The organism is Chryseobacterium electrogenes (assembly GCF_053553015.1).
In genome coordinates this window covers 1266544-1322981 of the sequence record NZ_JBNPPB010000002.1, presented here as the reverse complement: position 1 = coordinate 1322981, position 56438 = coordinate 1266544, and the positions used below count along the sequence as shown (strand labels likewise).

The following is a 56438-nucleotide window of genomic DNA, read 5'->3' as shown; positions in this document are numbered from 1 at the left end:
TAAAGTGACAGCTGGGGCTTTTTTACACAGTTATCAGACTGGGGCTATTTTATAGCTGAGTGTACAATTTTTGTACACTCGCTGAATAATCCCCTACCTGTATCTATTTTACGCAGGCTATCGCAAAACCTGTGTCTTTTTTGCTCACGTTTACCTGCATAGATTTTATATACGTTGGGATAAAAGGTGCATAAAAATTATACATCTTTATCAGTTACCTGTAAAGATTTTTTACACCTATAAATTTTTAAAAAGTTGTCGCTGTTGTTGTGAAAACTTTGTTGGAATGTGGGAAACTCCGAGGGAAAAGCTGGGGTGAGTTTTCCATATTTCAATAAACACACTTGTTTTTTTCAATTGAAAATAAAAACAGTAAAAACCCTATTTTTTTGTTCAGTTGAAACTTATATCTTTGAAAAAGCGAGCAAGAGCAGGCGTTCATAGTGTAGAGTATCGCGTGAGAAAGACTTGAGTAGGTGTTTTTCTGAAAAGTGAGCGGAATTATACATCTACAAGTACAACGGCAAGGAACTCCAAGAAACTGGAATGTACGACTACGGAGCAAGATTCTATATGCCGGATATCGGAAGATGGGGTGTGGTAGATCCAAGAAGTCAATATACACATGAGGTTTACAGTTATGTTTGGAACAATCCAATTAATTTTTGGGATCCTACAGGAATGGAAGGTGAAGAAGCAAAGTCTACTAATGGTTCAGGAGGAGGGGTAATTGGGACAGATAAAAATCCGATTGAAATTGACGAAGTTAAAATTACAGCAAAAGCAAAATCTTCTACTTCTAATAATGGAAACAAAGTACAATTAGCTGGAGTAAAAAGTACTTTTGCTTTTACAGCAGCTATTCCTGGATTAATAAAAGCTATCGAAATTATAATTGCTAGTTATATTACTTATAAAGCAGCAGAATCAACTAAAAATGCTTATGATGCGTATACAGAACAAAATAGGAGAAATTATGATGATACTTCTGCTTCTGTGATTGACATAGAAGGAGTTATTGTTCCTGGGCCACCAAAAGCTGTAGATGATACAGAATATAATAAGCCAGTAAATGTATTAGGAGAAAGAAAAGTAGATTTTGCTCAAAGGGGTAAAGGAGAGCGAGGGTTTGCTGGGAAAACATCGGGAACTGATAATCCTTACAAGCACGTTAAACCAGATACAAAAAAACAGGTAATGCTGTTTACAAACATCCTCAAAGTGGGAAAAAAGTTTCTAAACCTGCTACACCTGGCGAAAAAGAGCATTTTGGACTTAAATAATTAAGATATGAATAGTATAGAATTAATAAGAGAGAAATTCAAGAGTTCAAATAACTCAGAAGACTTATATGATTTAGCCCAATGTTATGAGCCTGTAAACCAATTTGGTAATCCCAACCCTTATTTTGATAGTTTTAAAAGAATATATTGGTATTTAAAAGCTGGAATTATGGGATTTGCTGATGCTTATAATAATTTAGGATTTATAATAGAACACGAATTAGACATTAAAGATAAAAAAAATAGAGCTGTAGAATATTATAGAAAAGCTTATGAATTAGGCAGCGAACTTGGAAAAGAAAATTATTTTTTATCAATTAAAGAATAACAACAAAGCCAATTCAAATGAGTTGGCTTTGTTGTTTTATGAGTAAGCTATTTTCAATAGTCACTAAAAATGATTTTATAAATACTAAAGTATACATAAAGTATTTATTGTGAGGGTTTTGGCAAGAATAAGAAATCTAAGAAAACAGCATTCTAAAATTCGGATGAAGACAAAATCAGGTATATCAAAGCTGGTTTTGTTACTTTATCCAAAAGGACTAGAAGTTTTCTATAGAATTATAGGATAAAATTTTTGAAAACTCAAGAAGCTTGTTAGTTTTTGCTAAGATTAGCAGTTGTAATCACAGTTTATATTTTTATTATCCAGCAATCTTTGTTGTTTTAGTACTTGAAGTTTAGGGAAAATATTTTTAAGTTTCGGATTTTGATAGACTTCATCTAGAGTGTAAATCAAATGGGCATAATGTGGGCGTATGTAATTGATGTCTTCAATTACTTTTGATAATTCATCAGGGAAATCGTCACTAGAAATTCCAGTTTTCAGATAGTTAGATTTTAAAGTCCGAAAACTGCTTTCAATCATGCTATTGGAATATAAAACATCTTTCAATGCCACTTTTTTATCCAAATTCACATGACAATCTTTAATAAAATCAGCGACAGTTTTGTTGTTATTCTCAGATCCACCATCGACAATTAATTCTATATCTTGTTGCTGATTCAAAGAATCAACAGCAGATTTTAAACTTTCAATTCGTATTTTTCCAGAAAGTTCTGTAGAAAAATCAAAAGCCAATATTTTTCTAGAAAAATTATCAATAATACTGTAAATATAATACTTTACGCCATCTAAAGTTTTGTAAACACTCACGCCCATATGCCAAATCTGATTTGGAAAATTGGCTCTTACAGAAATTTTCTTTTTTACTTTTTTGTGAATTATCCGAGTTCTGTAAGCTTTAATATTTTACAATACAAATACCAAGTTGGTCTGCTTATACTAATCATTTTGTTTTTGACGGCATATCCCCAAACAGAAGCAGAAGACCAATATACCATAGTTTTGGCGGACATTAGTTTTTTCATCAGCTCGATTTCACCCTTGCTTATTTGTCTAGGAACTCTTTTGTAACATAACCAAATTAAAGAATTTCTACAAGTGTATTGTTCTAAGGTTTTCCAGCATGAAAATTGTTTGGACGAAATATTCAATAGTTTTAAGACTAATGTTTTATGATGAATACCAATAGATGAAATAAGATGTTCAATCATTGGAACGATTTTCTTTCGGTTGTCTTTTAGGATTTTGTTTAAATTTTGTTTTCCAATCAATTGCATTAAAGTCAAATAAAATCTGCAAAAAGAAACAAATAGTCTTCTTGATTTTTCTAATTTTTGGTCAGAAAGAACTTTAAGTTCCTCAATATGTACAGAAAGAATATCGTTATATTTTGAACCATAATATTCAGTAATGTTTTTGGTCTTCCAAGAATGAAAAGTTGAGTTGGGAATACTTTTTAGAAAATCATCTGGTAAAATTTGCTTCTCAATTCCGAGTGCAAAACAAAATTTTAGATTGATGTGATAACTAGAATATGTCCGACTCATCGATGTATTTTGTGTTAAAAATAATCAATAATGATGAGATGTAATCTTTTGAATCAAAAACAATTTTTCACCATTCAAACCTTCCGCTCAAAGACGTTTTTGTTCTTAGATGCAATCAGAAATCTCAAAAAGAATTCTGACCTTATCTCAGCGTTTCATTTTCTGAGATCCCTGTTTTGATAGTCCTCTAGGCCTATCCATTAGCTCCCCAAAGTTTAAATTAAATTATTCCAAAATCAACCAGTAAAAAGGCAGCTAAATTATGGCGGTTATCCTAGCTTAATCCCAGCCAAAAGACTACGGCATAAACGGTTTCCTCCCTAAAGGTACTCACCAATTATTCCGTTTCCTTTTGGCTTTTCCTTTTGACCACCGTGATAGTCTGCTTTCTTTTTTCCGGTTTTTCTTTTAGGAAAAATTACGCGAAGCGAAGCTGATTAAGATTGGAACCTGGAAGCGAGAAATGTGAAAGTCACAAATTTTAAAACCATTAAAACAGGAACGGTTATGAACATCATTGGAAGACTTACTAAAGATGCGGAAGTACGCACAACGTCACAGAACAAACAAGTCGTAAATTTTTCGGTAGCAACCAACGATAGCTATAAAAGCAAGCAGGGCGAACACATTGAACAAACTACCTATTTCGACTGCTCTTATTGGATTTCATTAAAGGTAGCCACACTACTCACAAAAGGTACTTTGGTAGAACTCACAGGACGAGTAAGCACGGGAGCGTGGACGGGCCATGACGGAGAGCCTAAAGCAGGATTGAATTTCCATACCTCTAACATCAAATTGCATGGAAGTAGTAAGAGAACCGAAAACGCAACTCCTGAACAAATAGGGGAAAATGTGGCAGAGGATGACCTAGCATTTTGATAATACTTATTCAATCATTTTTTTTTTAAATCATTAAAAATTTAGCATTATGGCACACAATATTAATTTCAACAAGAGAACAGGACGTTATTCATTTTTTAGCGTTAAACAGAAAGCATGGCACGGTTTGTGACAAATCATAGAGCAATATCCAACTAGCGAAGAAGCTATTAGACATGCAGGTTTAGATTATGAAGTTGTAAATAAACATCAGGCAGTTTATATTTCGCTAAGAAAACAACCGAGAATAGAGGCTTCTTTCTAAATCTGAAACAATCTATAAAACCCGGCTGAAAATGAAAATCGGGTGGCAAAAATACAATTCTTTCTGATGGTTGGAAACATATTTTTGCATTTGTATGGTGCAAGCATTTTTCCGAAATGTCTTTTTGTAGGAGTTTTTGCTTGTTCCTGCTGTTTGGGTCTTGTGAGCTTCTGTAGGTTTTTGTTTTGTTTCCATGGTAATTTCATTTACTGGGTTTTCATAAACTATTTCAATGATTTTATAAATTCGTCAGCATAACTAATCAGTTGTTTCAAAGATTTGTACTCCATTGGGTAGTGGCCACCTCCTTCAAGGGTTTTAACAATAAATGGAACCTTAATTCCTTTCATAGATAATTCGCTTAATTCTAATGGTGTCCACCTATCTTCATCAGGTTGAGTTAGTAACAAAGGACATTTATTATATTGAGCTACAGAAATTGGTAGTCTGTAGGTCATATATTCGTACAAGAATTGTAATTGGACTTTTGCCGCAGCAGAAGCTTTATCCTTGAGGAATATTTTCAGAGCTTCATTATTGTTTGTGAGGTAATTCATTTTAGAAACAGCCTTCATAGGTATTAAAAATCTTTTGAAACCTATATTTTTCATAAGGTTCATCATTGGGAACATAAACCAATTTGTACTACCATACTTAGCTGTCTCTCTTCCAACTATTTTATCATCATTTTTTAAAAAACACATACCTATTATGCCATAGACCTCATTCATAAAGCAAGATGCATTATAACAGATCATACCACCTGCACTTAATCCATAAAGTATAGGTTTTTTATAGTCACGTTTTGTCTCATAATTAACGAAGTCCGCAAAACAATTTACCCAGTCGCTATATGTTATATCTTTTTGACTAACCTCTGTCATGCCATATCCAAGATTATCTATAGCGACAACATCATAGCCTAATTCAGCCATTTTATGTCCAAAAATCATGTTTAGCTGTCTTCCGTTTGTACCAACACCATGATGCAAAAAAATTCTATATTCCGATGTAGGATTTGGATACCTGTCAAGATGGATCTTGTTATCTTTCCATATCCAAATCTCCTCAAGTGGAGCTTGTTCACTTTTGATTTGGAATTCCTTTGGTAGTAGATTATTTAACTTTTTCCAGGCTGAGTTTGAATCATAAGTTTTCATTTTATTTCTGATTTAAAATTAACGATTCAAACTTATTAATCAAATATTTAATTATTCTTAAATTAATTTAATAAATATTTTTTGATTTTAGTTTACTTAACCAAACGGGAGTAATACCCATAAAGCTAGCAATGTTTTGAGCTGGAAAAATTTTGAATAGAAAAGAATGACTCTCATATAACCAGGTTAAATATTCTTCACTAGTAAGACCTAATTGAAAATTTCTGAATAGGTCTAGCGTTACAAAAAGCGCTTCAGTTTTATGTGTATAGTACTCAAGTAATTGCTTGTCTTTTTGTATAAGTGCAAATAGAAAATCAAAATCAAAAGAGAGAACCACAGATCTTTCATTTGCTTTGATAGTATAGTTAGTGTTCTGGTGGAAATAGATAGTATCGTAGGATTTGAAAAATTCATGAAAACTATCAGTATGAAACATTATAGTTTTCTCCTCACCTTTTGATGTCACGATATTACGTACGAAACTGCCTTCGACTACAAAGTAAATCTGCCTGTTCTTAGCTTGGAATTCTATCAATGATTCATTTTTGTTAAGAATGATAAGGTTACATTTTTGCTCTAATTGTAGAAGAAGTTCTTTGTTGTCATTTATAGGTAACTTGGAGGCTAAAATAGAAAAATATGTAGAAGTCATAGAGTTATAATTCGTTGAACTATAGGTAGTTTTATAGATGTATTATATTGAATAAATGTTAATTGCTAAGTAAATATAATCCTTTTTCGAAAGATTTTGATATGCAAATAAAAAAATCAGTATTAGCTAATCAACATTATCATCAATTTATATTGATTAATAAACTATCCAATTGTATCATAATTTGGGCTGCTGGGGTATCTTTTTCCATCGTACTATATTTCTATGTATTCAAATATTTGCAATTTCATTTTATAATAAGTCTATCCCCAAAATCAATTTTCTGTCCCAAAAATTACAGGTAATTCATTAGAATATTTATATTTGATCTAATCATAAATAATTATGAAAGTATTTTATCAATTTTTTGTATTGTTTCTTTTGTTTGCGGGATATGTCGTTCAGGCTCAAAATGCTTATTTACAAAAAAAGGTTGTAAGGATCGACAGTTTGATGGATAAATATTATAGTAATTATGATCAAGCAGCAAATGAAATAAATGAATTGTATCACCTTATCACAACAAAGTATAATACAAAAGAATACAAAGGTTTTAAAGTAGATGTAATGTTGCAAAAATCCATTCTTGTGTCCTTGAATGGAGAACATCATAAAGCATTGAAAATAGCATTAGAAGCTTTGGATGAAGCGGAGAGATACAAATTGCCAGAAAGAATCTATCGTGCTTGCTGGATTGTTGCAATTATGTATGAAAATGGAGGAGAATATGCTTTATGTAAAAAGTACTTAGACAAAGTTTTTACTACTTACAAAAAATATGAGCTTGAGAATGTTTACAGTGTATATTGTATTCGTATGTCTAGCTATTACAGGTTAGTAAATAAAAAAGATTCGGCGGTTTATTTTGCATATAGAGGACTAGAATTTGCCAAAAAATATCAAAACAAAAGAGAAATAAGAGATGCACATTTATTATTAGCCGGTTTTTTATCACGAGATAATTATAAAGCATCAATAAAATACGCTTCTATGGCGGCGCAAGAATTTATAGAAATAGAAGACTTCACTTCAGCAGCAAATCAGCTTACAGGTGGGGCGCATACATTGTTAAGACATAATCAAACTGACTTAGCTTTTAAATACAGCGATTCTGCTATTGCTCTTCTTAAAAAGAAAAAATCATACGTAAGCCCCATGGTTTATGATGTTAGAAGTCAACTTTTCGAGAAAAAAGGAAATATAGATTCTGCATTTTACTATTTTAAGCAATACCATAACATTATTATTGATGAAAAAGATAAAATGGAGGTTTCAGAAATTAAAAAGATTAGTGAAAAATATCTTAACGATAAAAAAGAAGTCACCATTAAAAATAAAGATCAACAAATTTTATTTATAATTATTTTGCTAAGCATACTAAGCATTGGCACTATAGCGATTATTCGTAGAAACCGTCAGATCCAATCTCAAAATAAAATCATTAACAGACAATTAGACGAGCTTGTAAAAACATTGGAGCAAAAGAAAGTTCTATTATCAGAATTACAACATCGCGTGAAAAATAATCTTCAACATGTTATCAGTATTCTCGAAATCCAAAAAGAATCAGTAGACTTCAATAATATTGACGAACTGATAAGAGGAAATCAAAACAGAATCCACTCTATGGCGCTTCTTCACAAAAAACTGAATGTTGCTGACAGTGTCAACGAAGTTGAGCTAAAAGTATATGTGACAGAACTTTCTGAATTGGTAAAAGAATCTTACGATAATTATAAAAAGAGAATTAACCTTAATGTCAATTGTGAGATAGAGGAAATATCGTTAGAAAAAGCACTACCTATAGGATTGATACTTGTAGAATTAATTAGTAATAGTATAAAACATGCTTTCAAAAAAAGAAGTGTAGGAATTATAAATATTGAAATCACCAGAGATGAGATTACAAAAACAAGCAGATTGTATTATTCTGACAACGGTGATGGATTTGATTTTGATAAAACCAATGATAAAGGCTTAGGTCTTGAAATTACAAAAGGATTGATTGATCAAATTAATGGAATTATAGAAACTAAAAAAGATAATGGATTCGAATTATTAATATATTTCAAATAAAAAACTATGACCAAGAAAACAATATTAATAGTGGAGGATGACTTTCTTAACCGAAGGCTTTCTAAGAAAGTGCTGTTGGAGAATGGCTACGAAGTTTTGGAAGCCAAAAATGCAACAGAAGCTTTAGATGTATTAAAAAAAGAAGCAATTAGTTTCGTTATTTTGGATATTAATCTAGGAGAAAATGAGCAGAACGGAATTTCTCTCGGGCAGCAGATTCAAGATAAGTTCTCCATTCCTTTCATCTATCTGACAGCCTACGAAAATCCTGACATTATCAACAAAGCGATAGCCACATCACCTTATTCTTACCTTACAAAACCTTTTAAAAATAGTGATCTCATTGCGGCAGTAGAGATCGCAATTAGACAATCTGCTTATTTTCCTAAGCAAAAAGCTTTTATCTATGTTAAAGAGGGCGACTATAACGTAAAACTAGAAGAAGAAAAAATTGATTATATAGAATCTGAGGGTAATTATCTGCTATTTTACACTGATCAAAAAGTCTATAAAATTCGATCTACTATAAAAAATATACTAAGTGAACTTTCTGAATCTAATTTCATTCAGACCCATCGAGCTTATATTGTGAATAAAAATAAGATAGAAAAATTTACAAATAAAAGCCTTATTATTGGAAGTGCTAATATTCCTATCTCAGAAAACTATTTGGATAAAATAAAACAGTTTTTATAATTTTTAGCAAATATTTTTTTTCAATAACCGAAACAAGGCGTTCTTATATTAATATAAGAATGCCTTGTTTTTTTGTTGTGATTACTATTAATAATCAATTATAATTCACTTTATATTGTAATCGGTAAATAATAATACAGAACTTTTCGTAAATAAGACTACAGAATAAATGGCAAGAACAAATACAGAGTTTTTGGCAACAATGAATACATAGTTCACCCTATGGGGCATACAGCCCCATAGGAATTAACCACCTTTGTCATGCAATAAAGACAAGGTAATTATGAACTATTATTTAAACAAACTTATGATCTATCATGAAGTTAATCGGATGAGTCGAGAAGGCTTTTCCATTTCAAAAATTGCTGATTTTCTCGGCATGGATTGGCGTACCGCCAAACGTTATCTCACCCAGAGCGAAGAAGAATTCGCAGTTAAGCTCTCGGAGCCCAAAGGTAGGAAGAAAGTTTTAGAAGTTTACACCCAGTTTGTCAAAGAGCGATTAGAAGTTTATCCTGAAACCTCGGCGGCTCAGATGCACGATTGGCTCAAAGAGCATTATCCTGACATACCTCGTGTAAGTCAGAAGACTGTTTTCAATTTTGTACATCATGTACGGTCTACTTACACCATTCTAAAAAAGGAAAAAGAGAGGGAGTATGTAATGGTTCCAGAATTAGGCTACGGTTTACAAGGACAGGTAGACTTCGGTTTTTTCAATATGCGCACAACAAACGGAAAGGTTCGTAAAGTGCAATACTTTACTTTTGTGCTCTCTCGTTCACGCTATAAGTACATTCTATTCCAAGACACTCCCTTTACCGCATTTGATGTCATCCGTGCACACGAAGTGGCATTCCAGCACATTGGCGGTGTTCCCAAAGAAATTGTTTATGACCAAGACCGATTATTCTTAGTCTCAGAAAACTTAGGTGATCTTGTACTGACCAATGAGTTCCGGAGATACGTGCGAGAGCGCGGCTTTACGACCTATTTTTGTAGAAAGGCAGATCCTGAATCTAAAGGGAAGGTTGAAAATGTGGTGGGGTATGTGAAGAAAAATTTCCTGTACAATCGTTCATTTAAAGATCTAGAGGTTTTAAATATAGAAGCTCTGGAGTGGCTAGGGCGTACGGCGAACGCATTGCAGCACGGCACAACCAAAGCTATACCGTACCAGGAGCTTAACATCGAGAGACCCTTTTTAGACCCATGGCATCCAATTGAACTGCCTTCGCAGCCCTTACTTATGTATACAGTTCATAAGGACAACAAAATATCCTACAAGGGAAACTTTTATAGCCTTCCATTCTGTAACCTACAAAGGGACTAACACGCAAGTTGAAGTAAAGGTCATGGCAACCGAACTTATTGTGCTTAATGACCAACGCTCAGAGCTCTGTCGACATCAAATTTGTCTTTTGAAAGGTCAAAAAATCATTGCACGAGATCACAAGCGTGACAAAAACACAGCCATTATGGAGATGATGAGTGAGTTATGTGATCTTATGGAGAATAAGCTGTTAGCGCTACTTTGGATAGAACGTATACAGGCACACAAGCCCAGATATATTCGTGATCAAATACAGGCGCTCAAAGTGATCGTCAATACGACGGAGCGCTCCATAGTATCCCGAGCATTGGACTACGCTTATCAAAATGACATACTGAGTGCGAGGGACTTTAAAGCTCTAGTGCTTATGCTGGAAAAAGAACAGCAAGACGTCGTACAATTAGACCCTAAAATCATTGCGCTCAATCCACTGGATGGTACTAGCAGGCTTTTAGCTCAAACGAATCCCCAGAGAAGTGAGCTAGGGAGTTATGATGATTTTTTCTTGAATGTAAGATAACCAAAAACCACAATTACAAAAATGGAAACACAAAAGCAACAAATCAAGCAGTTATGTAACAGCTTCAGACTCTCGGCAGTCAGCACACAGCTGGAGGATGTGATCTCTTACGCGGAAAAACAAGAGTTAGGGTTCGTACAATACACCTTGAAATTACTCGAAGCAGAAGCGGATCATCGCCACAAAAAAGACGAACTAAGACGAACTAAAGTAGCAGGACTCCCTAGAAACTCGAACCTAGACCTCTATCAAGCCGATAGGAACGGGCTTCCATCTGAGCGCCTAGCCCAGCTACGGGAGTTAAACTGGATTGATCAACTCTTCAATATTGTTCTAATGGGTCCTAGTGGAACTGGTAAAACGGCACTGGCTGCAGGGCTATCCATGGATGCGGTTAAAGCAGGCTATAAGGTCTATTTTAGAACAATGGATGAAATTCTTACTACGCTAAAAACGAAAGATTTTATGAAATCACAGATGATTGAATACAAAAAATTACTAAAGGCAAATTTGCTTGTGCTAGATGATATTATGCTTTTTCCGCTTGAAAAAAACATGGCAGTGACCTTTTTTAACTTTATAAACCAAATATATGAACAAACGTCCATCGTCATAACCACCAATAAAAAACCCACGGAATGGGCTAAAATGTTGGACGATGAAGTCATTGCAACCGCATTGTTAGACCGTTTGCTTTATAGATGTGAAGTAATAAATCTTACTGGAAAAAGCTTCAGAATGGAAAATCGGACAATGCTATTTGAAAATCCAAATTAAAAATATACTTTTGAGGTGAGCTATGCATACATTGTTGCCAAAAACTCTGTACTCTTAATTGCCAAAAACTCTGCATTTTTACTTACCGTTCACACTTTATATCCCTTGATTTGCCATTCTGTCCCATAAATTTTAAAATAAAAAAATAGCAGTTCATATTTGTAATACAAAATGCAGGAAGCCGAAAATGCAATTAAAGAGTAGGCTAAAAAAACTTTTACAAAATGAAACTTAAAAACATGTTTGTGTTCTTAATGATTGCTTTTACATCTCAATCATTTGCACAAGAACGAGGTCATTCTTTTACGCCAAATTACAAAGGATGGTATTACCTAAGAACTCAATTTACTGGGGATGACTTATCATTAGAAAGCAATGGCGCTGCAAGTAAAACAATGAATGGAGCATCTTTTATGTCATCTCAAAAAGGTGCTACAGGTACAATGTGGCAGTTAGTTGCAGATACAACTAACAAAGGTTGGTATCGATTAAAATCGAAAGATCAAGGAGACGGAAAATGTCTAGAAGCTAACGGAAAAGATAGTCCCGTACATGGAGGAGCTTCTTTTATGGATGATTGTAAAAATGTGTCGGGTCAACTTTGGGTCTTGGAGTTGGTAAGCAGTGTTAATGGGGATCATATATACAGATTGCGTGTAATGGGTGGTGATAAGAAAGTCTCTTTAGAAGCCAACAAACCAGGTGGGATCAAAGGAGGTAGTGCCTTTATGGATACTACACAAAATGTATCAGGACAGATGTGGAGACTTGTTCCTGTTAAATAAATTAGTAAAATACTCATCTAGTGTAGGGAGTTGCTTTAGGCTAATTCCCGTCTATTATCAATAATATCTTTTAAAATCAATAGTTATGATAAAAATCTATTTAAAAAAAACAAAAAAGGTTTTAAGTGCTTTAATACTTTTACCATGTTTATCATTTGCACAGATCGATTTATTGCAAACGACAAATAATAATGTAGCGTCAAACATAGTTCAAGCTTGTGGATCTAGTAATGTTACTTCTGCTAATTCTTTTGCACGTTTGTATAATCTTACAACATTGGGTTATAGTAGTTTTCAAGTAACCAAAGTTAGCTTTGCAGTTCAAGGATTTCAATTAGGAACCGCAACTAATTTTCCGGTTAATGTAGAAGTATATGCTAGTAGTGGGGGAGCAGTAACTAATAATCTTACATATAAAGGTGGTGCAACAGTCAATATAACTACAGCTATGATTGGGACGGTAGTAGAAGTTCCTCTAGTTACAGCAGCAACAGTTTCATCTTCAGAGATGCTGGTTGTAGTTTCTGCTCCTAGCGGTCAGTCAACATCAACAGGATTTTACCTTGGTGGCAACTCTAATGGTCAAACGGCTCCTGGATATATAAAAGCGAGTAGTTGTGGCGCAAATGATTATATGAGCTTTTCGGCTATAGGAAATTCTAATGCGCATATTGTTTTATTCCCTACAGGAAATGCAACAACATTAGGTGTGGAAAATATTGATGTATCTAATAAAGCTATTTCACTTTATCCCAATCCTGCAAAATCGATTGTTAACTTCTCCGAAGAAGTTTCTAATATCAAAATAGCAGATCTAACAGGAAGAACTGTGAAGCAAATCTCAGCTTCTACAAAATCTCTGGATGTTATGGCACTGAAAAAAGGAATTTATATCATTACAGCAGAAACAAAAGCAGGAAGTACCGTAACAAAAAAATTAATCAAAGAATAAATAGCTTAAAATCTAATAAATATTCTCACCCTTTCATATAAGAGATCTGAAAGGGTTTTTGCTTTAATATTTATTAAAACAGCCTTTGAGAATCTTGAAATCAGGTAAAAAATACCAAGAAAATCATGCTTCAATTTTAAAATGATTTTCTTGCTTTTTACATAGTTCTATATTATGTGTAGTATCATTTTTTATTCAATATTTCGTCCTCTAAATTTCTCCATCCACTCCAAACACAAGATCCATTTCTAATTTCTTTAGTTTTATTATCAAATTTTATTGAATAGTTTTCTATACTTGTACATAAACCATCACTCGGAATAGCATAGAGTTGAGATTCAAATTTTATAAGATTTTCAAGTTGTTTTTTATCAATTTGTTTTTCTACATTTTTATGTAGAATGAAATAATTTCCATTTTTATTTGAAATTTTTATTGAGTCAGATATTTTATGAAAGCATCCTTGAGAATTATATTTAATTTCCACAGAATTATTTTTCAAATTCTTTATTATTGATTTGTAAGAATATTTTTCAAAGGCAAATTGATCAGGAAAAATCGCAATTGTATCAATCTCCTTTTCATTTTTTATTATAAATTGTTTCTTGGTTTTCTCGCCAAACAAGTTATAATATTCAAACTCATAATTTCCTTTCTCTATACTATCTAATTTTATTGGACTGTCCAAGAAAAGACCGTCTTTGTTAATGATTTTCTTAAATAACATTCCATTTTTATAAACGGATAATTCACTTAAGGGAAGATTTCCACTATTCTTATTTGCATTATCAATTTTTATCACCAATTTGGAAAATTTGTATTCTTTGCAACCAATTAGGAATAAGAATATTGATAAAAATAAAATTTTCACTTTCATTGTACGTTGATTTGTTGTAATATTTCCGCTAATGGAGGCTCGGCTTTGTGAAGTTCAAGAATTCCGAAACGAAGCAAATGCTTTTTCCGTTTGTCTAAATTAAAGAAAAAATCAATATGAAAAGCAACTTGCAGATTATATTGACTAAACTTTCCAACTTTTATAAAACCTCGCTTAAAAATGCTTAAACGAGGTCGTTTATTTTATCTTTTACCTGAAGATTGAAGTTGTGCAACGATTACCCGTGTTAGCTGTAGCCATAATTTATTTAATTTTTGCTCTAAAGTAAGATATAGAATTGGTTTCTGAGTTATTTATTAAATCTTCAAATTGAATTTCTAATTTCCCAAAAACACTATCATTTTTTTTGTAATTTTCTTTGTCTAAAGTCAGTTTTTGAGAAATGATTTTAAAACGCTTTTTATTTTCTACGGCATTATCTGAAAATTCATCGATTCCGGTTCTAAATCTATTTTTTAAACGATATAGAAAAATATTTATTCCATTAAAACCTTTAGAGAAGTGTATTTGAAATTGTCCAATATTTTTATACTTCTCACTTTGAGAAGCGTGAAAAGTAAAATTGATTGTATCTTTTTGTTTTCCATCTAATGTGAAATCAGTTGAAATCTTATCAAGTTTATTGATTTGTTCAATTCCAAGACTCCAAAATACTTTTTTGTTAAGATTTTTAATTCTTTGATCATTTTTAATATTTTCGTCGAAATTGATTTTCGTAAAGAAAAATTGATATGAAAAGAAAATAATCACAACGAAAATTCCTAAAATAATTCCTAAAATTTTAAAAAGTTTCTTCATTAATGAGAGTTTGGAAATGGTTATAGCTAACGGAGCCGATGCTTTTTCCGTTTGTCTAAATTAAAGAAAAAATCTATATGAAAAGTAATTTGCATATTATTTTGACTAAACTTTACAACTTTTATAAAACCTTGCTTAAAAAGGCTAAAACGAGGTCGTTTATTTTATCTTTTACCTGAAGATTGAAGTTGTGCAACGATTACCAATGTTAGCAGAAGTTTTTTGTTTCAGTCTAATTGTTGTATCATTTTTTTAGTTTCACTAGATAAATATTGCACCGGTTAAACTTTCAAGTTCATTAAGTTTTTCAACTATTAGGCTTGGACATTTGTTGCAATAGTAAAATGTTCCAAATTCTTTTATTTTTGACTTGTAAATGAATAATTCGCCATTGCAAACTTTACAATTTTTAGGTTCTGTTTCTGTATTAATAATACTCAAATTTTCGATTTCTTTTCTTATGGTATCAAGTATTACTTTAACTTCCCATTGATTGCCAGAATAATTTATGTTATAAAATTGTTCAAACTCATCACAAATCAATAACATTTTGATGAAAATATTTTGTCTTTTTTCAAAATTCTCAATAGTGTATTTCCCACAACAATTTTTCAGTTTGTCGGTATAACTTGAGGCTTTAAAAATTATTTCTGTTCTAGGATTATTTAAGTCTAACATTTTTTTATAAAATTTCGTAATAGCGTAAAAAGGCTTTGCGAAGTGCGGGAATTCGAAGAACCAAAAGTTCAACAATTCAGAAACGTAGCAAATGCTTTTTCAATGGAACTAAAAGCATTCGGTAGGTTAAAAAATTGAGTAGGCAACCTGGATAAATTACCCGCATTGCGCCAATACAACGATACTATTTGACAATTTCTAAATCTGTAATTAAAATCCATAAAGAATTTTTTATTGGATTATGATTAAATAGATTTAAATCATCTAAATTATCATCAAATATTACCAAAACTCTGTTTTCAAAATTTTTATTTTTTGTTTCAATAACTTTTCCTGTTTTCCCAATTAAAATCCAATAATTTTCTCTTTGGTCAAAATCAGAATTATTTGACTTTATGCCTAAAAATGATTTTAATTTAACTCTTTGATTTTCTAACATATTTAGGGGGAAATTTCTGCTAACGTAAAAAGTTTTGGCGAAGTGCGGGAATTCGAAAGACTGAAAGTTCAAGAAAGACCAAGTTGAGCCGTTGCTTTTTAGTGGAAACTAAATTACAAAAAATGTTGGAACAAAAAGCATTCGGTGGTAAAAAGTTGTTCGATTTTCAATTTAGACTATAACCCTATGTTTTGATGTCGGCGCTGTGTTACAGCCTGAAAAAATACCTGAATTTTGTGACGAAAAAACCGAATATCTTAGTTCAACAAATGCAGCTTCTCAAGAAGAGGTTTTGGTTTTTAGATAAGCAACAAAATACATGTTCGATAGCTTGGATTTAAGCCTCTTTAATTATTCTATTTTCCTGGAAATTGCCAGAATTAACCTCGCTTAAAAAGGCTAAGACGAGGTCGATATTTTCTTTATTTTTAAAAATTACAGAGTTGTGCAACGGTTACCGATGTTAGCAGAAGTATCTTAAATATTTTCTAAAGCTAATTTCTCTTTTTGTAAATCAATTTGTATTTCTTTTAAATATTCCGTTTTTGATTGAACAAAGAAAAAACCATCAGTCATCTCTTGTGTAATTTTATCATTACATATAGGACAAAATATATTCATTATTTTCTTTTCCCCTGAATAGAACATTTTATTCTCAATAATTACTACTTCAGTACTACAATTATTGCATTTTGTTTCTTTTTTCATAATTAATTTTTTTATAAAAATAACTTTTTAATTTCATTTACACTAACTTCTCTCAAATAATTTTCTCTACAATAACAATTTTTACATTGTCTAAAAGTAAATTTCCCTTTTAAAATATGATTATCTGGAACTACTTCTTTTATTAAATTAGTAGCAGCGTTAACTACAGAAAAATACTCTCCACTTTCATTTGGTATTTTGATTCTTGGATCATCAACAAGAACCCTTCTAACATATTCAAATAAAATAGGTTTATTAACACCTCGTATTGTAATCATTTTCTTTTGACGAGGATATTTATCCCATCCTTCTCTTAATTCATCTACATCAATAAAATATCTATCTTCATTAGGGGTATCTTCATCCCAATACATTGGATTATCTTTTGTTATCCAGATATCATAACTATCATCTAATATTAATGAAATATCAAACTCAAATAATATTGGTCCATAAAAATTCTGTCTTTTAAAATGAGTGTGTAAATCAATTGTATCTAAAAAGACATCATTCCAAACATTAACAATTTTATCAGCATCATCAGATTTTTGATAAGTTTGAACAAGACCTAAATCCTCTACAGCTCCTCTTGATAATAAACCTTTCTCTTTTAAAAAAGTAATTGATGTTGTTACTGTATTAGCATGATATAGTGCTAATATATCTTTACTTAAAAAGAAGTCATGTAATTCTTTGTTATTAAGCTTCATGGTTTGATATTTCTGCTAACGGAAAAAGGCTTTGCGAAGTGCGGGAATTCGAAGAACTTTAGTTCAAGAATTCAGAAACGAAGCAAATGCTTTTTCAATGAAACTAAATTAATAAAATTATGTGAAATTAAAAAGCAATTTGCGGATTAAATAGACGAAATTTTCAACTTTCACAAAACCCCGCATTTTGACAATACAATGTGCTTGTTGCACAACTCAATTTTAGATTTGGTGTTTTGTCTTAATCTATCATGTTTTTTTTAGTTAAACATTTGGTTGTTAGTATTTTATTTATTAAATTAGACTAAAATAAATCATCCTGATGCAAGGCCGGAAAGTATTCACACCACAGTTATTTTACGAACTAAGCTTAGATATTTTAGTTCCTTCAGATAATTTTTATCGCCGCGTCAATCAGTCTTTAGAGCTGGATTTTCTGTATAAAGCTACCCCAAATTATTATGGCAGCCAGGGTCAGGATAGTATTGATCCTGTAGTTTTTTTTCAAGATTTTGCTGGTTGGCTATCTCAACAATATCAATAGCGATCGTGCGCTGATACGTTATTGCAGCAATTGTCTAGACGTCCGATTATTTTTAGGCTATGATCTCAACGAAGAATTACCTTGGCATTCCACAATCAGGCGGACACGATCCCTTTTTGGCGAGGAAGTTTTCTTGGGGCTTTTTCAATTAATTTTAAAAAAGTGTGTCGAACAAGGCATGGTAAGAGGCAAGCGTCAGGCGGTAGATGCAGCCTTTATCAAAGCCAATGCAAGTATGGATTCTTTGGTGGAGAAGGATGTTTTGCAGGACTCTTCAGCTTATGTTAATGAACTTGAATTGAACTCAGAATTCAAAACTACATCTACGCGGAAAAAGCTGGTGGAGCAACATCATCAATGGAAAAAAGAAGAGTATAAAAAGATGCCCGGTGCTAAGAAAATTATAGCTCATGATGAGGACGGGAACGAAATTCGTCCAAAATTCCTAAGCAACCACACCCATTACAGTCCAACAGATTCGGATGCGAAGATCTCAACCAAACCGGGGAAACCTCGCCAACTGAATTACGCAGGGCAACTATCTGTTGACGATAAACATCATGTCATCACCGGTGCTTGCGCGAGTACTGCTGGGAGCAAAGACAGCGCCATATTTTCCGATATTATGGATCAAACGCTTGAGAATCTTGGACAAAACGGTATCGAAATCAATGAGGTGTTAGCCGATGCTGGTTACAGCAGTGGGACGAGTTTGCAATATTGCTAGGACAAAAATTTAGATGCTTGGATTCCGAACTTCGGACAGTACAAACCCGTCCGTGAAGGATTTATATTTAATAAAGAAAAAAATCGCTACGAATGTATTCAAGCGGGCGGAAACCGAGCCTTATTACCCTTCAAACGGATTTTAACAGACAGTAAAGGCTACGACAAGAAAAGCTATCGCAGTAGCGAGAAAGATTGTGGCAATTGCCCTCTACGACAAGAATGTTGTGGCAAATTGACGAAGTTTAAAAAGCTGGAAGACAGCATCCAAAAGCCACTTTATGATAGAATGCATGAAAAACTAACGCAACACAAAACTTATCACCGCAGGCTGGTTAAACGCCGTTCAAGTACGGTTGAACCTGTTTTGGGGACGCTGATCAACTACCACAATATGAAACGTGTTAACAGCGGTGGAAAAGCTCAGGCGAACAAACACGTTTTGATGTCGGCGCTGTGTTACAACCTGAAGAAATACCTGAATTTTACGACGAAAAAACCGAATGTCTTAGTTTCACAAATGCAGCTTCTCAAGAAGAGGTTTTGGTTTTTAGATAAGCAACAAAATACTTGTTCGATGGCTTGAATTTAAGCCTCTTAGATTATTATATTTTCCTGGAAATTGCCAAAATAAACCTCGCTTAAAAAGGCTAAAACGAGGTTGATATTTTCTGTATTTTTAAAAATTACAGAGTTGTGCAACGGTTACCAATGTTAGCAGAAGGTGTTTTTTGCGATGCTCTATTTCCGTTTTTGAAAGAGGCTTATAGTTTCTTTTTCTTGCATATTATATTTCTTTTCTGTCATTGAATAATTCTAAACCGTTATAGATAAATTAATAAACTAGAAATATCCTTGCTTACGCAAGGATATTTCTAGTTTAAAAGATAAGATGGAGTCTTGTAAAATATTATGTCTTTTGAGGATTTTTTCTCACTTTTTATTTCTCCATTTTTATATTTAGTCTGTTTTTCCAAAAGATAAAAAAAACCTTTTTTTCCTTGTTGGTATATTTCTGTCTCTGTTTCTTTATCAATTTCTATTTCATTATTATAATAGTATGTTGTTAAAATAATTTGTTTTTTTTCTTCATCAATATTAAAATAACTATTACTTAATATTTTGTTTTCTATTTTTTTAGGAGGTGGGTTATCTGGACTGATTTGCATTTCCATACTGCTCTTGAGTTGGTATCTGAAATTCCCAAAGTATTGCATTTTATTACCTTTGATTAATAATCTTGAAAAATAACATACTTTATCTTCTGGTGAGTAAGAATATTGATAACTTAAAGTATAGGTGTAATTTCCAATTTTTATTTTTGGATTTTCATATTTATACATAAAATTGTTTTGTGCAAAACTTAATTGACAAAGTAGACTAAAAAGAACTGTAATAGTTAATCTCATGATAAAATTATTATAATTCCCAAATATAAATATACTTTATGCCACCATTAACAATATTGCCATTAGAATTTGTAACATTAGCACCACCAGAAACATAACCGTTTTTTATCATATCAGTATGTCCTGAAAAACCTGCTAGGCTACGATCATTATTTATTGATAAATAAATACCAGTTTTGCCTTCTAAAAATTTTGCTATTTTATTTTTGTCATTTGCATCAGCCCCTATTAGTTTGTAGGTAAGTGCTCCATAAGTCTTTTCAAGAAATATACCCATTGTAGATGCTTTTACAATATAATTCCAATTATTATCACCTATTAAATCGTTATGTTGAAAAGGTATCATAATACCTAATTTATTGTGAGCGTAAGATTGTCTTGTTGCACAAGCATTCCATAGTTCATTTGATGAATTCATAGGGCCTTCATTAAATTTAGCCTTTAGTCTTCCCCCAACATAGTTGTTATATACATTAATATTTGATTCAGCATCTCTATAGTAATCAGGATATGTTGGGTTGGGTTTGGATGGGAAAGCTAGCTCATAATCGGACATTTTAGGTAATGAATGTTGTTGGAAGGTTTGTTGCGAAAACACAGCATCAGATATACCATTATCATATTCCATTGATTGAGAATCTGATTTTGTAATAAACCAATTTTTAAATTGTGCCCAAGTTATATCATTATTTTGCATAAAGAAAGCGATCGCCCATTTTACGAATTGTGTACCTTGTTGATTTTTATTGTTTTCCAAATAAATGCTAAGGCCAGATGTAATTGTATTATTATTAGAATTTGATAAAAAAGAATTTTCAGTTGATGTTAAAGGATAACCTAAAGCAGACATATTATTTGCAAGGTATATAATGGGGGAGTAGGTGGTGATTACTACTCCGGATCCACTACAGTTTTGACGTAAAGTACCGGTAACCTTAGCAGATGTACAGACTTCGACCATGTAACATATTAAATTTCCATTTTCATCTTCTACACATTCAAGAAAGGATTGGCAATGCGTTCCGCCACCAGTTCCGCCACCAGGACCAGATGGACAATAAGTACAAGGGATAGGTGGATTGCAACCACCAGTGCCATTAAGATAAGTTTCTGTTGTTTCTAAAACACCATCTAATGAATAAGTACTGATATTTCCTGAAAATTTTGAATAATCGTCATTGCCATTTAAAATCCATTCATTAGTTGGTTGATACACAATGATTTTAGAGAGTTCTATAAGTGTTTTATCGTATTTTATTTCGAGATTATAAGTTTGAGTGTTTCCAATTTTAGATTCTGGAATTATTGAGAAAATATAGTGAGTATCCACGTTTTGATTAATGCTTTGGATAATATAGCTTGTATCTACTTCTCCAAAAGCCGTTTCTGTTTTATTATTAATACGACTAGAGTTAGGAATTGGTATTTTAAGATTTTCAATTTTAGTTTCTACAAAAGTAATTATTTGTGGAATATTTTCTTTATAAACTCTTTTAAGAGTAATTTCTTTTTGTGATTAATTTGAATTTTCCGAATACAGATTTTCATTTCGACATCCAATTAGAATTAATAAGAGGAAAAATATACCTCCGAATAGATTGATTTTTTTCATAATATTTTAGTTTTAAGATTAATATTAGTTGAAATGTAAGGTTTGAGAACAGTTTGTACTAACGGAAAAAGGCTTTGTGAAGTTTACTCAGGAAGCTTGCTTCTAAGAGTAAATTTCTCAAAGCCGAAGTTTTGCGATGACGACCGGTTCTGGTCGTTTCGTAAAACGTCGGCGTAGCCGAGCCTCCATTGTTGCGACAGCGACCATAGGGAGTTGTCGCAACAACGTAAAAAGTATTGGCGAAGTGCGGGAATTCGGAGAACTGAAAGTTCAAGAATTCAGAAACGTAGCCAATATTTTTTCAATGGAATAAACTTACGAAAAATATGTGAAGTTGAAAAGCAATTTGCGAATCAAATAGACAAAATATTCAACTTAGATAACTGCCCACATTTTGCAAAACCCATGTGTAGTACGAGTTTATTTTAGTTTTGTTTGGCGTTTCTAATGTGAGCCAAATGATGTTCACAATGCCAAGCATAAATTCCAATATTTCTTTTTAAAGTTATCCTTTCTTGAGTTTCAGGATGTATAAACTCTCTTTCCAAGTCATTGTCATTCAATTTTTTCATTATTTCAGACCATCTTTTATGTAAACCTTCCAATATTTTTAAAGAACTTTCAATCGGAAAGTCTTTTGAATCTGATAATTCAGCCCATAAATTTTCAAAATAAGGTTTTATTGTTGGTGTTTCTTCGGTTAAAGCAAGTTTAAAACGAATGATACTGTTCATATGGCTGTCAGCACAATGATTTACCACTTGTGAGATTGTCCAACCGTTTGGTCTGTAAGTTTTATTCAGTTCTTTTTCGGTTAATTTTTCAGTTTCATTGCTTATTTTTTGAGGAAATTCTTCGATTATTTTAATCCAATTTTCAATTTGATTTTTGTCAATATTTTCTGGATTTTGAAATTTTCCGATTGGATATTTTAGTTCTTCAATGTCTTTTTCCATTTTGAAATTTTAAAGCAGAGTTTTGTTTTTGAACGGACTTTTCGCATTACACATAACGTAAAAAGTTTTGGCGAAGTGCGGGAATTCGAAAGACTGAAAGTTCAAGAAAGACCAAGCTGAGCCGTTGCTTTTTAGTGGAAACTAAATTACAAAAAATGTTGGAACAAAAAGCATTCGGTGGTAAAAAGTTGTTCGATTTTCAATTTAGACTATAACCCTATGTTTTGATGTCGGCGCTGTGTTACAGCCTGAAGAAATACCTGAATTTTGTGACGAAAAAACCGAATATCTTAGTTCAACAAATGCAGCTTCTCAAGAAGAGGTTTTGGTTTTTAGATAAGCAACAAAATACATGTTCGATAGCTTGGATTTAAGCCTCTTTAATTATTCTATTTTCCTGGAAATTGCCAGAATAAACCCCGCTTAAAAAGGCTAAAACGAGGTCGATATTTTCTGTATTTTTAAAAATTACAGAGTTGTGCAACGGTTACCAATGTTAGCAGAAGTGGTTTTCTATTCAACAGTAATTTTGTAATATCCATTTTTGTTTGTCGAGTTTATATTTTCAATTAGAAAATTATCAATTTTATAACCTCCACATTTTCCAGTTATTTTTGATGAAGTAACTTTAAAATTAAAAATTTTTACAGGATCAATCATTACATAAACATCATAATTTTTTGTTCCTTCATTCCAACCAATTCCTTCTAAGGATATTTTATTATCTTCTCTTATGTTTGTATTAATTCCGATTAAATTTCCATTACCTTCGTTTTGCTGAATAATGATTTTTGATTTGCCTAAAGTTCCATTTTGTATTAAATTTTCTCCAGATACATTTATGAATTCAAATACAATATTTTGTGGAGGTGTAAAGCAATCATCTTCATCACAGCTAAATAAAATTATACTTGCGAAAAATACTAAAAAGATTAAAAATATTTTATTCATTTTATGTTTAGTTTGTTTAAGCGGAATATTTGTTAACCATTTCTGCTAACGGAGGCTCGGCTTTGTGAAGTTTACTCAGGAAGCTTGCTTCTAAGAGTAAATTTCTCAAAGCCGAAGTTTTGCGATGACGACCGGTTCTGGTCGTTTCGTAAAACGTCGGCGTAGCCGAGCCTCCGTTGTTGCGACAGCGACCATAGGAAGTTGTCGCAACAACGTAAAAAGTATTGGCGAAGTGCGTTAATTCGAAGAACTTTAGTTCAAGAAAGACCTAACTGTGCCGATTCTTTTTCAATATAACTAAATTACAAAAAAATGTGAAATTGAAAAGAGACGATGTAAAAAGTTGTAGTAATTTTTAATTTATCACTTTCCTCACATTTGCAGTGTAAATCATATATCGAGAAAGTTTATTGAAGATTGATTTTAATAATTTTTAAAAAAATATGATATAAATCCTCTTTTTTGATCTATAAATAATTATTATTTCTAGCATAGTAGTATTATAAAATCTTAAATTTGTTAGCGTTTACATAACAGTTGATTTCACCTGTAAATGTTACGAAATCTAAAAAATATATTTAATTAATTTATGAATAATGAATAAAAAGTCTGCACATAACTTTCATATTCCTGTAATGGGGCTTGCTTATACGATAGATACTCCAATTAGAGTGGCTCAATTCGGGATTTCTTCTGTAGTATCAATTATCGATGACGAAATCGTTGAGAAAATGCGTGATTTCTACAGCAAAAAATTTAATTTCAATTATACTGCTATTTCTGCCAAATCTATAGATCATAGAGCGGAGAGGGTTACGGCTTATCTCGATATGATGGATGATATTGTAAGCAAAAAGTTTAAAGATTTTAAAGAAGAAATTTCCAAAAATACAGAAAGTCTGAAACAGTTTATCGGAATGTTACCCAGTACTTCTGGTCTTAAGAATGGTTTGCAAAATATCCTTAATACCAAAGATAATTTAGCGGAAAGCCTGAGAAATTTTATTGAAACTAACTTTAACCCAGGCGAAATTGATGTTAATATCATGACCAAAGTGGACAAAGATAATTTTGATAAAAATACTCAGCTCCCAACGGTTTATAATGATGCACATGCCTCTTTGCGTGGTTTTGCCAACAGTAAATTATCATCTTCAGTCGTTTTTTCTGCCGGGATGAATCCAAGATTGTACAGCTATCTGGAAGAATTTGAGGACTTTTTTCCGAATGAAAATGGAAAACTGAAAAAGAAAATCATCTTAAAAGTGAGTGATTTTCGCTCTGCAATGATACAAGGTAATTTTCTTGCTAAAAAGGGACTTTGGGTTTCAGAATACAGAATTGAATCTGGGCTTAATTGTGGTGGACACGCTTTTGCAACCGAAGGTCTTCTAATGGGACCAATAATGGAAGAGTTTAAACAAAAACTAAATGAACTTCAAAGTTCGGCTTTTGCTTTGTGGAAATCAGCCTTGGAGCAAAAAGGAAAACTAGTGCCTGCTGAGCCTTTGAAAATCAAAATTTCTGTGCAAGGCGGCGTAGGAACTTCTCAAGAACACGACTTTTTATTGTCCAATTATAAAGCAGATAGCGTGGGTTGGGGTTCTCCATTTTTACTAGTTCCTGAGGCTACTTCTGTGGATGAGGAGACAAGAACATTATTGCTTAATGCTAAGGCAGAGGATTATTATCTTAGCAATATGTCGCCATTAGGTGTGCCATTCAATACGGTGCGAGGGACAAGTAATGATGCAATTAAGGATTTTAATATTGCAACAAGTAAATTTGGGAGTTCTTGTCCGAAGAAATTTTTGGCACTTAGTAAAGAATTTACACCGAAAGGTACTTGTACGGCATCTAGAAAATATCAAGATATTAAGCTAGAAGAATTGGAAAACAACAGATGTAATCTAACGGATGAAGTGTATGCTAAATGTAAGAAAAATATTACTGACAAAGCCTGTCTTTGTGTGGGATTAGCTAACGCTGCTTACTTAGAATTGGATATTCCTGTAAAGGGAGAGAAGCAAGGCGTTGTAGTATGTCCAGGGCCTAATTTGAGCTTTTTTAATAAAGAGTTGTCACTTTCATCTATGGTTAGTCATATCTATGGTTACAATGACATTTTACCTGATGATCACCGTCCTCATCTTTTTATTAATGAATTAAAATTGTATGTAGATTATTTGAGAAAAGAAATCGTAGAATTTACTGATGATTTAACAAAATCTCAGATCAAAAAATGGGATAATTTCAAAACTAATTTATTGAGCGGAATAGCTTATTACGAGAGTTTATTCATTGAGACAGACTATTTTCAATCTCAAAAAAATAGAATTATCTCTGAGCTGATTAACTTTAAAAAGATAACAGAAGGCATACAGATCCCACAGATTAGTCTTTAATTAATCATTAGATGAGTTAGATTTAATCATTTTAATACAACTAATAAATTTTAAGTCCTTGATTTTGTAGTCATACATAATCAGGGCTTTTTTTTAGATTAATTTGAATCTTTAGACATTGCAAGATTCACAAATCCCGCTAATCACGAAATTAAATTCTTTAGCGACATAGCTTTTAGGAAGATTAATTACTGGCATTTCATATTCTATACAAGTTAATGACTTGCAAACTTCACAACTGAAATGGATGTGATTATGCTGATGTTCTTTATTAGACGTGCAATTGTGGCATTTTGCATAATTTACAACGCCGTCAACATTTATAATTTTGTGGATTTGTCCTTCTGCTTCTAAGCGTTCTAAAATGCGATAAATTGTGACACGATTAATAGTATCTCCAACTTTTTTCTGAATATCATTATGTGATAAAGCAGTCTGAGAGTGGTTGAATATTTCTAGAATATCCTTTTTTGACTGTGTATTGCGAATTTGTTTCATATTTTTTAATGCAATATAGTTGCGTTAAGGAAAGATTGTTGTTATATTTGCAACAAAGTTACAATAAGAACCTTAAAAATCTTCATATGAAATCTAAAATTCTTGATATTATTGGCATCTCTGCTGTGGTACTATGTTTAATACATTGTCTTCTTTTTCCGTTGTTAATGATAATTCCCATTGGGATTTCTCATAATCCTTATATTGATTTAAGTTTTTTGATAATTAGTGCTGTTGTAGTTTTTCGTATTACACGTCAAATTAGATCTAAAAAACTGCGTTACTTATTTTGGATTTCGATAGGATTAATTTCTGTTTCTGTCTTTGCAGATATATTTTTTGAAGTGCATCTTCCTCTCATATATGTTGGGGCAGTTGGTCTTATTGTAGGACATCTAATTAACTTTAGATTGCATAAGCATTAGAATTTTTCATTAGCTAATATAGAAGTTATTAGTTTTATTATTAAAAAAATATCCCGAGTCATAGCTCGGGATATTAGTGATAATTAGTTTTTGTCTAACCAGGATTTTATAAGATCAGGATGATCTTTTACCCATTTTTTTGCGGTAGAAGCTTTATCTTTTTGATCTTCCATTTTGCTTAAAAGATCAGCCATGTTTTTGTCATCCAAATGAAACTTAGTAAAGAATTTCTCTAATTCAGGATGATCGTTACCAAAGTTTTTCCTGCTATAAGTTTTAATTTGTTCGGCTTTACCAAATGTTTCCTTTGGATCTTTAAGAAACTTAAGTTTCATCTGTCCAAACATCCAATGTGGTTGCCAGCCAGCTACTACAATCCATTCTTTACGTTTGATAGCATTTTGCAATTCTGTAATCATTGCAATTGTAGAAGAGTTAATTTGTTTGTAATCTAGTTGATAATCCATGATGGCTTTATCCGTTCCGGAAGTCAATCCGGCACCTTTTTCAATACCAATAATTCTGTGATTGAATTGATCTTGATGCTGATTTAACTCTTCTATTGAGTTAACGGGAACATAGTCCGGAACGACAAGACCTATGCGACCATTGTCATAATTAGTTCCGAGGTTAATCAATCCTGGGAATTTGGCAACTTTTGTAGCGTGAGTGTAGGGTAGCCATACGCCCATAAAAAGGTCTGTATCTCCATTATTCATAGAAGCCAAAATCATATCTGTTGACGCTTTCTGAATAATGACATGATATCCTTGCTCATCAAGAATAGCTTTAGCAAGATGAGTCATTGCAACATCTTCTGCCCAGCCGTCTACCATCCCTATGGTTATATACTGAGAGTTTTTTATATTTTCACATGAATTAAATATACCTGATGAGGCGATTAAAATTAAGAAAAATATATACTTTAATCTTTTCATTTTATTGTTTTTTCTTTACAAATCCTTGAGTAATTCTGTCCAGAATAATGGCTAAAATCACTACGGATAATCCACTTTCAAATCCTAATCCAATGTCAAGATTATTAATTCCTTCTAATACTTTTTCGCCTAGACCACCTGCAGCAATCATTCCGGCAATAACGACCATGGATAATGATAATAATATAGTTTGGTTAATTCCTGCTAAAATAGTTTTCATAGCTAAGGGTAATTCTACTTTAAATAAAATCTGACGGTTGGTAGCACCAAAAGCACGTGCCGCTTCTACAATATCTTTCGGGACAGCTTCTATCCCTAAAGTTGTTAATCGTACTGCTGGTGGCATTGCAAAAATAATTGTTGCAAAAGCACCAGGAACTTTACCTATACTGAAAAATAATACAGCTGGAATAAGGTAAACAAATGCTGGCATTGTTTGCATTAAATCCAGCATCGGGCGAATAACTTTTGCAGCTAATTTATTTTTAGCCGCCCAAATTCCTAAAGGAACAGAAATGACCAAGGCACTAATAGTGGCTACAAAAATAAGCGCCAAAGTCTCCATAGTTTCTCTCCATAAGCCCATTAGATATATTAAGGCTAATCCTACAACAGTAATGATCGCAATGTCTTTCCCTGCTTTCCACCATGCTAATAGCGCAAAAAGAAGAATGATAATATAAAAAGGAGTATTGACTAGCGCCCATTCAATGCCCATAATTGAGGAATTTCCTACATGTTTTATAACATCAAAGACAGGCTTTCCGTTTTCTGTAAGCCAATTGATTGCAGTTTCTACATATTGACCGATATCTATAGTTTTATTCATTTTATTGATTGTTAGCGATTTCTTTTAATTCTATAATTTCCTCTTCGTTAAACTTTGTAGCTTCTATGATGAGCGATATTTGGGTTATAAGACCTAAGAATTTATTATTTTCTTCTACTACTGCTATGGCTGCTTTGCTTCCGGAAATTAGTGGTAACATTTCTTCTACAGTTGCTTCTGCATACACAGACGGAACATTACTGTTGATAATTGATTCTACAGTTGGTTCTTTCTTTTTTGCGATTCTTACAACATCATTAAGTGTTACAAAACCGAGGAATTTATTTTGAAAATCGACAACTGGCAGATTTTCTAATCCTGTTGCTCTCATTTTTCTTAAAGCACCTTCTGGACCATCTTTTCTGAATCGCACTACGGTGGCTTTGTCAGACATTAATGACTTGGCTGTGATGATTGTTTTGCGGTCTACTTTTTCTACAAATGCTTTAACATAATCACTGGCAGGATTGGTTAAGATATCTTCTGTAGTTCCTATTTGTTCTATCACGCCGTCTTTCATGATGACGATACGATCTCCAATTTTGATGGCTTCGTCCAAGTCATGTGTAATAAAAACTATTGTTTTTTGTAAACTTTCTTGTAGCTCAAGCATCTGATCTTGCATTTCTGATTTTATCAAAGGATCAAGAGCTGAGAAGGCTTCGTCCATCAACAAGACTTCTGGATCATTAGCTAATGCTCTGGCTAATCCCACTCTTTGCTGCATACCTCCGGATAGTTGAGAAGGAAACTGATTTTCGAAACCATTTAATCCTACAATGTCTAATGCTTTCTGTGCTTTTTCGTCACGTGAGGCTTTATTTTCGCCTCTAATTTCTAGCCCAAAACCAGCATTGTCTAAAACGTTATGATGGGGTAGTAGTCCAAATTTTTGAAATACCATACTCATCTCAGTTCTTCTAACTTCTAATAATTCTTTGTTATTTTTGTCTGTAATATTATCGTCATTGATGTATACTTTTCCCGAAGTAGGCTCGTTAAGGCGGTTAAGGCAGCGTAATAGAGTAGATTTACCACTTCCTGATAATCCCATAATTACAAAAAATTCGCCTTCGTAGATTTCAAAACTAGCTTTGTTGATACCAACAGTACAGCCTGTTTTTTCAAGGATTTCTTTTTTAGTAAAACCTTTGTCTAGGAGCTCTTGTGCTTTTTCTTTGTTTTTACCAAAAATAATAGTGAGATCTTCAACTTTAAGTTTTACTTTTCTACCGTTTTCAATATTTTCCATATTCATAATTTTTCATTATTAGCTGACATAAGAGATTAGATATTGATTGAAGATTAAACGTTTAATCTTAGTTATTCTAAAAAATGATGATCGTACAAAATAGTCTGTTAAAGCTTTTAATCATAAAAACTTATTATCATAAAATAAAATCATAAAAACCTTAGGTCTTACGTTTATATTTTAAATATTTCAATAGATTATACTCTAGAAAAAGAGTGTATCATGTAAAAGGAATCACTCTCTTTTTATAGATTCAAAAAAAAATAAATTACTGATGAGGTAATTAGATATTTGTACTGAACAACTTGAATTTCTGTATCCCATCCCAATACAGATCAGCTTAAAGAAAGCTGTACATCAATTTCTTATGATGGTGCAAAGTTACAACTTTTATATTAAATGGATTTTTTGAACGTAAAAGAAGCCTATTTTTAACGCAAAAAATAGATGGAGAATTATTGTAACTATTGAGTTTTGTAATTAAATATTACAAAAATTTTGTATTGCAATAATCAATTTTATAGTTGCCGTTTTCAGAAACTAAAGTAACTTCATTTTGGGTTTTTATTCCGTCGCCGTAATCGATAAAAACAGAATATTGTAAATCTTTAATTTTAGAAATTTTTAATTGTTTTAACTCATTAATATCTCCATTTCCTCGTCCAAAAAGCCACATTTCTTGTTCTTTAATCGGATAGATTTTTGACCATTTGGTTTTATATTTTTGTTCTGCAATAGGGAAATCTTCATCACTTATATTAGAAGGACCGTATAATTCTCCTGATTCTGTAATGAACTCTTGATATCTTGCGGTACAGAGCTTTTCTTCTACATTATAATCAGGGAAATATTTGTCAGAATTTTTGGATTTGAATATATTTTTCAACCATTCTTCTCCTTCATCTTTTTGTAATTCTGTAGAAGTATTTTCTTTGTTGATGGTTAAAGAATCTGATTGTTGGTTAGTTTCAATCTTTAAAGAATCTTCGGTTTTCTGCGGGAAATCTTTGCTTTTGTTGCAGGCACTGATTAATAATAAAGTTACATAATAGCTAAGATATCGTCTGTTCATCGCTTTTTTGTTTAGTTCTGTTCTTTATATTCTTTTCCCGAGTAGATGTCAATATAATAATAAATAGGTGATTTTTCATCAACTTTAAGACTTACCAATCCATCAGAATTAATTGATTGATAAGACTTGGATCCTATATTTTTTTTATTTAGGTTATCATAAAGTGTATATGGACCGTCTTTATCTTTTTGCAATGAGTAGATCTGTTTTTCTATATCTAAAACTGAGATATTAATAAACTCGGGTTGTATTTCCCAAGATTTTGTGCGACTATTCCATAAACCTTTGCTGCGTATTTCTTTTTGATTTTCGATTGGGATGATATATAAATCACCCATGCCTGCGTAAGAAGTTATTTTACCAAATTTCCATTTTTGAGTATTTAGATCATTAGGGAAAATCATCTTTCGATCTGGCCAAACTATATTGCCAACTTGATCCAAGACTTTAAAATTATAGGTATTGTCCAGTTGATCTACCACATTACCTTTAGTATCAATATATAGCCAATCGTAAGCCCAGACATCTTGATCGTAATTGAAAATACCTAACAAAAAGTAAGGCGAATTGTTGATAGAATAGACCAAAGATACTTTCTTTATAAAATCAATCTGAGAGGTTGTTGCATTTTTTATTGCCTTCGGGAAGATCTTTTCATATTGAGGAAAAGGGTAGATATCTTGGGTTTTGCGGTCTAGCAACAGCTTTGGGACTTCTGGATCATATCGCTCTTTATTAACTTCTTGTAAGTCTATAGTCTCTGTGCCAAATTGGATAGAAAGTGATTGCGTACCAATTAATCCACTGTGAATTGGCTTGTTTTTATTAAGCTCATACATTGTAAAATTTCCGCTTGCCGCTTTAATATATCTCTTGTTTTCTAGCATTTCTGCAATAGAACTTTCTGTTTTTTTTAGTCGATTATTTTTAATTTCGTATAAATCATCATTCCAGAAAATATGGTTTTCATCAACAGAGATAGGATTTAGATAGAAATTATCCTCTAAGTATGGGACTTCTTTACTCAGTAAAATTTGTTTAGTCTCTAATATTCCAATTTCAATTTTATGGTAAGTTTGCTCCTTCTTAATGTCTCCTCCTAGAATATTCCAATCCCATTTCCAGACTGGCATTTTCTTTTCAAATTCAATATCTTTTTTGTAAAAAGTAAGACCATTGACAACATCTAAGGAAATTTCGCTCTTAGAATAATCAATTACATTGTTTCCGTCTAGGTTGATGACGGCGTATTCTTTTTTTTCATTTTCAACCACTGCAAAGCCTGTAGGCGTATATATGGAAGCATTCTTGAACTTTTGATTTGTGATAGGCTTTAGACTCATTTTATCTACATAAATAAATGTATTGTGCCTCGTTAAAAAAGGAATATTTTGTACGACCATTGTCCCAGCAGAATTAATCGCATGATTATTTTTATTTTCTTGTGTACAAGCCGTTACCGAAGTTAACATAAAAAAGGTGCTTAATACTATTGTTCTCATATTTTATAAATTTGATTTTTAGTATTCTTCAATATTAAAAATAATTAAATATAAAAGCAATCCCTATTATTGGCTAAATTTTGTTGTTAAATAATCATCACAATATTTATGACATGAGCCTTTTTAGATAACTGAATGCTAATTTTTTATTAAAAAAGAATAGAATATATACTAATTGAACTTTATAAGATTATTGAGTTATAGGTCATAAATAGTGTTTTTTTAGTCGATAATTAGATAGAAATATGCTTTTTAAACCAGAATGCAAGTAGCTGTCGGTTTTATAAATTTGACTAAAATTAAATAATATGATTTTTTTTACAAAATAATTTTGAAGATATATAAAAGCTTACTATATTTGCACCACTGAAAACAACGATACAATCGGGGTTTAAGGAGAGATGGCAGAGTGGTCGATTGCGGTAGTCTTGAAAACTACTGACTGTAACAGGTCCGGGGGTTCGAATCCCTCTCTCTCCGCAAAAAAAGCACTAAACTTAATTGTTTAGTGCTTTTTTTATGGCTAATAATTGCATTCTTTTATGATTTGTAATTTGACCACCAATCGTCTAATGAAGAAATGATTGGTAGGAGTGATACGCCGACATCAGTCAATTTATATTCTACTCTTGGTGGTGATTCTGCGTAAATTTTCCTGCAAATAATCCCGTCTCGCTCCAACTCTCTCAACTGAAGCGTAAGTGTTGTTTGTGCAATATTCTCCATTTCTCTGCGTAATTCTCCAAATCTTTTAGGGCAACTTTCTGCAATTGATTTTATGAGTATTACTTTCCATTTTCCTCCTATTATTTTAAAGATGCCATTAACATCACAACAACCTTCTATTTTATTTATATTTTTTATGTTCATAAGTGACTAATATTTAGTATTAGTACATTAGATGATACTAAGTGCATTGATTGTAACTACTTGATTGATTTTAGTTAATGAAGTAAATTTACCCTTTTAAATCATAAAAAGCGAGAAATGAAATTAAATTTCAAAGAAATATTTAGAACCTTCATCTTGTCCATTGGTATATTCTTATTTGTTTTAGATCTGTTTATTATCAATGTTTCTCTGCCTAGTATCCAACATACATTAAGCCTCTCTAATAGCAAGGCTCAGTGGATAATCATCTTGTACATCATTGGTTATGCAAGTTTATTAATTAACGCAGGAAAAGCAGGAGAGTACTACGGCAGAAAAAAACTTTACATTATAGGGATGATAGGTTTTACAGTTTCATCTTTTATCTGTGGAGTTTCTAATGATGTTTACTTTTTGCTCGGAGGACGATTGCTACAGGGCATAAGTTCTGGATTAATGGTACCGCAAGGAATCGCCTTAATTACAATGTTGTTTCCTGAGCAGCAAAAGAAAACGATGGCATTAGGAATCTATGGTAGTATCGCGGGAGTCGCATCAGTATTAGGGCAGTTATTAGGCGGGATTCTTCCTGATCAAAAATGGATAGAGGAAAGCTGGCGATTGGTCTTCTTAATCAATCTTCCAATTGGAGCAGTAGCCGTACTATCTACAGTCTGGCTCATTACAAAAGACCATATCAAAATTACGGATGTAGAGAAAGGTTGGCTTTATCCAATGGTACAATTATTTGTATTACTCATCATGCTAATCTACCCATTGATCATGGGGCCAGAATTGAAGTGGCCGGTCTGGACACTTGCATTGTTAACGGTTGCTATTGTACTTTTAATTTTGTTTTTCAGACAACAGCAACAATTATATCAAAGAGGAACTAACTTTATGATTAATTTTTCGTTGTTTAATAATCGAGTGTTTAACCTTGGATTACTTATAGCATTGGTATATTATATGGTGCAAGATTCTTATTTCATCATCAATTCTAACTATTTACAAAATACTAAAAACTTTACATCGACCGAGACAGGAATCGCCTTTGTATACCAAGGAATTGGTTACGTCATCGCAAGTATCATTGTGAGTAGGCTGATTAATAAATACGGCAAAATCGTCTTGTTGTCTGGCTTAGGAGTCATGATTATTAGTCTAGCAATGCATCTTTTGGTTTTTGATCATTCACAGCTTGATATCACGTATATTCATCTTTTATTTTTTTTCTATGGCGTAGGTTGTGGCAGTGTTCTTCCTTCCTTAATGACATTAGCATTACGAAGCTTGGACGAGTCTCTTATTGGAGTGGGGTCGGCCTTATATCTTACAGTCCAGCAAATAGCAATCTGCTTAGGAATCGCCTTTGTGGTGGGATGGTACTATCATGATAAGAATCCGTTGTTTTTTAATTTTAATCAAATATCCGGCGCATACGGTTATTCTAATATAATTTCGATAGGACTATTATGTCTAGCAGCTTATTTAGTAATTCGACAATATGCTTCTGAAAAATCATAGCCATTCTATAAATAAATTACAATCAACAAAAAAGGATTTATCTGCATAAATCCTTTTCTTTGCTATTAATACAAGAAGTCTTTAGTAGTACTTTGCTTGATTTTAACTTTACATTAAAGTAATCTAGTTAACTCTTTTCCAGTCTCTATCATACAGTTTTTTCAATTGACTCTTAAGATTGTTTTGAAAGACTTCTCTTGGCTTTTCGTTTTAACCCAGAATAACTTCAAATGTAGATAACTCATCTTTTTCATCAAATAAATTATTGTTGTTGCTATCTTTAGAAGCCGTCATGACAACTTTATTATTAAGCGCGATATACTTCCAACTATTAACACTATAATTATCGGGAGATATTTGTCTAAAATTCTTTCCTGCTTTATCCGAAATAAAAAGGTAAACAGGATCTTTCTCATTCAACAATTTATCTTTATTATAATCATTAGTCCTAACATTATAAAATATATATGGTAGATTTTTTGAAAATTTAACACCATCCTCTCTTCCGTATTTATAATCGTACTCAACAATTAAAATCTTTTTATCAGTTAGCAGATGATAATCGTTGGTACTAGAATTGAGGAAAAGAATATTCCAAAAACCATTATTTGGCATTTCTTTGTAAGAGTAACTTTTATCTCTATTTTTATTTTCGCTCATCTCTAATGGAAACATCAAAATCCCCGTCGAATCTATTTCTATAAAATTTTTTGTTTGAATATTTAACTTTTCAATTTGAGTTTCTTCAGTGTTGGTGTTAGATTCAATATTCCGACTTTCAGAATTTTTAGAACAAGACATTAAAAGCAAAATTAATATTAAAAATGTTACAGAATTTCTCATTGGTATTTTATTTTAAAAGTAAAAAAAAGTACTTAATTGTACTCGTATTCATCTTAATAGATTAAACTTTTTAAATTTAAATAAAATTAATTATCAGACAAATTTTTCTTCTATTAAAAGATGTCAAGAATTTTTAATTAAAAAATAAAATATTACACTTTTTTGATATTCATTTTTTTTAATTTGACAATTGGCATCAGCCTGATCTGACGAGAAAAATAAGACGTATAAGAAGTTTATATACCGGTAAAAGTTGACCGATATATAAACTTAATTTGGGTGAATTAAACTACAACTAAATTATATAATTTAGATAAGAGTTCTATTCTAGTGTGCTGTAGAATTCGAAAAGACATTCATCACGACTACTCCGGCTACAATTAGGATTATGCCTATCACCGCTGGTATGTCAAGAGCATGTTTAAAAACTACAACTGAAATAACAGTCGTTAGAACAATGCCAATACCTCCCCATATAGCATAAGCTATGCTCAGTGGGATAGAGCGAAGTGCCAATGATAAGAAGTAAAAACAGCAGATAAAAGCAATAACCGTTACTACTGAAGGAACAAGCTTTGTAAATCCATTAGATGCTTTTAAGCAGCTGCTTCCCATTAACTCAAAGATGATCGATAGACCAAGAAATAAGTATTTCATTATTTTATTATTAAATATTGGTGCAAATTAACAGCCAATTGAACTACTATTTTTTGATAAATATCAAATTCACTTATTAGAAGAGCTTTTTTTTCTGATACGACTTAGCGTTTCTCTGGTAATGCCAAGATATGAAGCAATATGTCCCAAAGAAATACGTAAAGATGCTTCTGTCTCATTTTTAATAAATGTGTGATAACGTTGCTCAGCAGATTCTGTTCTTAGCGAAATAGCACGTTCTTCTAAAACCTTGCAATATTCCTCAGCCAGTTTTCTACCAATAACGTCCATGGTATGATATTTTTGGTATAGATCATTTAAGTCTTTTCTGGAGATATAGTAAATTGAAGAGTCTTCTAAAAACTGAATACTTTCAGGTGAAGGAAGATTAAAAAAAAGAGGCATTATAGATCCTAATATCATATTTTCAACACCAAACCACACATCGACTTCATGATCATCCTTGATGCAAAATGCACGAACAAGCCCTTTTTCGATGACAAAGATATTGGATACCACCTGGCCTTGGCGAAGAAAGTAATCTCCTTTCCGCTTAGTCATGAATTTTATTCTTTTTAACAGATCCAATTCAAGATCTGCATCTATAGTACCATATTTTTTTAGCTGCTGAAGTAAAACATTCATTTTATCACTTTGTTTTTACTGATTTTGTAATTTTTCTAGAACTATCGCCAACTTATAAGTCGATAATTGTTTTCTGTAATTTTGTCGTTCATCAATTAGTGTTAAAAGCTGGATTATTGTAAAATGGTTACAATAAAAAATACGTTTTTTATTTTGAGCGAAATGTTGTTAAATACTTGTTGCTAAAGGAAAATATTTAGCGAAGTTTCATCTTGTAAAATTAAGAAGATAAATCAATATGAAAAGTAGTTGATGATTATTTTGACTCTAAAAACTTAAGCTTGTTATCTTAAGTTCTTCTGTTTTTCTACAAATTTTTCAAAAGATTTATTGTTATTTTTCAATATCGGCCCATGTCCAAAACAGATAATCTGCGGGTTTAGTTTTGATAGCTTTATCAAGGAATCTATATTTTCTTTTTTGTCAGATGTAAACATATTTGGCGGCAAGTGCAAGCCTTCGATAGTAGTTAAGATATTCATATTGGTAGCTGCATCTCCCATGATTAAAACCCCATCTTTTTCTCTGAAGAAAGAAATGTGCCCCTTCGAGTGTCCGGGAGTTTCGATTACTTTGAAGTTTCCAAGCATGTCGTTTTCTTTTAACACTTCAGTCACTTTATGCCCTTGTCCTGCCCAATATTTTTGCTGTAATTGTGCTATTATATTTTTGTTCGAAGGGTAATCCTTGGTTACAAAACCCGATTCTGTGCGCCAAACTTCTTTTTCGTGGCAGTACAAAGGAACGTTGAACTCATTGCAAATCTTATCACTACAACCTTGGTGATCGGCGTGGGCATGTGTCAAAACATGTGTGTGAATAGGGATTTCACTTAGACAATTTGAAATTTTGTTATATGAAGCTCGTATTCCGGAGTCTACGAGGATGCCTTCTATGATATAACAATTGATACTGTTTCTGGGCATCAACGGGATATGATAAACATCTTTTGCAATCTGTAGCATAGTTCATTTTTTTTACAAAAATATAGTTATGCTTTTTTCACAAAAAGGACATTTGTCTTAAAATACCGGATGCAAAATTTCTTTTTTTACCCGTGTAAGAGTTCTTTGTGTAATGCCTAAATAAGAAGCAATATAGTTTACGGGAACTCTATTTATAATTTCGGGATTTTCAGTAAGAAGCTGCTGGTATTTTTCTTTTGCGGGTTTGTTTTTAAAATGAACCAAATACTTTTCTTTTTCAATAAATTCCTGTTGGGTTAGAAGATTTTGAACAGCAATCCAAGACGGAATTTTTTCTACTAAATGCAAAAAATTTGTACGGCTGATTACTAATAAGTCGCAATCTTCAATAGCCTGAATGCTTATGTTCGAAATTTTATTTGAAACAAAACTTTCATAAGACGTGACAATCTGGTTTTCAAACTTAAAACAAGTTGTATTTTCTTCTCCATTTTCATCAGTAGAAAAAGCTCGAAAAGCTCCTTTTAAAACAAAACCAATCTGACTGCAGTTTTTTTTCTCAGACACAAAAAATTCATTCTTTTTTATTGTGATATTTTCAAAGAAAGCAATGGCGTAATTAATTTCCTGCTCATTTAAAAAGTTGAGTTGTGATAAATATATTATTAACTTCTTGTTCATTGATAAAAAGATTGAATAGCATTTCAGATTGTTAAATTAAGAAAATAAATCAATATGAAAAGCAGTTGCGGGTTATATTGACTAATATTTCAACTTTCATAAAACCTCGCTTAAAAAGGCTAAAACGAGGTCGATATTTTCTGTATTTTTAAAAATTACAGAGTTGTGAAAAGGTTACCAATGTTAGCTGAAGCCGTTATCTTTTTTGTAAAGATTTGTTTTCTCAAGTCCGCGATTATTTACTCTAATTGTTGGTGAATCAAGTTTCCAATCTGGTAGATTTTCCGCTAATTGATTTCCTAATTTGAAAATTCCAGGTGTTTCTTTGTCATTGAATTCATAGCTTTTGTTCAAAGTTATTATTTCGTATCCAGTTTGTCGTTCGTTTTTTAGAAATGGAATTTTAAAAGAATTAACTTCCAAAATTTCTTCCCATTTAACAATTTCTATAGTTCTATTTTGTTTTATGTAAAAACCATCATTTTTATATTCAAAGATTCCGTCAAAATTTTGCAATTTGTCATTTTCTTCTTCCACAGTTTTGTATTCATCTATTTTTTCAGTCGGATTTTTAATTTTTGCGTAAGAAAATGAGATTGAAATTAGGCAGATTAAAATGATTACATAAGCAATTCCCTTATTTTCAAATTCAGAATAATAATATAAAATAAGAATTAAAATTATTGAACTTATTATAAGAATTGTTTTTTCCACTATGTTGGTAATACGGTTTCAGCTAACGTAAAAAGGCTTTGCGAAGTGCGGGAATCCGAAGAACTTTAGTTCAAGAATTTACAAACGTAAATGCTTTTTCATCTTGTTAAAATTAAAAAAAAATCAAAATGAAAAGCAATTTATGGAATAAATAAAATAAAAGTTAGACTTTAGCTTTAGTCTCACTATTCTTTTTATAAAGTAAGTAATTGAGAAATACAGTCCTGTCTGAGAGATTTAATATTAAGGTTAATTTGGGGAAAGTTTTCTCTTTTTTCAATATTTTCAAATCTGTAAATTCGATTTCTTAGCTCATCATAAAAGTAAGAATGATCATTTTGGGGTGTTTTTTTTGAGTCATTTGAAATAATTTTAAAATTTTCAATGGTTCTCTTCAGGCAGTCTTCTTCATTTTCAGATTCAATTTCATTAGTAAAAACAGAATTTATCTTTTTATAGAAAGCTAAGCTATCAGTTTCTATATTTGTTTTACAATGAAGTAAACTTTGTAATATTTCTGTAGTAACAAGAGGAAAATTATTCATGTTATATAAATTAAGCTTTTTCATGCCGTTAATATATTCTGCTTCAAAAGTTGTATTTGTTTTCGGAATATTTTTAAAATTATTATCATTAGGGAAATTCCAATAATCTCTGTATTGATTTGAAAAAAGCGGGATTGAAACACAATTACTCCTGTTGTTGATTACAATAATTTCATTATATTCTCCGTCATTACTTTGATATAATGAAAATTTAATTGAATCTAAATCGATTTTTCTTTTCAAAATATATCTCTCATTATTTTTTGGTTTAAAGAATGGAAATCTAGTTAATGTTTTTTGAATTTCTAATTCTTCTTTTAAATTGTTATTTTTGGAACAATTAATTAATAATAATATTAAGAGACAGTATTTCATTGATAAAGTTTTTGTAGAATTGCGAATATCGGAAAAGTATTTACCAAGCATCGAAAGTTCTGGGAATTCATAATCGAAGCAAATGTTTTTTCAATACTGCTAACTTACAAAAAATTGCAGAATTGAAAAGCATGAGCGGATTATTATAAACGCCAAATCAAAAAGTACAATAATTCAAAGCAAAACGTACAATTTTTCTGAAAATTATAAAAAATAAAGCATCCCAAAGGATGCTTTTAAATAAGATTTAAACACTATTTAATTACTCTTATATATCATTATATCCTCATATCTCGCATTGTAGGTCAATTGATTGCCAACCGTCTTAATAGTCGCATCCGCAAACGGATTACGAGCATAGGAGTGATTCTCCATCCAGTCGCAAAGCTCAATGATTTGGCTTTTGTTGCTCGTGAAATAGAAGTAAGATTGATCTTCAATCGTTTTGAGAACATTGAGATAATCGCTAAGCTTCCAATAGTCTGGACGGCTGTATGTGGTGCAATCAGTCGAAAGATATGGCGGATCAACCAAGAATACTACATTAGGATAATCTTTGTATTGTTCAAAAAGCAGTCGATAATCCTTTCTAAAGACATCAACACCGTCCAAATAGCCATCAGCATTATAATCTGAAAGTCTTATTTTATTATAAAATTTTTCTTTTTTCAATGCTTCAAAATTGGTTGCATAGTTCATTGAGAAAAGTAAATTGGATGAAATTGTTACCCAATCTATAAAGCCTTTTTCTTTCTCAATTCTTGCGATAATTTCTCCGTGAAGATCATCGCTTAGTCTTTCTTTTCGATTGGGATTTTTGGCACAAATTGGGCGCAAATCAGCTAATACGGCGTTTGTTTTGTCAACGTTAGCAACCCGCTCCGAATAGTTGTCGAAATCATTATATACCACTTTAGCATCGGGATAATACTGTTTTACAGTGTGACTCAAAAGCCCCGAACCTCCGAAAAGATCAATATAAGTCGCTGTGGGTGAAAACTCATTTAAAGCGGTTTTAAATGGTTTTAAAAATCTGCGTTTTTGCCCTTGGAAAGGCAAAGGCGCCTGTACATAATTCAACTTCATTTTGAATATTTATATTAATAATTTACCTTTGCAACCTCTCACAGTATAAAAAAAGTAAAGCCAGCAAAAGAAGACTTTCGTCCTCCATTGCTGGCTTGTGCTATTAAATACTGTGAGAGGTTTTTAATTTTGGAGGACGTTTTTTAATTCCTTTCCTCCGTTGGAATTACAAATCATCAAAATGACCAGGATCTATTTTGTTTATGATATTGTAGAGTTTTTTTCCGCGTTTACTCAATGTGCCTAACTCATGGTTACGCTGTAAGGCTTCGGAAATCGTTTCACCTTCAGCACCAAACTCATAGCCACCATCAAGTTTTAATTCTTTATTCCATGTTGCGCGAAACTCACGATTTGCCCAGATGTCAATATTTTTTGCGGTATCTTTCCAGTAACCATCAGTATCGCCATATTCTTCATCTACATTATCCCTATTGATTATCGTAAGTGGAATGATCAGCCCAACCGCTAAAACCAACAAGGCAAAGCCTTTAATTTTTCTCATATATCATCAATTTCTGTTTAGTAATTTTACTACTACCATTCTTCGTTATTTGGGTTTAAGCGGTTAAAACTGCCAACGCTATCGTCATAATCAATAGAAGCATCCATAAATTGACCTAACAAATTGAATAATATTGTCGTAAACTTTTCGTATTGTGGCATCTTTAGATAGCGAGTGTTAGTATCGCTTTCTGGTTCTTCTTCGTTAAAGTCTGGGTTGGGTATTGGTTGGTAATTTTCGTCAACCTTATTAACCATTACTTGATTGTCTAAGCACCATTCTTTACCTACGTTTTTAGTAGTGTGCGTTAAGTGGTGCAATATCTCGTTAGTCTGAGGATTGATATAAACCGTCTTAAAGTTTAGCCACCATTTTTTAACGTCTGCATTATGGTTATTACCGACATAGCACAATACTCTAGCTAGGTTAACAGGTACAAAATCGCTAGTATCTGATATTTGTTTTTTGTAAATGAACTGATTAAAATAATCGTGGTCTTGTAAATTAATTTCTGTTTTCATGCTATGTAAATGTTACTGTTATGCCTAAAGTTGATGTGATGTGATTAAGTGCGCTTGCATAAGTTTTAAATAAGGGTTGCGTGTTATCTGTGTAAGATGTGTTAGCTGATAAACCTTGCAGACGTATTCTTTTGTTAGCTAATGTTACTGATTTAACTTGATTTGCAAAGTCTACAAGAAACCTTGATACCATATCAGGTGTAAGTGTTGTTATGTTATAATTTGTCAGTGATAGTTGCAAAATATAAGGCACAGGACAGTCTACTGTTTCTGTAATATGTTCTGGGAAACTAGCACCTCCATTATATGACGTATGACCATAACCACTAAAAGTGTTTCCATGAGACAATCCCATTCTCGTTGCGCTATTAAAATATTGTTCTATCTTAACATTGCTATTTCCTAAAGCTACATGAGATAAGTATCTTACGCTAGGTGGTATAAATGGCATAGTATCTACTGTATTACTACCTAAATAAACCCTATGTAGTATCAAGTATTCTAATAAAGGATTAATATCTCTTAAAGTGTCTTGGTTAAATACTCCTCCATTTGGTAATGTACCATAAGATTCTAACCTCTTTAAATTACCCAATGGGTTAATATATTGTGTGTTAGCTAAATAGTGGCATAAATTAAGGCTATTTGTTCCTAACACTACCTTAGTTAGGTTTGTAAATCGTTTCGATATTTTTGAGTAAGGTTGATAAAAATTAAATCTGTTATTATTTGAATTTGTTGAAAATATTAATGTGTTAATATCTTCAGGGTTAGATAGGTATATATTAACTTGGAAACTCGCATAAGTATCGCCAATAGAACTACCATTGCCATCTACACCTGGCATCATTGATACTTGTATAGAACTTACGTTTTCATAAATAAGAAATCGGTTAATATTATCTCCCCATCGTGATTCAACTAATACTCTAGTTTGATTAACGCCTCCAAAGTCTATTTTCCAATATCTATTGGTCGATGTACCTGTATTAAACTCCCCAGTACCGGTTATATCAGCATCTTTATATAGATTAGAAATTCCATCTGTCCCCAATACAGTCCTCAATACTCTATTATTGTTAATTCTTTTTTGTAAACTATATGTCCCCATTACTCAATGATGTTAAAGTTTTTAACCGCATTTTTTTGGTCTAATGTTAAAGCATTCCATTGAGCTGCTGTGCAATACCAATTGTCTAACCTTTCGCCATTATATATAGATATTTGGTTATTTACAGAACATTTGTAAAAATCTCCTCTTTTCAACCCTAAAGATGTTAGTTGTGCTTGTGTTGGTGGATTAAAAGTCGATGTTACTACTGCCGATAAGTCACTAGACCAAGCAATATCTCTTTCAATATCATCTGCCCCAACATAAGCTAATCGCCCATTAGATTGTCTAACACGCAGTCTATAACGCTCTAATGCTGTACCCGTTGTAGGTGTAATGTATAATTTCGTTAACTTTTTTAACCACTTCCACAATCCAAACAAACTAACTGCCTTGTTATTTTCTGTGTCGGGTGGCGTTTGGTTTTCCATTTCGGCTTCTGTGGCGAAAGTAGAACCGCTAGCTGAAACACCTACCAACAAAGGAACAACAGCGTTATAAGTAGAGCTATAATAACACTTTATCGATTGCCCAGGTTTAAGGACAAAAGGTGATTCTGGCAAAAGAAAAGCACGTTGATTAGCCGTTGGTGCGTGATCTATAAGATTAATATCTATCACGCAATCGTTGGTAATCCAAAACTCTAAACCGTCATACAACCAGTTAAGATTTTTACCGCTAATTCCAGCAATGTTAACCGCGCCTGCGGAACTAAGTTGCACTACAGAAAAATTACATTTTTTAGACCCATCCAACACCAAATAAGCTGGTGCAGAACTCGTAGCGAAATGCGTTTTCCAACCGTCCACGGCTTTTTCACGAAAACCCGATAAGACTTCAGGATCTATAACAGGTCCGTCAACATTCACGATAATTCTACGGATGTACAAAGCCCCAGAAGGCAGTTCTGGTTCTACAGCTTCGGCACTTTCAACACCTTCAGCTAGATGAAAGATAAATTCGTCATCAATTGCATACAGCACCAGCACTTTAACACATGTAACAACAGACGTATAATTAAAGTTTGAAGCAAAAGCACGTTCACGGATATTGCCTCCCAAACGCACCTTATTGGATCCGCTAGAATGCACTGCTAAACTTACGGTAGAGCTTGTCGCTGTAACAGCTCCAAGTGCGATAATTTCGGAGGTTTCAACCGTGAAAGGCAATTGCTCTTTTGGAACTTTTCCGTTGACTAAATCGGCTTTTTTGGATAATCTGTCTTCAAGATTCTCAACAGCCGAAATAGGAATAGGCTCCCACTTGTGCCAATACGAATCTTGCCACGCCCAAAAGTCCCATTCTGGCGGTTTTTTGCCGTTTTGGAATTTATCGTTAAGGGTATATTTTGGTATTACTGCCATTTTATTAAAAATTAAAACCTACGAAGCGGATATATTTCACGATGCGTGACGGCTGAATGTTTGATAAAGGTTGATTGTTGCCTGTAAAAGTTGCCGTTCTTTGCGTGTATGAAGGCAGAACCGTATTTTGATTTCCGCCTGTTCCACTATTACTTCCACCAATGGTAATTTGACTGGGTAAACTAATACTAAATGATGGTAAATTATTGACTGTTAAAGAAACTTGCGCCGCGCCCAAACTGCTATCTAACGCGCCAAAGTTAACATCGCCAGGTTTGTGTCCTACAGGCACTAAACCTGCTAGCTCTGTATGTTCTTCCCAACCCATTGGTATTTCGGCAGCAGATCGTCCCCAAATAGCTACCAAGCCGACAGGAACGGTTTTCTCAACTAATTTCAATCGGTCTTCCAATTGAAACAATGTTAAAGGTCTTCGGAAGTTTGCCCATTCGAATTGAACATCAGAACTTCCAAAAGTGACGTATCTTTTATAAATAACAGGCTTAACGGAACCATCTTCAAACCCGCGTTGATCCGCATTTTCAACAATAACGACATATTGACTTTTAGTCGCGGATTTAAACGGTAAAAGCTCTCCATTAATAGAGACAAAACCATCGCTGACTTCGTTAACATTAATATCCGTACAACCTGTAATAATTGCCAATTCGCCAGCTAATTGTCCATAAGCATTAAAGGTTTTATAAGCTTCTTGCGCTGCATCTAATATTTGAGTGCTGAGTGGAAATCCACCAGGTTGGTTAAAATCTATTCTATCCATTTTTAAACTTTTACTATTTTATATCGTTTGCTCGCTAGGCGATAAATCTCAATTAATGCCGTCATCTCGTAAGGACTATATTGTAAATCTGTTGGTACCTCAACAATAAAGTCGACACCTGTATCCTCGTAATCACTATCATCATATAAAAACATCGTACCTAGAAAGCGCGGCTTTTGTTCGCCATCGGTGTAGATGTATTGTCTTCGATAAGCATTTCCGTCCGTTATTCTTATTCGTCTTAGTTGACGATCAAAGCGATCATTAAGCGCAGCTTGCATATAGCATTTTTGGGAGTTGTGTGCTAATCGATAAATACAATCTTTTCGGAACTGTAACCACGCATAATGCACTTTAACAAACTGCGACATCATCACATCCGTCCATTGCTGGAGAAATATTGTTCTAAGAAAGGTTGGCGTTATCAAAACTGCCAACCTTTTAAAATTGACGTTAAACCACATTATATTCTCGCTTCATATTGAATGTTGTTAAAATTTTCGATCTCAAAATAACCACTTGTAGGCACTTTCGTTACAGCTACATTTTGAAAATCGCCATAATCGACACCATTGTCGCTGATCCACTTGGAAGACGCATTAATAATCTGAACTATTTTTACACCTTCGGTCACTTGTAACTTGTCAATCAAGGATTGTAGAATTAACTCACCATTAAAAGGCAGTTCTTTCATAAACTCCTGCAAAGCCACTTCAACAGGCTTAATACTTGGATTAAGAATTGAAGCACCTTCGGGTGTAAGTAGTAACGGATCATAATAAATTACCAGTTGTAATCTCAAGATATCAGGTAAATAATTAATCACCGTGATTCTCACGCCTGCGTCTTTTATTTCTGCTAAATAAGCATCGAAAGCTTGTTTTTCAATCTCTTGAATCGGTGCTAATTTTCCGCCATTTTCTGTGGCTATTTTGATAATCAAACGACTTTCATTAACTGCTTCCGTCACAGCAGAATATTTAATAATTTTTGATGCTTCAATTTGTTCGGCTGTCTTTCCTGTATTGTCAAAAACATCCGTATCAGGTCTCAAAGAAAATCCATATTGAAACATCAACGCCTTTCGACGATACCATCTTTTAGTATGAGGCATTAACATATCCAAAATCGCCAAAATTTCGGTTTTCAAATCATCGAAAAGCGTTTCAATTACCCAACTGGCATAAGCCACGATGTACAAGAATAATCGCCAAATTGAGGTCTTGGAAGTCGAATCCAAAACCGCTAGCTCTGGCTGCTGTTCTTTATAATCGATTAAGCTTTGATATATGTCTTCTAATTTTCTAGCCATTATTGTACAATGAAATCTTGGTTAATAATCCAATAAGAAATCCCTTCAAGTTGTTCTTCAGCTTCGCCTCCAGTTGTTATGGACGTGGCTGGCTGTATGCCTTTTGCGCTGTAATAGTTCACGATATCCATATCTTTTTCGATGTCATCTGGAATGATTAGCACCGCTCCTGGTTCCAATAGATCCGACACGCCTAAGCCGTTTGCTCTTGCTATCGCATAAGCATTGGTTGCATTGCCTGTATGCTGAATTGCGATATCTAGCAAGGATTGTTTATGTAGGATTGTTATCTCCATCTTAAAGGGCTTTGCCGTTGAGTTGTTTGTATTTTTTAAGTTCGTCGGTTAACGCATCAATTCTGTTTTCAAGCTCTCGAATAGTTTCCTCAGCTTCATTAAATTTTTTAATTGCAGATTCTAACCTTTGTCCAAGATCATCCGCATAATTTTTATAATATCCTAAGAGCTTTTCAGCGTTTTCAATCTGCGAACTTTCGACATCTGTGGCGGCTTTTTTTCTTCCAAAAAACCAACCTCCAAATCCAGTCACCAAAGTAGCTAGCAAAACGCCGATGTTTTCAATTAAGATTTGTTTCATTATTCAATATTTATAATAGTTACCGCACCATTTGGTGCAGTTGCAGTAATGGTCATGTTTTTTATTTCGAAAATCACAGCTTGTGCAAGTCGTTCTGCAAATTTCTCTTTTGATGTTTGTGGAGAATTTTCTTCAACGCCACATTCATCCATCACCGAAATGATTTTGTTTTTTAATCTTTCTTCTGAAGTAGCCATTTAAACTATTTTAAAAAGTCTTTAAACCTATTTTCAATACTCAAAAATTGAGGTTTGTTTACCAATAATATTGTGCTTCCTGTGTTGGTTGTAAACTTCATTTTTTGAATTTCTTGAAGTAAATCAACCATTAATTTTTTCAACGTCTCGTTTTCTTTTTTCAACAAAAAGCCGTTTTTATCAAAATTGAATTTTACATTTTCAATATTCCAATCTACCTGCTCAACTTCACTATAAACCTCAACGTATAGTTGTTTTATATCTTCCTCGATAGGCGAAACTAAAACCGATGAACCAACAACTGGATAAATAAATAATTGCTTTTTTGAGCCGTCTATAATGGATGATAATTGTACGTTGTAGAATTCAATTTCATCGTCTTTTACAGTGCAAACGCCATTTTCTTTATCTACTTCTGTAACCTCAGCAGGAAATGTTGATATTCCTCTTCCTTTTAGAGCAGCAAAAGCTTTCTGCAAATCGTCCATTACAATCTATTTCCTAAAGTTACTTTTCGCCTTGCTCCACTCATTCCGTAGGTTGTTACAACTGTTTTTATGAAGTAATTGCCCTCTCTGTTTTTGTGCTCTTTATCTATAATTTCTGCTGTCATTCCCCTTGTTGCAAATGGCAATAAGAAAGACGTTACATCACCTTCAAATCCATCGTATTTAGCTTCTTTCAAAACTTTATCTGCCATACTCTGGAGAACTTTCTCATCGTACACAGCATTAAGATTGTAAACCCTTTCTTCTCCATCTTTGTCTCCAGCAATGTATTTTTTCTTTTTGTTGGTTTTCTTATCCGTCCAGGTGTAGATAACTTTTATCTTCTTTTCATCTGCTGTTTTGAATTCCAGATTGTTCTCAACAAGATTATAATTAAGGTCATATCTTACTTTTTGTCCAATGTTTGTTGCTTGTTGCAGTCCACAATAGAGAGAGCCATCATCTTCAAGAAAAACACTCATTCCCATTGTTTCTTTGAGTTCTTGCAAAGCTTGAGTTCCGTTTTTGCTTCTGATAATCCAACTATCAAGATTTACGCTCGGAATTTTGTTGGACAGCTTAATTTCTGTACCCAAAACAATTTCTTGAAGCACTTTCTTTAATGTTGTTTTTTTCCAAGACCGAGAAACATTTTTTCGTCTCAAAAGCCACATCGCATCTTCGCAATGGATTTCCATTGGAATTTTTGGATTTACTTTTTTTACAAATCCTGTAAATTCAACGCCTTCATATTTCCCTTCATAAGCCAAAGTGATTTTGACTTTATCTCCAGCTTTTATAACCTCTTCTATATATTTTTGCTCATTATTTGACCTAATTTTAAACTTGGTCGGCATTTTAATAATAGCTGTATCTACAAGCTCCAAAACGCTTTTTGTGATTTCAACTTCATTAACAGAGCGAAAAACATAATCCCCAATTTCTATTTTTGCAGCTAAAATGTACATTAGAGTAATTGTTTTAAGGTTTTCTCTTTTTCGTTCAAATCGGCGTAAAAATCTTGATCGCTTACTGCTGTAATTGTAAATTTTTGCAATCCCTGTTCTCCTGCCATTTCATCCAGTTGTAAGTCTTTCAGAACAATATTTCTAATTTCAAACAATTCCAAAAATGGATTTGAAACCACTTCTAAAGAATCATTGATTTCAAACATTTTTTTGAGTTCTAAAACTTGCTCTGTTGGATAGATTTCCATATCCTGTTCGTTTACGCAAACTCCTTTTATATTAATGCTGTAATCTTCTGTACAGATGTATTCTTTTACCGTTCCTTTCCGTTCTTTTCCTACGGTAGCCGTTTCAACAATGGTTTTTACAAGTCCTATACTCAGAAGCGGTTCGTTCGGAAAAACATATTGATTTCCTGCTTTGTCCGCTACTTTTAATGTTGTAAAATACCGACCTCCAAGAACCAAGTCTTTTCCAATGCCATTGAGAGAAGGGAAAACAAACTTTGTTTTGTTGTTTTTCCACCACAACGGAAAAGTCATTCCTACATAATCAAAATGAGCCCTTGCTACCAATTCTTTAAAATCAAATTCCGCCATTATCCTGTCTGCATTTGGTTAGCACTGTTTACGGCTCTCAACAAAATTTCTTGAACTTTTTCGCCAAGATTATTGATGCCTGTTTCTGTCTTATCTACATTGATAATCGTATGATCTTGAAGCTTATTTATATTGATAGTTATGGTCGTCATCTTATTTCCGCCTGATGTAATACCATCCGTTTTATTTTTTCCTTTTTTTCCATCAGAATCCGCAGAACCATCTTTAGCCATTCCTTTTCCTGACAAACCAGGAACAGCAGATAAATAATCATTAGCATTCCCCTTTTCTGTACCTGTTAGACCTTTGAATGAATTTTTAGTTTTATTCCAATCCTTTGAAAATCCTTCGCCATCTAGTTTTATACTAATTTCTGATGCCGCTTTTTTTATTCCAGCAACATTCTTAACGCTTTGATTTGCAAATTCATAATCTTGCTTTTTCTGTGCTTCCATCTGAGCTTTAATTTGCCCCGAAGCTTCTGTTTTTACCTTTTCAGTAACTTTGGAGAATGCTCCAGAAAAATCGCCATTCATTGCCATTTTAATAGCGTCACCCACTTTTGAGAATATTCCAACAATGTTTTGCGCTGCATCTTTTGCGTGAAGGATTACTAAGTTGAATCCATTTTTGAAATTTTGAACACCATAATCGAAATTGAGTTTTATCTGATTCCAAGCCAGTTCAAAAATAGTTTTAAGATTTTTCCAACTTTCGCCCCAACCAGAGGTATATTTCATTGCCATTCCGATAACACCTATTAAAGCAACAATTCCAATGACAATCCAACCAATTGGAGAAATAGCAATTACTGCATTTAAAATTCCCCAAGCAATTGCAGCATCCAAAATATAGGGAGCAACAGGTTTTAAGAAATTAAGCAAACCTATTAATCCTGTTGTAAACCAGTTAACAATCAATAAAACACTATTCATAACATCTCCAAACATTGACAATGCATCTGATGTAGATGATAGTCCAAAAACACCATCAAAAGCTGTTTTCAAAAAATCCTTTAATGCTGAAACTACTGGATAAATATTTTGCCATAGCAAATCAAACCAATGTGCAATTAGAGGTAAATGATCTTGCAGAACTTGCAACAAATCTGCTGCACCACCAAGAACGTCGCCAAAAATTCCACCGCCATAACCTCCAACAGCCACTAAAAATCCCCACCATTGGTCTTCAAGGTTAGAAATTTGACCGCCTAAAGTTTTGGAAACTACTTCCATTGAACCTGCAACACCGTCCATTGCACCATAAGCAATTACAGCATCTTTGATGGCTTGTTCATTATTTGCAACTTCTTTGGTTACACCTTTGAAAGTTAATTTTACTTTATCCCCAGATTTTGAAGCTTTGATACCAAACTCCTTCATTCTCTCGAATTCGCCAGTTTGAGCATCCATCAATGCTTCGACTAATTGATCGAATGATTTTCCTTGAGAACTTGCTAAATCTCCCATTTTGGTCATTTCTTCCATTGTAGGATAAATACCCCGATTAACCAGTTTTATAAATCCTCCTGTCAACTCATTGAGCTGATAAGGTGTTTTAGCTGCAAAATCGGTAAGCATTGCCAACGCTCCAGAGCCAATTTCTTTGCTTTGGAAAGTATTGGTAAGAACCGCATCGAATTTTTCAAATTCTGCCCGAGCGTCAACAACTTTCCCTACAAAACCCTGTAAAGTTGCCACAGCAAAAAGACCAATAAAAGCACTTTTTAAATTGCTTAAGCCACCAGCTATCTTTTTTGATTCTTTATCTACATTTCCTAAATCCTTTATAAAATCTTTTGCTTTTCTGGAAGCCACACCAACACTACTCGCAACTTGTTTTAGTTGAGAACTGGCGTAATCTTTCATTTTAACAATAAATTCGTAGGCGTTCATTTTATTTTGCTTCAGAAGCTTTTTTCTCCTGTTGTCTTATAAAGTGTAGATCTTGTATTTTTTCAGCCCAATCTTCGTCCGATAAATCATTCGGATTTTGAATGTGCATATAGTAATTGAGATAGGCATTGAATAGCCTTATATCAATATATTCTCCGTATTCTTTTGCCGATGCATCGTCTATGTCGACAATGGCATCGGTGAGCGCTTTTTTAAGCGTGCCGATTTTTGATTTTGTAATTTTTCAATCGCTTGATATAGAGGGAATCTGTAGTCTGGATTGTTTTTATCATCAAATTCTACGTCTTTTGAAATAACAATCATATCAAACAAATGTTCTTGAGTTTGGAAAGGTTTGTTGGTTTGATTTTTTTTCTCAGCCAATCTGATGTCCTCTCTTGTAATAACCCTTACAACACATTTTTTATCTTCGATAATAATTTCGTGTCCATTTTTTGTGTTGTTGATTATTGCGTCTGGATAGTTGAAGAAATCAACCAACTCTTTTCTTGCTGGTAAGAAATAATCATCATTTGTTCTTATTTCTTCATCTCCACCCAACCAAAGTGCGTTTAACATTTCTTCGCCAAATGCGATGTCGCCACCTTTTTGCATTGCTGTAAATGCTCTTTTGAAATCAAGCATTTTTGGTTCTTTCAAAAACGCTAATTTATCTTCTACAGGAAGCTCATAGATACCTCCGTGTTTTTTTTCCCAATCTTGGATTTGTTCTTGTGTTACTTGCATTTTGCTTGTTGTTTTTAAAAAAGCCTGTCCCCAATGAGCACAGGCTTTTGAGAAAATTTAATAGATATGAATGTTATTCTTGTGGTAAAAGATCAAGGAAAATAAATGGCAATTGAATAATCATATTTCCGTCTCCTGTTTTAATCCCTTTTTTTACTTCTGTAATTTCACACGTTTTACAGATGTCTGTTACGGTTTGTCCGCCATCTTCTGGCACATAAGCAACTGTGAGGTCAAATGAAAGTTTTAGCACGTTTTTATTAGGAGCATCTCTTGTCATTGCTTCTAATTCAGATTGCCAAACTTCGATTGTTCCATCGCAATCCTCATCACCTCTCAAGATTCTGTGACCTTTGTTGCCACGACCTCTCAAAATGGATTTGGCTTGTTTTCTTGTATATTCTACAGATTGCACACCTGTAACTATTCTACCACCTACAACTACTGAGACATCGCTCCAGCTGTATTGTTTTGAATCAAATGTATCTGCCATAATTAAGATTCTGTATTTGTTGTGAAACCAATATTCACGGTTATGTATTTTGCGTAGCCAACAGGTAAAAGTTTAATTTCTATTAAAACCTGTCCTGTAGAAACTACGTTTTGATTTGCGTTTATTTTAACGGCTACATCGGAAAGATTTCCAGTATTTACCATTAATGCTCTTATCTGTGTATCAACAGCTGCCTGCCAAGATTTAATGATTCCTGGGTGGATGGTTCCGTCTGTGTTGATAGGCACTTCGTCTTTCAAATAATCAAGTAAAACATCATAAGCAATAAGAACTGCTTTGTCCATTACAAAACCATTTGCAAGCGTATTGAAATCATCATCAACCTGCGTTAATGTTGGATCATCGGAAAAATAAAATCCTGAACGACCAACATAATTTTGAAGGAAAATGTAACCTTTGTTGTGGATGGCATTCCATTGAGCGGATAGGCTTTCGACTTTTCCGCCAGATGTAAAGAATGCAGCTGTATTTTCAACTGAGCCATCTCTAACACGTCCAATGTTTCTTTGAACTGGAATGCTTGCCAAACGTCCCAACGCTAAACCTATTGAAGCATCCACAGAACCATCTGTATTGGACAACAAAATAGAGACTCTATTATAGTTATTATCATCAACATAATTTTTCAAATCTGTCGATACTCCAGAGAAATTATTTCCCGACAAGATTACTCGAAATGGAAAATATTTTTCTGCGAATTCATCTGCTAAAGCTTGCGTTTTTTCAACTGCTGTAGATACATCAGCATCTAATCCGTGGGTAATCGTTGGAGAAACTGTAGGCTGTTTTACAACTCCGAGAACTCTGATATTTCCGCCTGCATCTGCAATTAATTGTTTTGCAACACCAGTATCTTTGTCAAGAGCTGATGTCATTGTTGTAGCGTCGGAAATCAACATAAACCACAGTTCTGCGTTGCTTCCTGCATAATCGTAGAATGCTTTGATATGTTTGTAAGCAAAGGCATTACTTCCAGTCTCTTCAATGCCCAAATCTTTAGCCTCTTGTAATGAGAATATTTGATAAGATTTGCCAATTGTTGCTTTTTCTGCAACAGTTGCACCTGTAATCAATAGACCAGGAATCTTTTGGATGTCGGCAACGTCTTGACCAAGTCCGTTGGTTGAGATATTAAACTTTATGTATGGTAACATTTAAGTATATTTTTAAAATGAATAAAATGATGATGCACACTAAGAAACCACCCCCAAAAGCCTTGACTAAATCCCAAAATGTATAGCCTGTATGAGTATCAGTTGAGATATTTTCTTTAACCGAAGTTTTGGAATCTTTACTTTCAAAATCCTGTCGAATTTTAGCAGCCAAAGCCACGGAATCACATTCAGCCGTTACTGTAATTGTATCGTGTTTGATAACCACTTTTGCCGTTGCATTTCCGTTTTTTTGAGTAAAACTTTTATTAATGCTTTGCGGAACAGAACCGTCTGGACATTTTGAAACAGCGTTTAAAGGCAATTTAAAATCCGTTGAAGATCCTGGAGCCGTAAGAATAGTATCTCTGTATTTTGTAATTTTTACAGAGCTTACTCCGTTTGTGGTTTCTTTGGTTTGGGTTACCTGCCGATTAGATTGGCAAGCTCCCAAAACAAGCAACAGCAACAAAAAGAAAATTGCGTTAAATGTTTTCATACTCTTTCTTGGCATTGAATGAAGGACAGGCTTTTTTTACGTTAGGAAAATCACGATGTCCTTGAATAATAGCTTTAGGAAAATGTTTTTTAAGTTCTTTTAGCTTTGCTAGTAATGCTTTTTTTTGAGCATCGGTTCGGTTGTCAATTGGTTTTCCATTCTTATCAATACCTCCTATATATGAGATGTTGATAATTTGAGAGTTCAAACCACCTACACCATTTGAAACTTGTTCAATAGGTAATAATTGTACAATTTCCCCATCTGGATTTACAATAAAATGATAGCCGGGCATTCTCCATTTCAAACTTGTTTTCCAATAGTTGCTTATTGAACTAATAGATGTGGTTTGAGGTGTGGCTGTGCAATGCACGGCTATATATTTAATCGTTCGCATTAGCTAGCTCTAATTTTTTAGCGTCGTTCAACTCTTGAATTTTTGCTCCCGAAAGTTTAGAGTCTGGATCAGCTCCAAAGAGTTCTTTATACTCTACCGTGGCTTTTTCTTTTAGCTCTTTGTATTCAGCAACTGAAAGCTTAAGCGTTTCCTGTTTTTTAGTTAAATTTCCGCCATTAGAGAAAGTTTCAATAGTTGGATTGTCTTCGTCTAATGTTTTTGCGTGGGTTAATGCATCATTCTTTTTCAAGAATAAAAATCCGTCCACGGTCGCAAAAACTTCTTTTGTATTAGCATTGGACTTAAAAAAGTCCAATGCTTTTTGTTTTGTATCTGACATTTTAATTAGATATTAAAAGATGATTAAAGAATAGCCCCAAAGTATTTCGGTGCATTACTTCTAATTTTTCCATTCAAGGCTCTTTGTCCCATTGAGAACAAATCAGCTTGCCAGCCAGAATGCTTCAATGTTGGATAAATCTCAACGTCTCCTGTACATCTGAATACTTCTTCAGAATCCCAAATAATGGATGCTTTTTTGTCTCCTGCTTCAGCAGTGGATCCCCACGGTTTTTTCACACCTGCGGAAGTGTATAAAGGTGTTTTAGAATAGAAAAACACTTTAAAATCAGCAATCGTTGCTCCTTTTTCAGAACTGATTTCTTTGTAAAGCTTCTTGTCTTCCTTACGAATTCTGGAAGCGTGATCAGCTGTCAATAAGACGTTTAAAGTTGTCATATCAAGGTCATGGTCTCTCATGAATGCTTGCATATCGAAAAGACCGTCAATAACAGAATCCGTTGCACCAAGGTTTAGAATTTTGTTAAATTCATCATTCGTTGCTGCCGCCCAGTTAAAGGCTGTTCTTTGAGCCATATTTTTTGCTAACGCATTTCTATGTCGATTAAGAACTGATGCTCTTTTGTCATAGCTTAATTCGGCTTCAAGCAAGTTATTATGCTTGGTTTGAGAAGTTGACCAAATTTGCAATAGAACCTCGTGAGGAATGTCGCTAATATTCTGAATTGGCAATTCCTCGTCATTTTCTGTAAAGTAATTAAGATGTACATCTGGATCTACTCCAGCTTCCGCTAAATGAAGTGTATTATTACTTACATAGGCTGATAAATCTTGAGATTGAGCAATAAAGGAAGTATCTGGCAAAGGCTGTTCTCTAATGTCAGCAATCCAAACTTCTGTTTGTAAACCCTCCTGTAAGATTCCTTTTGAAAAAGGCTTAAAATAGGTTACAGTTGCATAAGTCACAACAATTCCTAAAGCCAAATAAATAGG

Annotated in this window: 63 protein-coding genes, 1 tRNA gene and 2 pseudogenes (1 of these 66 running past the window's edge); 16 read left to right on the top strand and 50 right to left on the bottom strand. The window is 33.1% G+C overall.

Translation table 11 applies throughout. The features are described from left to right. Positions 1 to 507: 507 nt before the first annotated feature. The gene (locus ACQQ6V_RS06100; protein WP_448846177.1) at positions 508 to 1287 is read left to right on the top strand and encodes an RHS repeat-associated core domain-containing protein; all 780 of its coding nucleotides are present in this window, start codon (positions 508 to 510) and stop codon (positions 1285 to 1287) included. Positions 1288 to 1290: 3 nt separating this feature from the next. Beyond that, the gene (locus ACQQ6V_RS06095; protein WP_448844664.1) at positions 1291 to 1611 is read left to right on the top strand and encodes an SEL1-like repeat protein; all 321 of its coding nucleotides are present in this window, start codon (positions 1291 to 1293) and stop codon (positions 1609 to 1611) included. Between the two features lie 288 nt (positions 1612 to 1899). Here the strand turns inward: ACQQ6V_RS06095 and ACQQ6V_RS06090 are convergent, their stop codons facing one another. Beyond that, positions 1900 to 2457, bottom strand: a complete 558-nt coding sequence (locus ACQQ6V_RS06090) for a DDE-type integrase/transposase/recombinase (RefSeq protein ID WP_448846176.1) — start codon at positions 2455 to 2457, stop codon at positions 1900 to 1902. A gap of 53 nt (positions 2458 to 2510) precedes the next feature. Next, positions 2511 to 3179 (bottom strand): hypothetical protein, encoded by a 669-nt coding sequence (locus tag ACQQ6V_RS06085; protein WP_448844663.1) that lies wholly within the window; start codon positions 3177 to 3179, stop codon positions 2511 to 2513. A 507-nt stretch (positions 3180 to 3686) separates the two neighbouring features. Here ACQQ6V_RS06085 and ACQQ6V_RS06080 point away from each other — a divergent pair. Beyond that, positions 3687 to 4061 carry a single-stranded DNA-binding protein gene (locus tag ACQQ6V_RS06080; RefSeq protein ID WP_448844662.1) on the top strand — a complete coding sequence of 125 codons (375 nt, stop codon included), beginning with the start codon at positions 3687 to 3689 and terminating at the stop codon, positions 4059 to 4061. Between the two features lie 49 nt (positions 4062 to 4110). Further along, positions 4111 to 4263 (top strand): annotated as a pseudogene (locus ACQQ6V_RS06075) (DUF932 domain-containing protein); the annotation flags it as partial. Between the two features lie 287 nt (positions 4264 to 4550). Here ACQQ6V_RS06075 and ACQQ6V_RS06070 read toward each other — a convergent pair. Together ACQQ6V_RS06070 and ACQQ6V_RS06065 are read right to left on the bottom strand one after the other, a co-directional pair. Beyond that, positions 4551 to 5486 carry an alpha/beta hydrolase gene (locus ACQQ6V_RS06070; RefSeq protein ID WP_448844661.1) on the bottom strand — a complete coding sequence of 312 codons (936 nt, stop codon included), beginning with the start codon at positions 5484 to 5486 and terminating at the stop codon, positions 4551 to 4553. A gap of 67 nt (positions 5487 to 5553) precedes the next feature. Then, positions 5554 to 6141 (bottom strand): Crp/Fnr family transcriptional regulator, encoded by a 588-nt coding sequence (locus ACQQ6V_RS06065; RefSeq protein WP_448844660.1) that lies wholly within the window; start codon positions 6139 to 6141, stop codon positions 5554 to 5556. A gap of 345 nt (positions 6142 to 6486) precedes the next feature. Between ACQQ6V_RS06065 and ACQQ6V_RS06060 the strand changes: the two genes are divergently transcribed. The 7 genes from ACQQ6V_RS06060 (at position 6487) to ACQQ6V_RS06030 (ending at position 13280) form a co-directional block, all read left to right on the top strand. Then, positions 6487 to 8217, top strand: a complete 1731-nt coding sequence (locus ACQQ6V_RS06060; RefSeq protein WP_448844659.1) for a sensor histidine kinase — start codon at positions 6487 to 6489, stop codon at positions 8215 to 8217. A gap of 6 nt (positions 8218 to 8223) precedes the next feature. Then, positions 8224 to 8913, top strand: coding sequence for a LytR/AlgR family response regulator transcription factor (locus tag ACQQ6V_RS06055; protein ID WP_448844658.1), 690 nt, complete (start codon positions 8224 to 8226; stop codon positions 8911 to 8913). Positions 8914 to 9196: 283 nt separating this feature from the next. Beyond that, positions 9197 to 10246 carry an IS21 family transposase gene (gene istA / locus ACQQ6V_RS06050; RefSeq protein ID WP_448844657.1) on the top strand — a complete coding sequence of 350 codons (1050 nt, stop codon included), beginning with the start codon at positions 9197 to 9199 and terminating at the stop codon, positions 10244 to 10246. A 22-nt stretch (positions 10247 to 10268) separates the two neighbouring features. Beyond that, positions 10269 to 10766 (top strand): hypothetical protein, encoded by a 498-nt coding sequence (locus ACQQ6V_RS06045; RefSeq protein ID WP_448844656.1) that lies wholly within the window; start codon positions 10269 to 10271, stop codon positions 10764 to 10766. Positions 10767 to 10787: 21 nt separating this feature from the next. Further along, on the top strand, positions 10788 to 11543 hold the full coding sequence (istB, locus tag ACQQ6V_RS06040; RefSeq protein ID WP_448844655.1) for an IS21-like element helper ATPase IstB: 756 nt from the start codon (positions 10788 to 10790) through the stop codon (positions 11541 to 11543). 224 nt (positions 11544 to 11767) lie between these two features. After that, positions 11768 to 12328, top strand: coding sequence for an RICIN domain-containing protein (locus tag ACQQ6V_RS06035; protein ID WP_448844654.1), 561 nt, complete (start codon positions 11768 to 11770; stop codon positions 12326 to 12328). A gap of 85 nt (positions 12329 to 12413) precedes the next feature. Next, positions 12414 to 13280, top strand: a complete 867-nt coding sequence (locus ACQQ6V_RS06030) for a T9SS type A sorting domain-containing protein (RefSeq protein WP_448844653.1) — start codon at positions 12414 to 12416, stop codon at positions 13278 to 13280. A 184-nt stretch (positions 13281 to 13464) separates the two neighbouring features. Here ACQQ6V_RS06030 and ACQQ6V_RS06025 read toward each other — a convergent pair whose 3' ends face one another. The 6 genes from ACQQ6V_RS06025 to ACQQ6V_RS06000 all read right to left on the bottom strand — a co-directional run bounded on the left by ACQQ6V_RS06025 (position 13465) and on the right by ACQQ6V_RS06000 (position 17511). After that, entirely contained in the window at positions 13465 to 14157 is a 693-nt protein-coding gene (locus ACQQ6V_RS06025) for a hypothetical protein (protein WP_448844652.1), read from the bottom strand. 264 nt (positions 14158 to 14421) lie between these two features. Continuing rightward, on the bottom strand, positions 14422 to 14976 hold the full coding sequence (locus ACQQ6V_RS06020; RefSeq protein ID WP_448844651.1) for a hypothetical protein: 555 nt from the start codon (positions 14974 to 14976) through the stop codon (positions 14422 to 14424). A gap of 261 nt (positions 14977 to 15237) precedes the next feature. Beyond that, entirely contained in the window at positions 15238 to 15654 is a 417-nt protein-coding gene (locus ACQQ6V_RS06015; RefSeq protein ID WP_448844650.1) for a hypothetical protein, read from the bottom strand. Positions 15655 to 15838: 184 nt separating this feature from the next. Continuing rightward, positions 15839 to 16093: a hypothetical protein gene (locus ACQQ6V_RS06010; protein ID WP_448844649.1), complete on the bottom strand. Its 255-nt coding sequence runs from the start codon at positions 16091 to 16093 to the stop codon at positions 15839 to 15841. 477 nt (positions 16094 to 16570) lie between these two features. Beyond that, a complete protein-coding gene (locus tag ACQQ6V_RS06005; protein ID WP_448844648.1) occupies positions 16571 to 16801 on the bottom strand; it encodes a hypothetical protein in 231 nt (76 codons plus the stop codon). An 11-nt stretch (positions 16802 to 16812) separates the two neighbouring features. Next, on the bottom strand, positions 16813 to 17511 hold the full coding sequence (locus ACQQ6V_RS06000) for a hypothetical protein (protein WP_448844647.1): 699 nt from the start codon (positions 17509 to 17511) through the stop codon (positions 16813 to 16815). 322 nt (positions 17512 to 17833) lie between these two features. Here ACQQ6V_RS06000 and ACQQ6V_RS05995 point away from each other — a divergent pair. Beyond that, a pseudogene (locus tag ACQQ6V_RS05995) lies at positions 17834 to 19367 on the top strand (IS1182 family transposase). Positions 19368 to 19656: 289 nt separating this feature from the next. On the opposite strand, the gene ACQQ6V_RS05990 reads toward ACQQ6V_RS05995, so the two are convergent. The 4 genes from ACQQ6V_RS05990 to ACQQ6V_RS05975 all read right to left on the bottom strand — a co-directional run bounded on the left by ACQQ6V_RS05990 (position 19657) and on the right by ACQQ6V_RS05975 (position 23709). Beyond that, positions 19657 to 20190 carry a hypothetical protein gene (locus ACQQ6V_RS05990; protein WP_448844646.1) on the bottom strand — a complete coding sequence of 178 codons (534 nt, stop codon included), beginning with the start codon at positions 20188 to 20190 and terminating at the stop codon, positions 19657 to 19659. 10 nt (positions 20191 to 20200) lie between these two features. Next, positions 20201 to 21520, bottom strand: coding sequence for a T6SS effector amidase Tae4 family protein (locus ACQQ6V_RS05985; protein ID WP_448844645.1), 1320 nt, complete (start codon positions 21518 to 21520; stop codon positions 20201 to 20203). A 707-nt stretch (positions 21521 to 22227) separates the two neighbouring features. Next, positions 22228 to 22758: a YfiT family bacillithiol transferase gene (locus tag ACQQ6V_RS05980; RefSeq protein WP_448844644.1), complete on the bottom strand. Its 531-nt coding sequence runs from the start codon at positions 22756 to 22758 to the stop codon at positions 22228 to 22230. A gap of 513 nt (positions 22759 to 23271) precedes the next feature. Next, a complete protein-coding gene (locus ACQQ6V_RS05975) occupies positions 23272 to 23709 on the bottom strand; it encodes a hypothetical protein (protein ID WP_448844643.1) in 438 nt (145 codons plus the stop codon). A 596-nt stretch (positions 23710 to 24305) separates the two neighbouring features. On the opposite strand from ACQQ6V_RS05975, the gene ACQQ6V_RS05970 reads away from it, so the two are divergent. Next, a complete protein-coding gene (locus ACQQ6V_RS05970; protein ID WP_448844642.1) occupies positions 24306 to 26114 on the top strand; it encodes a hypothetical protein in 1809 nt (602 codons plus the stop codon). Between the two features lie 111 nt (positions 26115 to 26225). Here the strand turns inward: ACQQ6V_RS05970 and ACQQ6V_RS05965 are convergent, their stop codons facing one another. Further along, positions 26226 to 26612: a Fur family transcriptional regulator gene (locus ACQQ6V_RS05965; RefSeq protein WP_448844641.1), complete on the bottom strand. Its 387-nt coding sequence runs from the start codon at positions 26610 to 26612 to the stop codon at positions 26226 to 26228. 8 nt (positions 26613 to 26620) lie between these two features. Between ACQQ6V_RS05965 and ACQQ6V_RS05960 the strand changes: the two genes are divergently transcribed. After that, positions 26621 to 27037 (top strand): MerC domain-containing protein, encoded by a 417-nt coding sequence (locus ACQQ6V_RS05960; RefSeq protein ID WP_448844640.1) that lies wholly within the window; start codon positions 26621 to 26623, stop codon positions 27035 to 27037. Between the two features lie 83 nt (positions 27038 to 27120). Here ACQQ6V_RS05960 and ACQQ6V_RS05955 read toward each other — a convergent pair whose 3' ends face one another. The 5 genes from ACQQ6V_RS05955 to ACQQ6V_RS05935 all read right to left on the bottom strand — a co-directional run bounded on the left by ACQQ6V_RS05955 (position 27121) and on the right by ACQQ6V_RS05935 (position 32630). After that, the gene (locus ACQQ6V_RS05955) at positions 27121 to 27975 is read right to left on the bottom strand and encodes a glycine betaine ABC transporter substrate-binding protein (protein WP_448844639.1); all 855 of its coding nucleotides are present in this window, start codon (positions 27973 to 27975) and stop codon (positions 27121 to 27123) included. A gap of 1 nt (position 27976) precedes the next feature. Continuing rightward, positions 27977 to 28804, bottom strand: coding sequence for an ABC transporter permease (locus ACQQ6V_RS05950; RefSeq protein WP_448844638.1), 828 nt, complete (start codon positions 28802 to 28804; stop codon positions 27977 to 27979). Position 28805: 1 nt separating this feature from the next. Beyond that, positions 28806 to 30056: a quaternary amine ABC transporter ATP-binding protein gene (locus ACQQ6V_RS05945; RefSeq protein WP_448844637.1), complete on the bottom strand. Its 1251-nt coding sequence runs from the start codon at positions 30054 to 30056 to the stop codon at positions 28806 to 28808. A gap of 487 nt (positions 30057 to 30543) precedes the next feature. Next, the gene (locus ACQQ6V_RS05940; protein WP_448844636.1) at positions 30544 to 31128 is read right to left on the bottom strand and encodes a hypothetical protein; all 585 of its coding nucleotides are present in this window, start codon (positions 31126 to 31128) and stop codon (positions 30544 to 30546) included. A gap of 11 nt (positions 31129 to 31139) precedes the next feature. Continuing rightward, positions 31140 to 32630 carry a hypothetical protein gene (locus ACQQ6V_RS05935; protein ID WP_448844635.1) on the bottom strand — a complete coding sequence of 497 codons (1491 nt, stop codon included), beginning with the start codon at positions 32628 to 32630 and terminating at the stop codon, positions 31140 to 31142. 395 nt (positions 32631 to 33025) lie between these two features. Here ACQQ6V_RS05935 and ACQQ6V_RS05930 point away from each other — a divergent pair. After that, positions 33026 to 33110: transfer RNA gene (locus ACQQ6V_RS05930), tRNA-Ser, on the top strand. A 60-nt stretch (positions 33111 to 33170) separates the two neighbouring features. On the opposite strand, the gene ACQQ6V_RS05925 is transcribed toward ACQQ6V_RS05930, so the two are convergent. Then, positions 33171 to 33500: a winged helix-turn-helix transcriptional regulator gene (locus ACQQ6V_RS05925; RefSeq protein WP_448844634.1), complete on the bottom strand. Its 330-nt coding sequence runs from the start codon at positions 33498 to 33500 to the stop codon at positions 33171 to 33173. 117 nt (positions 33501 to 33617) lie between these two features. On the opposite strand from ACQQ6V_RS05925, the gene ACQQ6V_RS05920 reads away from it, so the two are divergent. Further along, positions 33618 to 35027 carry an MFS transporter gene (locus tag ACQQ6V_RS05920; protein ID WP_448844633.1) on the top strand — a complete coding sequence of 470 codons (1410 nt, stop codon included), beginning with the start codon at positions 33618 to 33620 and terminating at the stop codon, positions 35025 to 35027. A 210-nt stretch (positions 35028 to 35237) separates the two neighbouring features. Here the strand turns inward: ACQQ6V_RS05920 and ACQQ6V_RS05915 are convergent, their stop codons facing one another. The 29 genes from ACQQ6V_RS05915 to ACQQ6V_RS05775 form a co-directional block, all read right to left on the bottom strand. Then, positions 35238 to 35870, bottom strand: a complete 633-nt coding sequence (locus ACQQ6V_RS05915; RefSeq protein WP_448844632.1) for a hypothetical protein — start codon at positions 35868 to 35870, stop codon at positions 35238 to 35240. A gap of 327 nt (positions 35871 to 36197) precedes the next feature. Further along, positions 36198 to 36527 (bottom strand): DMT family transporter, encoded by a 330-nt coding sequence (locus ACQQ6V_RS05910; protein ID WP_448844631.1) that lies wholly within the window; start codon positions 36525 to 36527, stop codon positions 36198 to 36200. A 69-nt stretch (positions 36528 to 36596) separates the two neighbouring features. Beyond that, a complete protein-coding gene (locus tag ACQQ6V_RS05905; RefSeq protein WP_448844630.1) occupies positions 36597 to 37088 on the bottom strand; it encodes a Crp/Fnr family transcriptional regulator in 492 nt (163 codons plus the stop codon). Between the two features lie 368 nt (positions 37089 to 37456). After that, on the bottom strand, positions 37457 to 38137 hold the full coding sequence (locus ACQQ6V_RS05900) for an MBL fold metallo-hydrolase (protein WP_448844629.1): 681 nt from the start codon (positions 38135 to 38137) through the stop codon (positions 37457 to 37459). Between the two features lie 57 nt (positions 38138 to 38194). Beyond that, positions 38195 to 38779 carry a Crp/Fnr family transcriptional regulator gene (locus tag ACQQ6V_RS05895; RefSeq protein ID WP_448844628.1) on the bottom strand — a complete coding sequence of 195 codons (585 nt, stop codon included), beginning with the start codon at positions 38777 to 38779 and terminating at the stop codon, positions 38195 to 38197. A 183-nt stretch (positions 38780 to 38962) separates the two neighbouring features. Then, entirely contained in the window at positions 38963 to 39493 is a 531-nt protein-coding gene (locus ACQQ6V_RS05890; RefSeq protein ID WP_448844627.1) for a hypothetical protein, read from the bottom strand. Between the two features lie 194 nt (positions 39494 to 39687). Further along, positions 39688 to 40413 carry a hypothetical protein gene (locus tag ACQQ6V_RS05885; protein WP_448844626.1) on the bottom strand — a complete coding sequence of 242 codons (726 nt, stop codon included), beginning with the start codon at positions 40411 to 40413 and terminating at the stop codon, positions 39688 to 39690. Between the two features lie 258 nt (positions 40414 to 40671). Further along, the gene (locus ACQQ6V_RS05880) at positions 40672 to 41499 is read right to left on the bottom strand and encodes a DNA adenine methylase (protein ID WP_448844625.1); all 828 of its coding nucleotides are present in this window, start codon (positions 41497 to 41499) and stop codon (positions 40672 to 40674) included. A 166-nt stretch (positions 41500 to 41665) separates the two neighbouring features. Next, positions 41666 to 42004: a hypothetical protein gene (locus ACQQ6V_RS05875; RefSeq protein ID WP_448844624.1), complete on the bottom strand. Its 339-nt coding sequence runs from the start codon at positions 42002 to 42004 to the stop codon at positions 41666 to 41668. Between the two features lie 32 nt (positions 42005 to 42036). After that, positions 42037 to 42525: a hypothetical protein gene (locus ACQQ6V_RS05870; protein WP_448844623.1), complete on the bottom strand. Its 489-nt coding sequence runs from the start codon at positions 42523 to 42525 to the stop codon at positions 42037 to 42039. 1 nt (position 42526) lies between these two features. Further along, positions 42527 to 43591, bottom strand: a complete 1065-nt coding sequence (locus tag ACQQ6V_RS05865; protein WP_448844622.1) for a hypothetical protein — start codon at positions 43589 to 43591, stop codon at positions 42527 to 42529. Between the two features lie 44 nt (positions 43592 to 43635). Continuing rightward, positions 43636 to 45000, bottom strand: coding sequence for a hypothetical protein (locus ACQQ6V_RS05860; RefSeq protein WP_448844621.1), 1365 nt, complete (start codon positions 44998 to 45000; stop codon positions 43636 to 43638). Positions 45001 to 45004: 4 nt separating this feature from the next. Next, positions 45005 to 45781 (bottom strand): hypothetical protein, encoded by a 777-nt coding sequence (locus ACQQ6V_RS05855; RefSeq protein ID WP_448844620.1) that lies wholly within the window; start codon positions 45779 to 45781, stop codon positions 45005 to 45007. A gap of 2 nt (positions 45782 to 45783) precedes the next feature. Further along, the gene (locus ACQQ6V_RS05850; RefSeq protein ID WP_448844619.1) at positions 45784 to 46218 is read right to left on the bottom strand and encodes a hypothetical protein; all 435 of its coding nucleotides are present in this window, start codon (positions 46216 to 46218) and stop codon (positions 45784 to 45786) included. Positions 46219 to 46244: 26 nt separating this feature from the next. Beyond that, positions 46245 to 47093 carry a nucleotidyltransferase gene (locus ACQQ6V_RS05845; RefSeq protein WP_448844618.1) on the bottom strand — a complete coding sequence of 283 codons (849 nt, stop codon included), beginning with the start codon at positions 47091 to 47093 and terminating at the stop codon, positions 46245 to 46247. After that, positions 47093 to 47389: a LysM peptidoglycan-binding domain-containing protein gene (locus ACQQ6V_RS05840; protein ID WP_448844617.1), complete on the bottom strand. Its 297-nt coding sequence runs from the start codon at positions 47387 to 47389 to the stop codon at positions 47093 to 47095. The genes ACQQ6V_RS05845 and ACQQ6V_RS05840 overlap by 1 nt, the downstream gene beginning before the upstream one ends. A gap of 1 nt (position 47390) precedes the next feature. Then, positions 47391 to 47690, bottom strand: coding sequence for a cell wall anchor protein (locus tag ACQQ6V_RS05835; protein WP_448844616.1), 300 nt, complete (start codon positions 47688 to 47690; stop codon positions 47391 to 47393). Then, entirely contained in the window at positions 47690 to 47887 is a 198-nt protein-coding gene (locus tag ACQQ6V_RS05830) for a hypothetical protein (protein ID WP_448844615.1), read from the bottom strand. Before ACQQ6V_RS05830 ends, ACQQ6V_RS05835 begins: the two co-directional genes overlap by 1 nt. Positions 47888 to 47892: 5 nt before the next feature. Beyond that, entirely contained in the window at positions 47893 to 48375 is a 483-nt protein-coding gene (locus tag ACQQ6V_RS05825; protein WP_448844614.1) for a hypothetical protein, read from the bottom strand. Then, complete coding sequence (locus tag ACQQ6V_RS05820; protein ID WP_448844613.1) at positions 48375 to 49343, bottom strand: contractile injection system protein, VgrG/Pvc8 family; 969 nt, start codon at positions 49341 to 49343, stop codon at positions 48375 to 48377. The genes ACQQ6V_RS05825 and ACQQ6V_RS05820 overlap by 1 nt, the downstream gene beginning before the upstream one ends. Then, on the bottom strand, positions 49343 to 49942 hold the full coding sequence (locus ACQQ6V_RS05815; protein ID WP_448844612.1) for a DUF6046 domain-containing protein: 600 nt from the start codon (positions 49940 to 49942) through the stop codon (positions 49343 to 49345). The genes ACQQ6V_RS05820 and ACQQ6V_RS05815 overlap by 1 nt, the downstream gene beginning before the upstream one ends. Beyond that, the gene (locus ACQQ6V_RS05810) at positions 49942 to 51837 is read right to left on the bottom strand and encodes a tape measure protein (RefSeq protein ID WP_448844611.1); all 1896 of its coding nucleotides are present in this window, start codon (positions 51835 to 51837) and stop codon (positions 49942 to 49944) included. Before ACQQ6V_RS05810 ends, ACQQ6V_RS05815 begins: the two co-directional genes overlap by 1 nt. A gap of 180 nt (positions 51838 to 52017) precedes the next feature. Next, positions 52018 to 52584 carry a hypothetical protein gene (locus ACQQ6V_RS05805; RefSeq protein ID WP_448844610.1) on the bottom strand — a complete coding sequence of 189 codons (567 nt, stop codon included), beginning with the start codon at positions 52582 to 52584 and terminating at the stop codon, positions 52018 to 52020. 73 nt (positions 52585 to 52657) lie between these two features. Beyond that, positions 52658 to 53077, bottom strand: coding sequence for a hypothetical protein (locus ACQQ6V_RS05800; RefSeq protein WP_448844609.1), 420 nt, complete (start codon positions 53075 to 53077; stop codon positions 52658 to 52660). Between the two features lie 2 nt (positions 53078 to 53079). After that, entirely contained in the window at positions 53080 to 54252 is a 1173-nt protein-coding gene (locus ACQQ6V_RS05795) for a DUF2586 family protein (RefSeq protein WP_448844608.1), read from the bottom strand. Continuing rightward, the gene (locus tag ACQQ6V_RS05790) at positions 54230 to 54748 is read right to left on the bottom strand and encodes a hypothetical protein (protein WP_448844607.1); all 519 of its coding nucleotides are present in this window, start codon (positions 54746 to 54748) and stop codon (positions 54230 to 54232) included. The genes ACQQ6V_RS05795 and ACQQ6V_RS05790 overlap by 23 nt, the downstream gene beginning before the upstream one ends. Beyond that, the gene (locus ACQQ6V_RS05785) at positions 54735 to 55145 is read right to left on the bottom strand and encodes an N-acetylmuramoyl-L-alanine amidase (protein ID WP_448844606.1); all 411 of its coding nucleotides are present in this window, start codon (positions 55143 to 55145) and stop codon (positions 54735 to 54737) included. Before ACQQ6V_RS05785 ends, ACQQ6V_RS05790 begins: the two co-directional genes overlap by 14 nt. Then, on the bottom strand, positions 55132 to 55485 hold the full coding sequence (locus ACQQ6V_RS05780) for a hypothetical protein (RefSeq protein WP_448844605.1): 354 nt from the start codon (positions 55483 to 55485) through the stop codon (positions 55132 to 55134). The genes ACQQ6V_RS05785 and ACQQ6V_RS05780 overlap by 14 nt, the downstream gene beginning before the upstream one ends. Before the next feature lie 23 nt (positions 55486 to 55508). Beyond that, positions 55509 to 56438: the 3' portion of a hypothetical protein gene (locus ACQQ6V_RS05775; protein ID WP_448844604.1), read on the bottom strand. 93 nt of this gene lie beyond the right edge of the window; 930 of the gene's 1023 nt are visible here — the last part of the coding sequence; its start codon lies beyond the right edge, outside the window — the gene reads right to left on this strand; its stop codon occupies positions 55509 to 55511.

What these genes read in the sequence shown, in the direction of transcription:
- ACQQ6V_RS05945 (WP_448844637.1), bottom strand. Translation starts at nt 30,056, where the DNA reads ATGGAAAATATTGAAAACGGTAGAAAAGTAAAACTTAAAGTTGAAGAT.
- ACQQ6V_RS05940 (WP_448844636.1), bottom strand. Translation starts at nt 31,128, where the DNA reads ATGAACAGACGATATCTTAGCTATTATGTAACTTTATTATTAATCAGT.
- ACQQ6V_RS05895 (WP_448844628.1), bottom strand. Translation starts at nt 38,779, where the DNA reads ATGAACAAGAAGTTAATAATATATTTATCACAACTCAACTTTTTAAAT.
- ACQQ6V_RS05815 (WP_448844612.1), bottom strand. Translation starts at nt 49,942, where the DNA reads ATGGCGGAATTTGATTTTAAAGAATTGGTAGCAAGGGCTCATTTTGAT.
- ACQQ6V_RS06025 (WP_448844652.1), bottom strand. Translation starts at nt 14,157, where the DNA reads ATGAAAGTGAAAATTTTATTTTTATCAATATTCTTATTCCTAATTGGT.
- ACQQ6V_RS05845 (WP_448844618.1), bottom strand. Translation starts at nt 47,093, where the DNA reads ATGGCTAGAAAATTAGAAGACATATATCAAAGCTTAATCGATTATAAA.
- ACQQ6V_RS06060 (WP_448844659.1), top strand. Translation starts at nt 6,487, where the DNA reads ATGAAAGTATTTTATCAATTTTTTGTATTGTTTCTTTTGTTTGCGGGA.
- ACQQ6V_RS05950 (WP_448844638.1), bottom strand. Translation starts at nt 28,804, where the DNA reads ATGAATAAAACTATAGATATCGGTCAATATGTAGAAACTGCAATCAAT.
- ACQQ6V_RS06095 (WP_448844664.1), top strand. Translation starts at nt 1,291, where the DNA reads ATGAATAGTATAGAATTAATAAGAGAGAAATTCAAGAGTTCAAATAAC.
- ACQQ6V_RS06010 (WP_448844649.1), bottom strand. Translation starts at nt 16,093, where the DNA reads ATGTTAGAAAATCAAAGAGTTAAATTAAAATCATTTTTAGGCATAAAG.
- ACQQ6V_RS06035 (WP_448844654.1), top strand. Translation starts at nt 11,768, where the DNA reads ATGAAACTTAAAAACATGTTTGTGTTCTTAATGATTGCTTTTACATCT.
- ACQQ6V_RS05910 (WP_448844631.1), bottom strand. Translation starts at nt 36,527, where the DNA reads ATGAAATACTTATTTCTTGGTCTATCGATCATCTTTGAGTTAATGGGA.
- ACQQ6V_RS06030 (WP_448844653.1), top strand. Translation starts at nt 12,414, where the DNA reads ATGATAAAAATCTATTTAAAAAAAACAAAAAAGGTTTTAAGTGCTTTA.
- ACQQ6V_RS05970 (WP_448844642.1), top strand. Translation starts at nt 24,306, where the DNA reads ATGAATAAAAAGTCTGCACATAACTTTCATATTCCTGTAATGGGGCTT.
- ACQQ6V_RS06005 (WP_448844648.1), bottom strand. Translation starts at nt 16,801, where the DNA reads ATGAAAAAAGAAACAAAATGCAATAATTGTAGTACTGAAGTAGTAATT.
- ACQQ6V_RS05900 (WP_448844629.1), bottom strand. Translation starts at nt 38,137, where the DNA reads ATGCTACAGATTGCAAAAGATGTTTATCATATCCCGTTGATGCCCAGA.
- ACQQ6V_RS06080 (WP_448844662.1), top strand. Translation starts at nt 3,687, where the DNA reads ATGAACATCATTGGAAGACTTACTAAAGATGCGGAAGTACGCACAACG.
- ACQQ6V_RS05855 (WP_448844620.1), bottom strand. Translation starts at nt 45,781, where the DNA reads ATGGATAGAATAGATTTTAACCAACCTGGTGGATTTCCACTCAGCACT.
- ACQQ6V_RS05805 (WP_448844610.1), bottom strand. Translation starts at nt 52,584, where the DNA reads ATGCAAGTAACACAAGAACAAATCCAAGATTGGGAAAAAAAACACGGA.
- ACQQ6V_RS05790 (WP_448844607.1), bottom strand. Translation starts at nt 54,748, where the DNA reads ATGAAAACATTTAACGCAATTTTCTTTTTGTTGCTGTTGCTTGTTTTG.
- istA (WP_448844657.1), top strand. Translation starts at nt 9,197, where the DNA reads ATGAACTATTATTTAAACAAACTTATGATCTATCATGAAGTTAATCGG.
- ACQQ6V_RS06020 (WP_448844651.1), bottom strand. Translation starts at nt 14,976, where the DNA reads ATGAAGAAACTTTTTAAAATTTTAGGAATTATTTTAGGAATTTTCGTT.
- ACQQ6V_RS05825 (WP_448844614.1), bottom strand. Translation starts at nt 48,375, where the DNA reads ATGGACGATTTGCAGAAAGCTTTTGCTGCTCTAAAAGGAAGAGGAATA.
- ACQQ6V_RS05980 (WP_448844644.1), bottom strand. Translation starts at nt 22,758, where the DNA reads ATGGAAAAAGACATTGAAGAACTAAAATATCCAATCGGAAAATTTCAA.
- ACQQ6V_RS05935 (WP_448844635.1), bottom strand. Translation starts at nt 32,630, where the DNA reads ATGAGAACAATAGTATTAAGCACCTTTTTTATGTTAACTTCGGTAACG.
- ACQQ6V_RS06085 (WP_448844663.1), bottom strand. Translation starts at nt 3,179, where the DNA reads ATGAGTCGGACATATTCTAGTTATCACATCAATCTAAAATTTTGTTTT.
- ACQQ6V_RS05885 (WP_448844626.1), bottom strand. Translation starts at nt 40,413, where the DNA reads ATGAAATACTGTCTCTTAATATTATTATTAATTAATTGTTCCAAAAAT.
- ACQQ6V_RS05905 (WP_448844630.1), bottom strand. Translation starts at nt 37,088, where the DNA reads ATGACTAAGCGGAAAGGAGATTACTTTCTTCGCCAAGGCCAGGTGGTA.
- ACQQ6V_RS05925 (WP_448844634.1), bottom strand. Translation starts at nt 33,500, where the DNA reads ATGAACATAAAAAATATAAATAAAATAGAAGGTTGTTGTGATGTTAAT.
- ACQQ6V_RS05920 (WP_448844633.1), top strand. Translation starts at nt 33,618, where the DNA reads ATGAAATTAAATTTCAAAGAAATATTTAGAACCTTCATCTTGTCCATT.
- ACQQ6V_RS05880 (WP_448844625.1), bottom strand. Translation starts at nt 41,499, where the DNA reads ATGAAGTTGAATTATGTACAGGCGCCTTTGCCTTTCCAAGGGCAAAAA.
- ACQQ6V_RS06065 (WP_448844660.1), bottom strand. Translation starts at nt 6,141, where the DNA reads ATGACTTCTACATATTTTTCTATTTTAGCCTCCAAGTTACCTATAAAT.
- ACQQ6V_RS05860 (WP_448844621.1), bottom strand. Translation starts at nt 45,000, where the DNA reads ATGGCAGTAATACCAAAATATACCCTTAACGATAAATTCCAAAACGGC.
- ACQQ6V_RS05835 (WP_448844616.1), bottom strand. Translation starts at nt 47,690, where the DNA reads ATGAAACAAATCTTAATTGAAAACATCGGCGTTTTGCTAGCTACTTTG.
- ACQQ6V_RS05915 (WP_448844632.1), bottom strand. Translation starts at nt 35,870, where the DNA reads ATGAGAAATTCTGTAACATTTTTAATATTAATTTTGCTTTTAATGTCT.
- ACQQ6V_RS05840 (WP_448844617.1), bottom strand. Translation starts at nt 47,389, where the DNA reads ATGGAGATAACAATCCTACATAAACAATCCTTGCTAGATATCGCAATT.
- ACQQ6V_RS05830 (WP_448844615.1), bottom strand. Translation starts at nt 47,887, where the DNA reads ATGGCTACTTCAGAAGAAAGATTAAAAAACAAAATCATTTCGGTGATG.
- ACQQ6V_RS05800 (WP_448844609.1), bottom strand. Translation starts at nt 53,077, where the DNA reads ATGGCAGATACATTTGATTCAAAACAATACAGCTGGAGCGATGTCTCA.
- istB (WP_448844655.1), top strand. Translation starts at nt 10,788, where the DNA reads ATGGAAACACAAAAGCAACAAATCAAGCAGTTATGTAACAGCTTCAGA.
- ACQQ6V_RS05785 (WP_448844606.1), bottom strand. Translation starts at nt 55,145, where the DNA reads ATGCGAACGATTAAATATATAGCCGTGCATTGCACAGCCACACCTCAA.
- ACQQ6V_RS05820 (WP_448844613.1), bottom strand. Translation starts at nt 49,343, where the DNA reads ATGTACATTTTAGCTGCAAAAATAGAAATTGGGGATTATGTTTTTCGC.
- ACQQ6V_RS05990 (WP_448844646.1), bottom strand. Translation starts at nt 20,190, where the DNA reads ATGAGATTAACTATTACAGTTCTTTTTAGTCTACTTTGTCAATTAAGT.
- ACQQ6V_RS06055 (WP_448844658.1), top strand. Translation starts at nt 8,224, where the DNA reads ATGACCAAGAAAACAATATTAATAGTGGAGGATGACTTTCTTAACCGA.
- ACQQ6V_RS05870 (WP_448844623.1), bottom strand. Translation starts at nt 42,525, where the DNA reads ATGAAAACAGAAATTAATTTACAAGACCACGATTATTTTAATCAGTTC.
- ACQQ6V_RS06000 (WP_448844647.1), bottom strand. Translation starts at nt 17,511, where the DNA reads ATGAAGCTTAATAACAAAGAATTACATGACTTCTTTTTAAGTAAAGAT.
- ACQQ6V_RS05780 (WP_448844605.1), bottom strand. Translation starts at nt 55,485, where the DNA reads ATGTCAGATACAAAACAAAAAGCATTGGACTTTTTTAAGTCCAATGCT.
- ACQQ6V_RS06070 (WP_448844661.1), bottom strand. Translation starts at nt 5,486, where the DNA reads ATGAAAACTTATGATTCAAACTCAGCCTGGAAAAAGTTAAATAATCTA.
- ACQQ6V_RS05975 (WP_448844643.1), bottom strand. Translation starts at nt 23,709, where the DNA reads ATGAATAAAATATTTTTAATCTTTTTAGTATTTTTCGCAAGTATAATT.
- ACQQ6V_RS06045 (WP_448844656.1), top strand. Translation starts at nt 10,269, where the DNA reads ATGGCAACCGAACTTATTGTGCTTAATGACCAACGCTCAGAGCTCTGT.
- ACQQ6V_RS05965 (WP_448844641.1), bottom strand. Translation starts at nt 26,612, where the DNA reads ATGAAACAAATTCGCAATACACAGTCAAAAAAGGATATTCTAGAAATA.
- ACQQ6V_RS05875 (WP_448844624.1), bottom strand. Translation starts at nt 42,004, where the DNA reads ATGAGAAAAATTAAAGGCTTTGCCTTGTTGGTTTTAGCGGTTGGGCTG.
- ACQQ6V_RS05795 (WP_448844608.1), bottom strand. Translation starts at nt 54,252, where the DNA reads ATGTTACCATACATAAAGTTTAATATCTCAACCAACGGACTTGGTCAA.
- ACQQ6V_RS06015 (WP_448844650.1), bottom strand. Translation starts at nt 15,654, where the DNA reads ATGTTAGACTTAAATAATCCTAGAACAGAAATAATTTTTAAAGCCTCA.
- ACQQ6V_RS05960 (WP_448844640.1), top strand. Translation starts at nt 26,621, where the DNA reads ATGCAATATAGTTGCGTTAAGGAAAGATTGTTGTTATATTTGCAACAA.
- ACQQ6V_RS05810 (WP_448844611.1), bottom strand. Translation starts at nt 51,837, where the DNA reads ATGAACGCCTACGAATTTATTGTTAAAATGAAAGATTACGCCAGTTCT.
- ACQQ6V_RS05955 (WP_448844639.1), bottom strand. Translation starts at nt 27,975, where the DNA reads ATGAAAAGATTAAAGTATATATTTTTCTTAATTTTAATCGCCTCATCA.